Genomic DNA, 45,441 nt, shown 5'->3' on the forward strand with positions numbered 1-45,441 from the left:
TTCTGCGACTGTAGTACCCACACGTTGCCGGGTGCGGGCGTAAATTGCTGCGTAATGCGCAGGGTGTCTACAAATTCAATTTGCTGGTCTTTGGTCACGTACAGGTTCAGGCTCTGCAATCGCCAGGAACCATCCACAATGTACAGATAACCCGTGACCACGGGGTCGCTTTTGCGTTTAGGAATTACTTTGATGCGGTGAATGAGGTGGCCATTGTTCTGGCTGCTGCCCACCAGTTCATACTTGTAGAAGAACATGGCATTGTTCGCCAACGGCGACACAAACCCGCGCTCGTTCACGCCCTGCGCTTTGACCAGGTTTTGGTAAAAATTGACGTTAAACTCAGAGGCCTGGTTAAAGCTGAAGGCGCGGCTGTTACCGCTTACCTTAGAGGAAATCATGCGCTCGCGGTACTTGCCCGGCTGCATGAAACTCATCTCTGATACTGATTCTGACAGGTACAGAATCCCCGGTTTCAGGCCGGCCGGAACCTTCATAATCCCCAACACGCGCTTGGGCACGTTGATGAGCCGCTGCAAACCTTTCACGTACACCTGCGCGGTAAACGCCTCCACTTCCTTCAGGTGGTAATTCCGCTTCGCGATGACCTGCTCCATGATGCCGTACGCCGGATTTTTGCCGCTGAGGCTCACCCGCACCTCGTTCAGGTTATAGACATCCGGCAGCAGTTGCACGTTTAGCACCAGTGGCTTCGGGTCCTCCTCTACTACTTCTATGGCCCGGGTCTGGCTTTTGTAACCTACGTACTGGAACACCACCGTATGCTTGCCCGGGTCTACCTGCAACTGATAGTCTCCCTGCTCATTGGTGGTGGAGCCCACGGTAGAACCCTGCAGATACACCGTCGCGAAGGCCAGCCCCTCTCCTTTTTCATCGGTCACCTTGCCTTTTACCACGCCCGCCTCGGCCCCAAGGGCCAAAAGACAAAACCAACTGCACAAGACAGCCATCACATGGTAGCGCTTTAAGGCGAACAGGCACAAGTATAAGGAAGACATAAGCGAAGGGTTTGGCTGCATAACGACACAGGTTCTACGTATAGCATAGGCATGTATTCAAAACCTTCACTGTTCACCAGTACGGGTGCCGTTCAGGAAAAGCGAAGAGAACACGCTTAAAGGTAAAGAGAAGGTGCCGAAGGATGCTACGTCACAGGCCGTTTCAGGCCTGTTTTACAGAACAGATGCCCAAAACAGCTACGTGGTTGCCTGTGCCGCCTCCTGTTTCCGTAATTTACTGCTGTACTGCATGTTCAGGATCACGCCCAGCAACACCAGCGCAATGCCCAGATACGCGTAGAAAGGAAACGTCTCCCCGAAGAACACCATGCCCAGGGCCAACGCGTACAGAATACCAATGTAGTTGAGGTTGGCCACCCGCGCCAGTTTCTCTACCTGGTAAGACCGCGTCATGAAGTACTGCCCCAACTGCGTGAGAATACCCGTCAAACACAGCCAGAGCCAATCATTTCCGCGCAGCGGAACCCAGTCAAAAAAGCAGAATACCAGTGAGAGCGGCAAGGAAACTAGCGGAAAATAAAAGACAATGACCAACGGATGCTCGGTCTCGCTCAGTTTCCTGACGGAGTTATACGCCACCCCAGACAGAAACGCGCTGCTTATGCCAATAAACAGATAGTACAGTGAAATACGCGTATCTACCCCCTCAATCACCAACACCCCCGAAAAGGAAATCAGGAAGAACACCCACTGCCACGGCGTCACTTTCTCCTTGGCAATAAACACGCCCAGCAAAGCTGTGAAAATGGGCGCCAGGTACTGGATGGTCACCGCGCCCGCCAGCGGAATATTCTGCAGCGTAGTGTAGAACATGAGCAACGAAAAGCCTCCAGCCAGCCCGCGGGTGATGAGAATGAGCTTCCGGTTTCCCCACGGCGATACCTTCGCCTGCCTGATCATGCCATAGCTCAGGATAAGCGAAATGACAGACCGGAACAACACCACTTCCATGGGCGGCAGATGCGACAGGAACTTGACGCACACGTTCATCAATGCGAAGAAGAACGTGGACAGCAACATGTATTGAACCCCTTTGGTCATGGCGGTACGCAGGAAAATGAGGCCGCAAAGGTCGGGGCTTTAGTTGTAGCCTTTCGCATCTGTTTCTGATTTCCGGCCCAGAAACGCAGTTTTTGCAAACTGTTTTTGCCTATTATTGGTTAAAAGAGTGTACCTATAGTGCTAGTTGAACCCTAATAGTTGGCCTGTGTTCTCACCCAAGAAAAAGAAAGTATATACCAAGAAAGAGGCACTGCCCAAGATAGCCGCATACTGCGCCTACCAGGAACGCACCCAAAATGAGGTACGCGCCAAACTGCTGGATTACGGCCTAGACTTAGACGAAGCCGATGAACTCATCATTCTCCTTACCCAGGAAAAACTACTGGACGAAGAACGCTACGCCCAATCCTTCGTGCGCGGCAAATACGGCCTCAAGCGCTGGGGCCGCCGCAAAATCCAGCTAGGTCTGAAAGCCAAAGGCGTCTCTGATTACTGCATCCGGAAAGGCCTACAAGAAATTGACCCTGATGTGTATTGGGAGAACCTTTTGCACTTACTTGAAAAGAAAAACAAAACCGAAGGTGAGCGCAATCCCATGGCCCGTCGCCAGAAAATCCTGTACTTCCTGCAAAGCAAAGGTTACGAGATGGATTTGATTCAGGATGCCTGTAAAGAACTGGGCTTAGGGTAATCAAACGCAGTTGATGCAGACACTTGTAGGAGTTACGCACACTACGAGGTCTTTTGAGCAAGCAGTCTTGCTAATACCAGCGAACGTTCTTTTGAGGCTCTCGCCTCACGGATTTGCAAACTTCCGGTCATGGTGGGTCCAAGTCACAGACTTGAACCATGTACAGGGGGGAGAAAGCAATACATGAACCGGCAGGTGTAAACATCCCCCTTCGCCCCCTTCAAAGGGGGAGTCTCCGCTTTGATAGGCAGAAGCCCTTTGCTACTTTCCTCTACACATTGCCAATTCCAGTCTTTCCCGAGCGCGCCTCGCTTTTGGCCCTAGATTATCAAAACTAAGCGCAAAAGGCAACTCAGGCCGAAAGGGCAGTGCGAGAGGGGAAGACGGGGCCCCGCGGCCGTGAGCGCTTACCGGAAAAGATGAAACAACACAGCACTTGCACTCACGCAAAAGACAGCCAAGCCAAGGAAAAAGCAAACTGCATGCACAAACAATACTCCTTACCTGTAAGCTTTAGCTAATACCTATCTTTTCTTCGGAACCGGCGGCGTAATCATCTTCTGCCGAGGCATCAAGTACACTTTCCGGCCCGTCATATTCTCCAGCATCGGCTTCAGAATCTTCTCTGCATTCACTGATGTCTGTTGTAAAATCCCGCTGTTGAGTGCCGCCCGTTTTACGTTCTCCTCGGCATACTTGTAGCCTTCGTCCACCAAATCGGCATCCTGGAAATACGTATTCTCTTTCCCGAAAACCCTGGACTGGGTGTGGTCTATCTTGTAGTAGCAGATTTCCGGAGCAGGCAAACTAACGTGCAGCACAGAGTCCCCGATAAACTGCAAATCGCTGGCTTGTAACTGCCGCAAGTCAATACACCCTACGGCCTCCCCGCCCACAATCAAGGCCACCTTTGAATCTGGCAGAAACTGCGACACTTCTTTCTTATACTCCACCACATCTTTGAAATTGTACCGCACCAGCTCCAGTTTGCCCATTTCTTCAATCTTGGTTAGAATGGTGTTATGGGTCACCTCCACTACGGGTTCTTTCTCAGGATTCAGGAATTTCTTGACGGGGGCCAGCAAGAACCGCCACGCCAAACCACCCACCACTAGTAACAGAACCCAAGGAATAAGCTTACGAAGAACAAAGAGAAGTCGCATGGAACAAAAGTAGATACCTACTTTTATATGCGAAAACCGCACCGAAAGTTACCTATATCGTTTTAGGGCTGTTTTTAGCAAAACGAATCAGGAATGGCTGTACACGTGCACTCCCTCATAATTTGTACCTTTGAAAGGTCTCCCGAGGCATATTCTATGGCAAAGATAAAAGTGGCGAAGGCCCTGCTGGTGCTAGGTTGGATTACCATGCAGGTGCTTCTATTCCAGCATTATGGCGTCAAAGTAGTGTTTGACAGTCATCGATTCATCCTGTTTACAAACGAAGTATTGGCTGGGCAGCCTGTTACCTACATGCAAGTGTGGCGATACGTAGGTTATCCGGTCTTCCTCCTGCCTTTCTTCAAAGCTGGGCTATCTTTGAAGTTTGTTATATGGGCACAAATGGCAATGTCAGGCCTTGCGGCTATTGCTCTCTACAAGGCTTCCAAAGAAATCACAAAGCGGGCTTGGCTGGCTGTATTGACTACTACTCTCTTCGTTTTTAACCCCGATCTTCAAGCGTGGAACTGCTACATCCTCACCGATTCATTATTCACCAGTTTTCTCACTATCAGCCTTTGCCTAGTATTATTACCTAAAACCCGGGCTTTAACGCTTGCGTTTGCCATTTCAGTTATCTGGACTATCTTAGTCAGACCTAACGGTTTTATTGTGCTGTTGGCTTTAGTGGCCTATCTCACAGCAAAGCACAAGCCTTTTAAAACTTACAACAAGTGGCTTATCTGCTTAGCGGGTCTGCTGCTGTCAATAGGGCTTTACTTTGTGCTGGACCACTTCTTGCTCAGAGCTTTCACGCTGATGATTCCGTATGAAAGGGGTGACTTGATCTATGGATATTATGGCATAGTACTTAACAAATTTCATCAGCCCCATATTCCGCCTCCCTCACTTACTCCCTTAGCCCAGGTTGTTTGGTTTATCTGGTTCAATCCTTTGTATTTCTTGGGGATGGCCCTGCTGAAAGGCGTCTTCTTTTTTCTGCATGCCAAACCGTATTACTCGCTGGTGCATAACCTTTTTATTCTTGCCTATCTCATTCCTGTGTATTATTTCGCCTGGATAGGCTGGAGCAGGGGGCTACTTTCTGCCCCAGTGCGTGCGTTGCTGCTTACGCCTGTGGTTTTGCAGGCTGGCATCACCATGCTTACCATTGAAGACTGGGATGGCCGCTGGCTTTTTCCTGTTTTACCAAGCATCTTCCTTTTTGCATCAGTAGGAATTTTCTCTCTCTTCAAGAGAAAGCATCTTGTGGCTCTTCCATGACAACTACCCCGCCCCGGCAAGCCCCTCTCCTGCCCTCCTATTCTTTCATCTTCATTCCGCTGGTGGTTTGGGCCGTATTACAGAACATTCTTTTCCAGAGGCATGGTCTGGCTGTGCCTCCTGACGCCATCTTCAGATACATTCCACATGCCCAAAAGATGGTAACGGCGGGCTATTTAGATTTTGGGCATGATATCAGATATGTGGGATACACCCTCCTGATTGCGGCTACCCTTAAGTTAGGCCTGTCCCTCATCTACTTAGTGTATTTTCAGGTACTGCTTTCATTCTGGGCAGTAATCTTGGTCTATAAGATAACCCACGCCCTCACCTCCAGCTCTTTTTGCGCCTTTGTGGCAGCCCTTTTACTTGCCTCCAGCCAAGACATTCAACAATGGAATTACTACATCCTCACTGAATCTGTCTTTACTAGTGCTTTCGTCTTCTGCTTGGCAATATTGGTTCTGGTAAAGAAGCGTATCTATCTGTTGCTTAGTGTACCTCTATGGGTTTTCACGTGCATCATTAGACCGAATGGGTTTATCATAGTGCTAGCGGCCGCTGTGTACTTCTTTCATTTTTATTATAGCCTGGCTTCTCTATCGCAACGGCGTGTCATGCTAGTAGCCACAATGATTATGGGAACCGTACTCATTGGAATCATCAATAAATTATTAGGCTCTTTTACATTAGTTGAAACGTACGCAAGGGGCGAAGTCATTTATGGCACATTCTATTCTGACCTTTCGCCTTCGGGTTCTTCCTTTTTCTACCGAATCACCCCGCCTGACACTTTGGATATGCCGCCTGCTACTACCTCAGCACTCCAGAAGCTACTCCTCTTCTTTTGGCACAATCCAATTTACAGCATCAAATTAGCTTTGGCGAAGGGATTCACTTTCTTAGCGTTTGCCAAACCTCATTTCTCAAAAGCACATAACCTCCTCATCTTTCTAACTGTTTACCCGTGCTATTTCCTAGCCTTCAAAGCTTGGTGCCAACGAACCAACCTACCCATACTTCTGTCGCTTTTTACCGCTATAGGCTTACAAACCGGCATGGTCATGTTTACAGTAGAAGATTGGGACTGCCGTTTTATTGCACCAATCCTGCCATTTGTCTTTATCTTGGCTGCGGTGGGCATAAAAAGCATACGTGACGAAAAATGGTCCCTAAATGGCCCAACAGCCCCGAAGCAGGAGGAACTATAGCACTGGCCACGCTAACCCATACCGCTGCGCGTACCCGGCCCAACCCTGCTGCCCACCTGTATGTACCGCTATTAACCTTGTTCCTACTTCAAAATAATCTTGCTGAATCAAATCAAACACACCATACAGCATCTTGCCGGTGTATACCGGGTCTAGCAGAATACCGTGGTTTTGGTGAAACTGCCGGATAAACGCGAGCAATGCAGGTGTGTGTTTGGCGTAGCCACCGAAGTGATAATCCGTTTGTAGTTCCCAGTTCTGGTACGTCTTCCCTACATACGCTTGGACCAATTCGGTTACTTCCGTTTGCAGAAAGTCGCCGCCTTTAAGTGCCGGGAAACCGATGACTTTTCCTTGACCGGCGGCTCCCGCGACTATCCCGGCCAACGTGCCACCCGTTCCGGCAGCAACGCAAAGGACATCCCAAGGCGACGTCAGTTCCGTCACTAGTTCAGTGCAGCCTTTTACGGCCAGAAGATTGGTGCCGCCTTCGGGAAGTAGGTAGGGTTTCGGGGCTGATTTCAGGATTTCGGCCTGGAAATGTGCCTCATGCCGCAGGCGGTACTCGGTACGGTTTAGGTAACGGAGGTGCATGCCGCAAGCAGTGGCATGTTGTAACGTGGGGTTCAGGGGCTGCGTTTCTTCGCCTCTGATGTACCCGATGGTGGCAAATCCGAACTCCTTTCCGGCGGCGGCTACGGCGGCAATGTGGTTGGAGAAGGCTCCGCCGAAAGTCACCAGCGTCTCACGGCCTTGCTCCTGCGCCGCCTGCAGGTTGTACTTAAGCTTCCGCCATTTATTGCCCGGAATGCCGGGGTGCAGCAAATCTTCGCGCAGCACGCTTAACTCCACTCCCTTTTGGGCGAGCAACGGGTCTGAAAGGGGTTGCAGAGGAGTAGACATAAACAGATTGGCGTAAAAACAACGGTGCCCGTTTCGTGGTTGTTTCTGCTAAAACAACCACGAAACGGGCACCGCCAGGGAATAAATTATACGTGGGCTGATCTTCGGCGCACACCGTACACTACGGCACCTACCAGACCTGCCATCAGGAGCAGCGAGGAAACAAGCGCGACGGTATTACCCAACGCATATTCCTTCGGCTCAAATTTGAACTCGATGGCATGGTTTCCAGTGGGCACGTTCATGGCGCGCAGGATGTAGTTCACCCGGAAATGGTCTACCGGCTTGCCGTCAATGTAAGCTTGCCAGCCGTCTTTGTAGTAAATCTCAGAGAAAACCACCGGGCCGGGTTGGGCGGCGTTTACCACGTATTTTAGGTAATTCGGCTGATATTCTACCAACGTGATGACCGAACCCGTTGTAGTGTAGGTCTGTGGTTTTACGTTCGGGAATTTAGAGATGTCTACAATGGCTTCGTGCTTAGCGTCAATGCCTTTGAGCGCGGCCAGTTCCTCGTCTGGGGAGTTGACGGCCCTAATCTCGTCTACAAACCAGGCGTTGCCCAGGTACCCCGGAATCAACTGTACCGGTTGTTCGGCCTGACCCGTGATGGCGTATTTGGCGTTCAGCATGTTCAGAACCTGGACGTTGCCTTGCGCAATGTGCTGCTCAATCACGTCCTGGTAACGGCGAAGTTTAGCGCCGTGGTACCCGCCAATAGATTTGTGGAAGTACGAGGTACGGGCATCGCCGAAGGCGTTGGGCACGTTGAACACGCGGTAACTCAGTTGCTTGTCTTGCAGAATGGCTAAGTCTGCGGGCGTAGGTTGGAAGTACGTTTTGCTGTAATCTTTCTGGAAATCGTCGTTGTTGAGGTAGCGTTTGTCCACGGTCCAGAGGTCTACCAGAATGAGCAACCCAATCACGGCGGTGGCCACGAACGAGGTCATTTTCTTGTTGATGTACAGGTAGAGCGTTCCGGCCGCCAACACAATGAAGATGAGCGAACGCAAGGCATCGCCGCGCAGCATAGACGCCCTGTCTGCCCTGATGGCCTCCAGCGGATACTGGTACTGGGCCAACTGCTCATCTACGGCACCTACGTAATCAAAAGTGCCGCTCAAAAGCACCAGCAGCAAACAGACCCCACCAGTAGCGGCCAGCGCGATCAATAGTTTCTTCTGGAGGTTTTCTACCGGTTCGTTCTGGAGCACGCGGCACAAAGCCAGAATAGCCAACAGCACCATGGTTACCTGCGCAATCACCAGCGCCATGCTCACCGCCCTAAACTTGTTGTAGCCCGGGAAGTAGTCAAACATGAAGTAGTTGAAGGCCTCAAAGTTCTTACCCCAGCTCAGCATAAACGACAAAATAGTCGCACTCAACAGCCAGATCCAGAGGCGGCGCGGGGTCACCAGCAAGCCCAGGACAAACAGGAAGCAGATGATAGCGCCCATGTACACCGGCCCGCCCACAAAGGACTGGTCGCCCCAGTAGAACGGCATGGACGCGTTTTGGAGTTGCGCCTCGGGCACGCCGCTTTGAGTTAGTTGTTTGTAGGTTTCTGAATCTTTTTCCAACGGTCCTTGGGAGGCGCCGCCGTAGAAATTAGGCACCAACAACGTCATGGTTTCGCCTACGCCGTAGCTCCACTGGAAAGCGTATTCACGGTCTAAGCCGGTTCCTACCTCAGAAGCGTCTTTGCCTTGGGTCAGTTCAGAAGCGCCCCTGATAGAATATTTGCCGTACTCAGCGGTGGTGTAGATACGTCCGAAACTTACGCCAGCGGCTAAGGCTGCGCCGATAGCCAGAATGAGGGTACGTTTAAAGAAATCCGCCGCGCGACCTTCTTTGGCCCAGGTTACCAACTCTACAATGCCAAAAATAAGCACAATGAAGAGCAGATAATACGTGATCTGCAAGTGGTTCATCCGGATGTGCATGGTGAGACCGAAGGCAAACAGCGCCGCGCCTATCCAGAGGTTCTTTCTATAAGCGTACCAGAGCCCCGCCAGCACCAGCGGCAGGTAGGCAATGGCCAAGGATTTGGTGTTGTGCCCGGCCTCCAGAATGGCGAAGTTGTACGACACAAACGTATACGCGATGGCTCCTACCGCCGCCAGCATCGGCCGCAGGCCAAATACCACAAACATGATGTAGGCGCACACCAGCGTGATGAAGATGTTAGAGGCTACCAGCGGCAACCCAGCGGTAAAGAGGCTGTGCACGTACTGGAACAAATCGCCGGAGAACTGCACGCTGATGAGATAAGCGGGCATGCCGCTGAACATAGAGTTGGTCCAGAGGGCTTCCTCGCCGGTGCGTTCCCGGAAATCGGCTATTTCTTTGGCGCCGCCCTGAAACTGCACCACGTCGTGCTGCATGAGGGTTTTGCCGTCAAAGAAAATGGGCGAGAAATAGGCTACTATGAGTAGCAGGAAAAACAGAAGCACCAGCAGGTGCGGCAACACGTGGCGGTTGAAATTGATCTTAGAAGAGGCCATTGTGGTTTGATTGCAATAAAAAAGCCCGACGCGGTAGGCATCGGGCTTGAAAGATACTCAGTTTATTTCACTTCTTCATAATCTACGTACTCGCCGCCGGGGAAGTCCTTGCGCGGCCGCTTGTCATCGGGCACGTAGGCCACCTTCACCTTGCCGCCTCCGGCCGAGGTCTGACTTCTGGTTTGTTGGCTGTACTGCTGATTGTACGCTTGCTGCGTGTGCGGCTGCCCTTGAAACGAAGCGTATTCCTGGGCCTTGCGCATCTGCTTCTGAACGAATGTTTTAAGAAGAAAGCGGATGATGTACGGCATTAAATACCGCATCAGAAACATCACCGCCAGCATGATTAAGAAGAATTTCACTAGGCGTATGGGTTTGGTTTAAAGTAAAAGTCGCCGCCCTGGTAGGCATCAATTTCCTGTGGGCTACAGGCAGATAACGTGTGTTTAGGAGATAACGTGTACACGGCATAACCTAAACGGGTGAGAATGTCTACCACGGCGCGGCGGTTCTCTACGCCGTTTAGCTCTGTTTGAATCAACGGTTTGTGGCGTTTTATAGTTTCCTGCAGGTAGGCAAACACCTGGTGTTCATAGCCTTCCACGTCGCATTTGATAAAGTCCAGCCGGTCTAAATCAGCAAATAATTCGTCTGGCACCCGCATTTCCACCTGGTAGGTTTGGGCGTATTCTTCTTTGGCCGAACTCGCGATTTTGGTCATGCCGTGGTGCACCAGCCCGTCGCGCACGGGCGTGCCCATCTCAATGGTGGTGTTCTCGCCACCCAGCGCAAACGGCAGCAGCGTGAGGTTGTCTACCCCGCTGGCCCGCACGTTGTCTTGCCAGATGCGCCCGAACAGCGGCACCGGCTCCACGGCCAGCACTTTGCCGTTCGGACCGGCTAGTCTGGACAGGAACGTGGAATAATAACCCAGATTCGCGCCGATGTCTATGCACGTAGCCCCCGGACGAATGATTTTGCGCAGGAAGAACAGCTCTGGGTACTTTTCACGGCCCCGGCCCGAGCCCACCATGATGATGTACATCCGGCTGACCAGACGCAGATAGCTCTCAAACCCGAGCGCCTTGACCAATAATTTGCGGAGAAGTTTCACGTGGTAAAGTTCTGCAATCTGGTGGGAGAAAACAAAGGGGTGCGTTTAGGAGGTGTTTTGGGGAAAGGAGGTGGGAAATTTATTTATAATATTTTACCTTCCAACATCATTATCTTACCTTGATTAACTTCAATATAACAGCAATAACTGCACCCATACAGCAGTAATGAACTAAATGAACAGACCGCAAACAATACAGATATTCTTACCCGATGGATCTCCCAGAAGCGTAAAAATTGCAGAAATCACCAATAGGGTCGTTAAATCTATTTTAGTACCAAGAAACAAACTAGAATACATCGCAAGCAGAGATGAATTAAAGAACGTTGGAATATACTTCCTATTCGGAGAATCTGAAGACAGGGCAAAACCGATTGTCTACATTGGAGAAGCAGAGGATTGCTTAGATCGACTCAAACAACATAATCGAGCAAAGGAGTTTTGGAACTATGCAGTGGTTATGGTTTCAAAAATAAATGCCTTCACTAAATCTCACGCGAAGTATCTGGAACATGTAGCTGTCGCTCAAGCAAAGGAAGCGAACAGGTATGAAACAGAAAATCTTGCTATTCCAAGCAAACCATTTGTAACTGAGTCTATGGAAGCCGATCTGTTAGATAGCTTTGATACAATCAAAATTCTGCTCTCCACACTTGGGTTTCCTGTCTTTGAAAAAATAAGTAAGGAACAAATTACAACTAAAGAATTACTCATTTTGAACGGCCGCGACATTAAAGCAGAAGGCGATCTTATAGATGATGGATTCGTAGTTTTCAAAGGTTCACAAGCAAAGAAAGACACAGTTCCTTCTTGCCACGACTATTTGATAGAGCTTAGAAATAAGCTTCTTCAAGGCGAGATTATGGAGGAAATAGATGGTAATTACGTTTTTGTTCAAGACTATGTATTTAATTCACCAAGTACTGCCGGAGGAGTAGTTCTAGGGCGTTCAACTAATGGATGGACGAAGTGGAGAAATAGAGAGGGGAAAACTTTAGATGAATTAAAAAGAAGGTAACTGAATATTTATACGAACTGATTGCAGCCCTTTTCTTTATACCCAAACGGGTATACTTTACTAATCACCATACCATTTTATACCCGATGAGGTATAAACAAAAAAAACTAGTGTATATTTATACCTCATCGGGTATAAAATGAAGAAGAACAACTTACAAAACTTTGTCAAAGAAAGAAGAAAGCGCTTGGGCCTTACCCAAGAAGAGCTTTCTTTTAAAGCTGGCGTGGGACTTCGGTTTGTGAGAGATTTGGAACAAGGCAAATCCTCGCTCCAGATGGATAAGGTGAACCAAGTGTTGAAGCTGTTCGGCTACGAACTAGGGCCGGTATCTGTCAACAGAGAAGAACTACTCCATGAAGAAGGCTAACATTTACATGCACCAACACTGGGCAGGTACCCTCATTGAAGACAGTGAGGGCTACCATTTCAAGTATGAAGCAGATTATCTTGCGCTTCCGGAGGCAGAACCTATCAGTCTCACCTTACCGCTTGCCCAAAAGTCCTATCACAGCAACATGCTGTTCCCTTTCTTTGATGGCCTCATCCCGGAAGGCTGGCTTTTAGACATAGCCGAGAAGAACTGGAAACTCAACCCCAGAGACCGCATGGGTATTCTGCTGGCTACTTGCAGAGACTGTATTGGAGCTGTTGCTGTAGTAGCCATTGAGGAGAAGAAGGATGAAGAATAGCCGCTGCTTATACTGTTACCAAGAGCTTAAAGAGACAGAAACTGAGTATCACCCTAAATGCAGCAAAAGCATCTATGGTACTACAACTCCTCCCGAGCTCCCGTACACAGAAACTGATATGTTTGCTCTGGCCGAGCAGATTATTAAAAATCAAACTACCGTCACGGGTGTTCAGCCCAAGCTATCGTTAAGCATAGAAGCATTACGAGACAACTTCTCTTCTAAGAAGTTTGCCATTGTTGGTTTGTGGGGTGACTACATCTTGAAACCACAGACGCAGCATTACCGCAACCTGCCCGAAATTGAAGATGTCACTATGCACTTGGCTGCGCTTGCTAAAATTAAGACAGTGAATCATTCCCTCATCAGGTTAGCCTCTGGCCAGTTAGCGTACATCACCAAAAGAGTAGACCGCGTGAAAGGCCAGAAGCTCCACATGGAAGATATGTGTCAGTTAACTGAACGGCTCACCGAGCACAAGTACAAAGGCTCCTATGAACAGATAGCTAAGGTTATTTTAAAGCACACCGCCAACCCTGGGTTTGATAGCATCAGCTTTTATGAGCAGGTAATCTTCAGTTTTCTGACCGGAAACAATGACATGCACCTAAAGAACTTTTCATTGCTCAAAGACCAGAACCAACAGTATCATCTTTGCCCCGCCTATGATTTAGTCGCTTCTGAATTAGTGGTAGAAGGTGATGATGAAGAACTGGCCTTAACCCTTAATGGCAAGAAGAGAAAACTAAAACGGAAGGACTTTGAAATTGCCATGGGTGCCGCCGGTATTGACGCACGAGCCATGCAGAACATCTTCAAAAGATTCACGAAAGCCCTTCCTGCCTGGCACAACTTCATTGATATCAGCTTTCTGCCAGATGACCTTAAGACAAACTACCATGAATTGCTGGAGGCGAAGCAACGCCAGCTGGAGATTTCTAGCTAACTTGAAGACATAACCTACCCTCATGAAAAACCTCTTCTACCTCCTACTAGCCTTAACCATTTCCTCTGCCTCCGCGCAGCAGGCTTCCACAGGTACTACCGCCGCTAAACATCCCGCTCCCATCAACTTTACCGCCGAGCAGGACCACCAACAGATGATGAAGCAGTTGGGCATCAAGGCGCTTCGGCCGGGGCCTAGTGGCGATGCGAAAGCGCCTAATGCGGCTAACTATGATGAAGCCAAGGCCAACCCCTACCCGAACCTGCCGGAACTGCTCACCCTCAAGAACGGCAAGAAGGTGACCACGCCCGCCATGTGGTGGAACCAGCGGCGGCCCGAGATAGTGGAGGAGTTTGAGCGGGAGGTTTTCGGCCGAATTCCGAAAAACGTGCCCAAAGTAACCTGGAAGACGCTGATCTCAGAGCGGGAGATGGTGGGCTGGATTCCGGTAAACGCGAAGCAATTGGTGGGGCAGGTAGATAACTCAGCTTACCCGCTGCTGGAGGTAAACATTAACATGACGGTGGTCACGCCCGCCAACGCCAAGGGTCCGGTGCCGGTGCTCATGATGTTCAGCCGCAGTGCGTTGCCCGCTCCGGCGCAGCCGCCCAAAGAAAACATGGAGAAAATCAACGCTGCGTTCAAGGAACTGCTGGTCAAACAAGACCCGTCGCTGAAAGCGATATTTGAGCAATACCCCGCCTATAACCCCATCACTGCCGCCACGCCTACGTTTGGTCCGCCGCCCGCCGGAGACCCACCCACCACGCAGCAATTACTGGCCGCTGGTTGGGGCTACGTCCTGATAGAACCCGGTAGCATCCAGGCCGATAACGGGGCGGGGCTGACCAAAGGCATCATCGGGCTAACGAACAAAGGCCAGACCCGGAAGCCCGATGATTGGGGTGCCTTGCGCGCCTGGGCCTGGGGTGCCTCCCGCGGGTTGGATTACCTGGAGACCGACCCCATGGTAGATGCCAAACGGGTGGGGATAGAAGGCGTCTCGCGGTTCGGGAAAGCGGCGCTGGTGGCACTGGCGTTTGACCAACGCTTTGCCGTGGGCCTGATTGGCTCTTCCGGCGAAGGCGGGGCCAAACTGCACCGGCGCAATTTCGGCGAAGCCGTGGAAAGCCTCACCAGCAGCGGCGAATACCACTGGATGGCCGGCAATTTCCTGAAGTACGGCGCTTCTGACGCTACCTTCGGCTCCAAAACCGCCAATGACATTCCGGTAGACGCGCACCAGCTCATCGCGCTCTGCGCCCCCCGTCCTACGTTCATCAGCTACGGCATTCCCGAGCAGGGCGATGCCAAATGGCTGGACCAGCAGGGCAGTTACATGGCTACCGTAGCCGCTGGTCCGGTTTTCAAATTGCTGGGTGCCCGCGACCTGGGTGTGGGGTATGACTACAAAACCGCGAAGATGCCGGGCGTGAACGTAAGCTTGCTGGACGGGGAACTGGCCTGGCGGCAGCACGACGGCGGCCACACCGATGCCCCCAACTTCAAGTTCTTTATTCCCTGGGCCAATAAAATGATAAAGCCAAAGACTTCTGGAGGTCAGGCAAGTAAGTAACGGTATAAGTTAAAACTTATAAACTGTCCTCCTCGTTTCGGGGCTGTTTTTAAGTAAACGACTCCGAAACAGAAGGAATTACTTCTGCTATTTTCCCTTTGGGTTTAGAGAGTTTTGCCGAGGTTGTCTTATCTTTAGAACCTGTTTTTGTTGGTACTTTCAGGTATGGCCTTTCTTAGAAAACAATTTCTGCTGCTTCGGTGCGTCACCGCGTTCGTCTTCTGTCTACTCCTTGTGGGCTGTGAAAAATCTGGGAAGAAGAAAAGCTTCTGGGGCGGCAAGGACGATGCGAGGGAGCAGATTGCGGTTCCCGCCTCGTTTACCCCAGACAGTATTCAGAAACTAACCCACCAGCTAGACTCCGTTTTCAATCATTTTCATAAAAGAAGGGGCTTTAACGGCACGGTGCTAGTAACTAAATATGACCAGGTCATCTACAAAGGCGCTTTCGGCCTCGCCGATTTCTACAAGAAAGATTCCCTTACCGTAGAGACTGCTTTTCAGCTGGCCTCGGTGTCTAAGCAGTTCACGGCCATGGCCATCATGATGCTGAAAGACGAGGGCAAACTCTCCTACGAGGACAGCGTGCAGCAGTACATCCCCAACTTTCCGTACCACGGCATCACCATCCGGCAGTTATTGACGCACCAGAGTGGCTTGTCTAACTACACTTATTTCAGTGACAAACTCTGGCCAGACCGCAACAAAAACCTCACGAACGAGGATGTGATTAACCTGATGGTGGCGCACCGTCCGCAGCCGTACTATCCGCCTAACACGCACTTTGATTACAGCAACACCGGCTACAGCCTTTTGGCCTCTATTGTGGAAAAGGTATCGGAAACGCCGTTTGCCACGTTCCTGCGCGAGCGCATTTTTGAGCCGCTGGAGATGAAACACACCTTTACCTACAGCCCAGACGTAGCCACCCTTACCGGCAAAATAGCCACCGGCCACACCCGCTTCCGGCAGAAACGCACCACCGATTACCTGGACACCGTGCTGGGCGACAAAGGCATTTACTCTACCGTAGAAGACCTCTACAAATGGGACCAGGCCCTGTACACCGAGAAGCTGGTGAGCAAAGAAACCCTGCACGAAGCGTTTACCGGGGCTATTCTCAAAAAGAAGAAAAACCAGGTGGAAGATTACGGGTTCGGCTGGCGCATACGTCCGCTGGACAATGGTGATACCGCTGTGTACCACGGTGGCCTGTGGCACGGCTTCTCATCCTATTTGTTGCGTAATCCCAAAGAGCACAGCGCGCTCATCATCCTCAGTAACCTACCCAATGGTAGCTTCAGTTATTTGCAGGAACTTCGGCAGTTCCTGTATCCGGCGCATGCAGATAGCGTTGCGCAAGACAAAGGGGGAGCCATTGCGGCACGCACCCAGCCCTAATTATTGTATCTGGAATGCGTGAAGGACAGGCCGAGGTCTGGCTTCCTACGCGTTTAATGCTTTCTTCACCGCCGGGGCTACTACGGTCCCTAGCAACTCAATAGCGTGCATCACCTGGGCATGCGGCATGGTACCTACGCTGATGTGCAGCAGGAAACGGGTATTCCCAAACAATTCATGTTCCCACAGAATTTTATCTATGACCTGCTGTGGACTGCCTACTAGCAAAGAACCCTCGGGACCGCGCATAAAATCATATTGCTCGCGGCTCATGCCAGACCAGCCACGTTCCCGTCCAATTTTGCCCATGAGATAAGCGTAAGGGCCATAAAACTCATTGGCGGCTTTCTGGGAATCATCCGCTATGTAGCCGTGAGAATTAATAGCAAGCTGTAGATTTTCTATATGGTTGCCAGACTGCAGGTAGGTTTTCTTGTAAAGTTCCGTGAACGGTACGAATCGCTCGGGCATGCCGCCAATGATAGCTAACGCCATAGGCAAACCATGTTGTGCGGCCCGTATGACAGACTCCGGGGTTCCGCCTACGGCTACCCAGATGGGCAGTTCTGCGTGGTGTGGTCTGGGGTACACGCCCAAGTTATCAATGGCTGCACGGTGCTTGCCAGACCAGGTTACCTTTTCGCTCTTGTTGAGTTCTATCAGTAACTCCAATTTCTCAGAGAACAGCTCATTGTAGTCATTCAAATCCTGCCCAAACAGTGGGAAAGATTCTATGAAGGAACCCCGGCCTGCCATGATTTCGGCCCGGCCTTCTGACAATAAATCTACGTGCGCGAAGTCCTGAAACACCCGCACGGGGTCATCGGAACTGAGCACCGTCACGGCACTGGAAAGTCTGATGTTCTTGGTTTTCACTGCCGCCGCGGCCAGTACCACCGCTGGCGAGGAGACGATGAAATCAGAGCGATGGTGTTCGCCAATAGAGAAGACATCTAGACCAACCTGATCAGCGAGCTCAATTTCTTCCATCAGGTTGCGCATGCGTACGTGGGGAGGAAGTACTTTCCCGGTGGCCGGGTCTGGGGTGTTCTCTACAAAGGTGGTGATGCCTATTTCCATAATCCAATATTAAACATCTGTTTAGAACGACAAAAGCACAAAGGGGTTGAATCAGGATTCGCAAAAGACTCTTTGCATCTTTCTGTTTTCCAGCTATCTTCAACAAACTACTTCTAAAACAGATTATGCTGGACATTGTCATAGAAGCCCGAAAAGCCTCACTGGCCCCCGGAATGGATGTGCGCCGGATTCTGCCTTTCCGTCAGCGGCGCATGGTAGGACCTTTCATCTTCATGGACCACGCGGGCCCAGTGGATGTGCAACCGCCTTTGGTCACCAACTTGGATGTCTTACCGCATCCACACATCGGGCTATCCACGGTCAGTTACCTGTTTGGCGGCTCAGTCATGCACCGCGATAGTCTGGGCGTGGAGCAGATTATCAGGCCTGGCGAAGTAAACTGGATGACGGCGGGTAGCGGCATTGCGCACTCAGAACGGTTTGAAGACCCGGCTGCTTTGGCCGGTGGAGATTTGGAGATGATTCAAACCTGGGTGGCTCTGCCCGAGAAAGACGAGGAAGCCGCCCCGGCCTTTGACAATTACAAACCTGAGCAGCTTCCCATCTATACCGATGCTGGTGTCTGGATGCGCCTGATTGCCGGTGATGCGTATGGTTTACGAAACAGCGTAAAAACACACTCTCCCCTTTTCTACCTTCACGTGGTACTAGATCAAGGAGCCCGTTTTGGCTTACCCAAAGAACATTCAGAACGGGGCCTGTACATTGCCAAAGGCAGCATAGAAGTTTCGGGGCGCACCTACACCGCGGGTCAGATGCTGGTATTCACGAAGGGCATAGATCCAATCCTGCTGGCCAAAGAACCTACCACGCTCATGCTGTTGGGCGGCGAGCCGCTGGGCGAGCGGTTTATCTGGTGGAACTTTGTCTCTAGCCGGAAAGAACGCATTGAGCAAGCCAAAGCTGATTGGAAAGAAGGCCGTATCCTGCTTCCGCCCACCGATAACCAGGAATTTGTTCCGCTGCCCGAAGACAAATCCCGTCCCGCCGGTAGTCCTTCGCCGCAGGCACTTTCGTAACTCACGTTCGGAACCTCTCCTCATAAGCAATTGCCTGTTACTTGTAGCCACCCCAGATCCAAAGCGATCAACACCCAATGGATTCAGTTCTAAAAACCAGGTGGAGACCAGAAACCACTTCTAAACGGGGCGATTCCGAAAAGCCAGACGAGTAGGTTTACATCAATCAGTTCAAGTTATGCCAAAGTACCTCATTGAACGGGAAGTTCCCGGCGCCGGTCAACTGACCGCCGATCAACTAAAAGGCATTTCACAGACTTCTTGTGGAGTGTTATCCAACATGGGTCCTCGGATCCAGTGGCAGCAAAGCTATGTAACCGGAGACAAGATTTACTGCGTGTACATTGCGCCCAACGAAGAAATGGTGCGGGAACACGCCCGGCAAGGGGGATTTCCGGCGAACTCAGTAAAGGAAATAGCCACCATCATTGACCCTACCACGGCTGAATAGCATTGGCTGCAGTACAGACCTCCACAGCACAGACCTCCACAGCGCATCGGCTAAACGGCATCTTGTAAGAACTAAAAAAGGACAGAGCCCAAGAGTTATTTCTTGGGCTCTGTCCTTTTCTGGCTTTTCACGTAGGTTTTACCAAAATGGCCTGAAAACAAGGAGACGCAAGCCTTCACCTGCGTCTCCATAAAAGCATTCTCTGAGCAGGCTTACAGCACCAGCGTAGCAATGGAGTGCGGCAGGCTCTTGGCATCGGCGGCTTTGCCGTTGATCCAGAGTTTGTAGTCCAGCGGTTTGTCTGTGGTGTTGAGCACGATCACAGCTACTTTTCCGTCTGGGTTCAGGAAGGCGGTGGTTTGCAGGGCATCGCGGTTAGACGAGCTGATGATGCGCTTGGCACCTGGCTTCACGAACTTGGAGAAGTGGCCCAGGTAGTAGTAGCTGTTGGTGTAGTACACCTTGCCGTTTCTTGTATCGGCGTGGATGGGCGCGAAGCAGAAGTTACCTACGTGGTTAGGGCCGCCTTTCTCGTCCAGCACCATGTTCCAGTCGGTCCAGGCCACGGTTCCGGCGTTGAAGTCGTTCACCATGGAGTAACCGTAGCGCTCACCCAGTGACCAGTCGCTGATGCGGTTGAAGTCGAATTTCTCAATGCAGCCTTCGGTGAAGATGAGGTTGGTCTCAGGAAATGTCTCTTTCACTTTGCGCAAGTTGTCAAACAGCATGTCGGAGCCGGTCCAGGTTTCGTACCAGTGGTAACCGATTCCCCACACGTATTTGGCGGCGTCCGGGTCGTTCAACACGGTGCTGGCACGTTGGTAAATGAGGTCACGGTTGTGGTCCCAGGCAATCAGCTTTTTGTCTTTCATGCCACTTTTGTGCAAAGTAGGCCCTAAATACTCCTTGATGAAATCGCGCTCCTCCTCACCGGTGAAGATACAGGACTCCCACGTTTGCTTGGCCATCGGCTCATTCTGCACGCTTAAGCCCCAGATTGGAATGCCCGCCTGCTCATAAGAGTTGATAAACTTGATGTAGTAGTTGGCCCAATTCTGACGATACTCCGGCAACAGTTTCCCACCGCGCAGCATGGTTTTGGTGTCCTTCATCCAGGCCGGAGGGCTCCAGGGACTTACATACATAGTGAGTTTTCCGCCTGCGGCGGCAATGGCCTGTTTGATGAACGGAATCCGGTACTGCTCATCGTGCTTCACACTGAAGGTCTTCAACTCTTTGTCGTTGTCCTCTACGTAGGTGTAGGAACCGCTGGAGAAGTCACTGCTGTGAATGGTGGTTCTGCCTAAGGTGTACCCGATGCCGTTGGTTGGGTCATAGTAGGCTTTCAGGATTTCCTGCTGCTTGTCCTTCGGCATTTTCGCGAAGGTCTCAGCCGTGGCATCCGTGATGGCGCCGCCAATTCCTACCATGGTCTGAAAGGTCTTGCTTGGGTCCACGAACACGCACACCTGCGTCTCCATGGGTTGCCCAAACTCCTGGAACCGCGCCGTTCCGGTCTGCGACAAACGGTGCTCGGTATCCTTAGCGGTAGTGTAGACCGTCACCGCACGGTTGCCTACCTCAAAATTATCGTTGCTGCTTTTGCTCTGGCCCGTTTTCATCTGGGAGCAGGAGACCGCGATTCCGGCGGCCAGCAAGGTAATAGAAACCAGAGAATGTATTTTCTTCATTTTTTAAAATGAGAGATTGAATGATTAAGAGATTGAATGAGTGGAGGGGTTTCGGCTACTAAGGTAAAACTGTTTTCGGCAAATTTTCCTTTAAACAACTTGAAAACAGAACCAAAACTAACCCCCTCCCACTCCTTCCCGAAATTACCAGACGTAAGTATCCAGTACTAAACCAATTTACCCACGTGCCAACTTACGTCAGTGGAAAACTATCCAAAGCACAATTTCATGACTCTGAACTTTTGAAATTTAGTTTTACTCCGGTAACAAGCAGATTTTAGAGCTGTTTTCTAGAAATCAGCCCTAAAACAAGTGGTACTTATCTTCCGGTTTTGCCTTTACCCAAGCCAATCTGCAAGCCTAAAGATGGCACAATGGTGATTCCCGAGAAATCTGCCTGTTCCTGTTTCAGGAGTTCGTAGGAGCCGTAGTTCTGATAGAACATGGAAAGAGCGGGCAAAAGGTAGATGCGCTTCGCCCCTATTTTAGCGTTCACGAACAAGCCGTAAGAAGGAAAACTCTGCGTTCTGGTAAGTCCTTCCAACTTTACTGCTTTGCCACCCACTTTCTCGTAGAGTTTGCCCGGCACCAATCCGTATTCCACAAAGGTGTGGTTATAGGCCACTCCAAAAGAGATGTTCCCGAATTCTTCGTCTGCGCCAAAGGACCTACTGAACACCAACGGCACCAGTATGTCTTTTCTTTTAGCGGTGAATTGCAGAACAGGCGAAAGCTTGTCCAGAAAAAGTCCGTTCAAAATATCGGAACTTTGCCCGGCATACTGCAACCCCACGCTGCCGTACCATCTTTCATTGGCGGCTCTGGAAGGCACCCCGGCCACCGGGCCCATAAACTGATACATGGCATCCAGTACGTGTACACCTGAGGCGTACTTGTACCCCACGTCTACCCGGGGCAGCACTCCGTAACGCACATAAAAATCAAAAGTAGGTCCGAACGGGTCCAGGGTATAGGCAATAGCGGCTTTGGTGGCAGACCGCACCAACCCGTCATAGTACACAGAGTCGCGGTTGGCCAGCGCCACAATAGCATCTTCGGCTACGTCTTTCAGCTGCCCAATGGGTTCTGTAGAAAGATTCCCTCCAAAGTTGGCTCCCACTTTGAACTCGCCGTGCGGCGTAACGCGGCCAGATTGAATCACCGACCGGGGGGCGGTACAACCAGCCAACAAAGCCAAGAGCACAACCACCGCTGATTGCCAGCAACCCCTAGAATTTAGAACTTTATGCATAACTGTTTTTAGAAACCAGAAAGAAAATACGGAAATGATTGGAAGCGGAAAAAGGGATTCAATCCCCTGAAGAGCTGGTATCTTCCCACCGCCAAGCCCACTCGCCAAAAGCATGCCAACCCTGAACAAAGTTAATCTGTTTTCTTTTAGCTACAAGATAATGGTTTGGCTGATGCCTTGGCTGTAGGGCTTTTTGTGTGGATGCATGGGCTGTATTGTTTCAACTTTTCCGGTAAGCGCTCACGGCCGCGAGGCTCCGCCTTCCGCCTTCGCGCTGTGATTTCTCCTCCCCTGCTTCGCTGACGCTCACTGGTGGTCGAACTCTAGGCGCTCAGACGAAAGGCTGGAAACGGATATGCGTATTTTTCTTTCTCGCTGGCGCGAGTCTCTGACTCGTGCCTACAGATGCCGGTTAGTCTCTGAAATCCTCGCTGCACTGCAGTAAAACCACGCATTGCTGATCTTCAACTATGGCGCAGATTTACTACCGCGCCTTTCTGAAATGCTACACTATCTTTATTTAGAGGCTTCTTTCCAAGAAACAGCCCCTAAACGCCCTCTATTTCTTGCTATCTTCACCATCACTTGGTTCCTCCGCAGCTCAATCTCCCATTAAACTCTGCTTTGGGTTCCCTAATTTTGTGCTTCTTCCTGTAGAACATGATAAAATCTTTTCAATTGAGAGCATTGCGGCGGAGCGTGCATGTAGCCATGTTGCTGGCTTTGGGCATTGCCATGCTGCTTTATACGGTTTGCCGACTGCTCTTTTACTTTTTTAACCGCGGCTTCTTTGCTGAGACGTCTTTCTCTGATCTGCTGTACCTCATGTGGGGCGGGCTCAAGTTTGACTTGTCGGCTGTTATCTACACCAACTTATTGTTCCTGGTCCTCATGCTGCTACCTTTCCGGTTTAGGCATCATCCGGTGTACCAAAAGGTGGTGAAATGGGTGTTTCTGGTCTTCAACGGCTTAGGGCTGGCGCTGAACTGCATTGACTTTATTTACTACCGCTTTACATTGCGCCGCACCACCGGCAGTGTGGTCAAAGAATTTGCGAATGAGAACTGGGGTACTTTCGCCTCCAGTTTCTTGGTCGATTTCTGGTACATCACCCTGATCTGGGTAGGCTTAGTGGCCCTGATGGCCTGGCTGTACAATCGCATCAAACTAGAGAAAGCGCCTACTTACAACCCGTGGTTTTACTATCCGTGGCACACCGTAGTGCTGGTGCTCACCATTGGGCTGAGCATTGCGGCCATGCGCGGCGGTTTCCGGCATAGCACGCGGCCCATCACGCTCAGCAATGCCGGGGAGTACGTGGAGCGGCCGCAGGAAATGTACATCGTGCTCAACACGCCCTTTTCCATCATCAGAACCATCAACAAAACCAGCTACCAGAAGGTGGCGTATTTCCCCGAGGAGCAGTTGGCGCAGGTGTACAGTCCTATCCATCAGCCTCTAGATTCTACCAGATTCCAGAAGAAGAACGTGGTGGTGATTGTACTGGAGAGCTTCGGGAAAGAGGCGGTGGGCGGCTACAACAAACACCTGGAGAACGGCACCTATACGGGTTTCACGCCGTTCCTGGATTCGCTCATGGGGCAGAGCAAAGTGTACTGGAACTCGTTCGCCAATGGCCGCAAGTCTATTGACGCGCTGCCCAGCGTGCTCACCAGCATCCCTAGTATTCAGGAGCCGTTTGTTTTGACGCAGTACGTGAGCAACAACCTGCCCAGTTTGCCGCGCACTTTACGGTCTAAAGGTTATCACACCTCCTTCTTCCACGGCGCGCCCAACGGCTCTATGGGCTTTGATGCGTTCATGAACCTGATTGGCATAGAGCAGTACTACGGCTTGACCGAGTATGGCAAGCCCGAAGACTTCGACGGCATGTGGGGCATTTGGGACGAGGAGTTCCTGCAGTTCATGGCCGGCAAGCTGAACACGTTTCAGGAGCCGTTCATGAGCGCGGTCTTCACCACGTCTTCGCACCACCCTTACAAAGTGCCGGAGCGCTATAAAGGTAAATTCAAGAAAGGTCCATTTGAGATTTTTGAGTGCATTGGGTACTCAGACATGGCTTTGCGAAAGTTTTTCCAGAAAGCCAGCCAGGCCCCCTGGTTCAAGAACACGCTCTTCGTGATCACCGCTGACCATTCGGCTACCCACACCTTCTATCCCGAGTACCAGACCGCTTGGGGTAACTTCGCGGTACCTATCCTCTTCTACGCCCCCGGCGATTCTACCTTTAGAGGCGTGGAGCAAGACCGAGTGGTGCAGCAATTAGACATCATGCCTACCGTGCTGGGTTACCTAGGCTATGACCAGCCATACTTCTCCTTCGGGAAGAACATGCTAAATTCGCGGGAAGGCAACTTCGCTATCAGCTATCAGGGTGGTTACCAATGGACCGAGGGCGATTACTTTCTGCAGTTTGACGGCACCAACACGCTGGGCTTGTTCAACTACAAAGAAGACAAGTTTTTGAAGAAAAACCTGAAAGACGAACTGCCCCAAGTTCGCATTGCTTTGGAGAACAAATTGAAGGCCTTCATTCAGCAATACAACAACCGAATGCTGGAGAACAAACTACAGGTTTTCGCACCATAAGTCTGCTGATTATTATTTTCCTATTTTCTCCAAAACACTCGAGAAACACTTAAGTCAAACGATCATCTACCCTTCTCCGAGCAGCCGATGTTAAAATTGGCTGCTCGCTTTTTTTAGCAACATTCCCCATTTTTCCGTAGAGTAGAAACACAAACCCACCTACTACTGCTATGAAAAAGAAAACCACTTTGCTACCTAGCCGCTCTTTCTGGAGAACTGGACTCTTTGCTACCGTTACTAGCCTGTTTCTACTAGGTGCCTGCGAGGCCAAAAAGCCTGCCGACCAGGAAGCAAAAGACCGCGATGATGCCACTACTGATATCACCGAGGACGCAGACCCAGACAGCACCGTAGAATCTCCAGCTACTACCGGTTATATAGCTCCTCCGGTGGGACCAAATCTGGTTTAAGCCCGGAAACTAGGTAACCTCAAGAACACTACAAAAGTAGAGCATTGCACAGCTTTTGGCAGGAGCCTAAATCTGCTTTTAGAGCTGGTTAGAGCCTGTTTTACCGGAAAAGGCTACAAACGCAGGCACCTTTTTACTCATGCAAAAGCCTCCAGTTCTCAGGGCTTTCTGAAACTATATTCATACAATAGTTGTATATACAATAGAGCAACGTACATTTGCCCAACCAACGGCTATAAGCCCATGAAATTAGAGGACGAATTGAAGCAGAAGACATTTGGCAGCCCTTATCGCCGCATGGTGGTGAACGTCATGTTCACGGGCAATTGGCTGCAAAAAGAGTTTTCCTGCCAGTTGAAGAAGTATGGGATATCGTTGCAGCAGAATAACGTGTTAGGCATTTTACGCGGACAGTATCCTAACCCGGCCACGTTAGGCTTGATTCAGGAGCGCATGCTGGACCGCGATTCCAACGCTACCCGTCTGGTAGACAAACTACTGGAGAAAGGCTTGGTGACCCGTTGCCAGTGCGCTGATAATCGCCGCAAGGTAGACATTGTGATTACCGAAAAAGGCCTGGAGCTGCTGAAACAAACCGACTCCATCATGCAGAACCTGGAGGAGAAATACAGCCAGATTAGCGAAGAGGAAGCCATTAAAATTGGCGAGCTGATGGACAAACTAAGAGAGCGAGAAGGCTAATATATTTTTTACCCATATAGTTGTATATACAACTTATGTTTTAACAACAAAATAAAAAGATGATTCAGATAGAAAATCAACCGCTGTTACAACCTTACCAGAAAGGTGCTTTGCAACTGAACAACCGTTTAGTGATGGCCCCAATGACACGTAGCCGGTCTAACAACCCAGAGAACGTTCCTACTGAGCTGAACGCTGAGTACTACGCCCAACGCGCCAGTGCCGGTTTAATCATTTCAGAAGGTACGCCGGTAAGCCCGCAGGGCGTGGGGTACATCAACATCCCGGGCATTTACTCTGCCGCACAGGTAGAAGGCTGGAAACTGGTGACCAATGCCGTGCACGAGAAAGGCGGTAAAATCTACGCGCAGTTGTGGCACGTGGGCCGTATGTCGCACCCAGATTTCCACAACGGTGCCTTACCAGTAGCACCATCGGCTATCAACCCGAATGACCAGGCATTTACCGAAGAAGGTTTCAAACCAACCGTAACGCCAAGAGCTTTGGAAACCGAAGAAATCAAAGGCATTGTAGAAGACTTCAAGAAAGCCGCTGCCAACGCGGTAGAAGCTGGTTTTGACGGAGTGGAAATTCACTCTTCTAACGGCTACCTGTTCCACCAGTTCTTCAGCCGCTGCTCAAACCAGCGCACCGATGAATACGGCGGAACCATCGAGAACCGCGCCCGCTTCTTCTTTGAGGTGCTGGATGCCGTGAAAGAAGTGATTGACCTGAGCCGCGTGGGTGTTCGTCTGAACCCCTCCATGCACGAGCAGTTCGGCATCACGGTAGACGAGGAAACCGCTCCTACGTTTGAGTACATCGTGCAGCGTTTGAACGACTATAACCTGGCGTATCTGCACCTAACCGAGGCTTCTCCAAAAGTAGCCGAGTTGCCTTACGCCATCAAGGAAATTGCGAAGCACTTCCGTCCATTATACAACGGCACGCTCATCATCAACGGCGGCTTCACGCAGGAAACCGGAAACAAAGTGTTAGAAGACGGCCTTGCCGATTTGGTGGCCTATGGCAGACCTTTCATCGCGAACCCAGACCTGGTAGAACGTTTCACGGACCAAGCTGAGCTGAACGCCCCAGACTACAACACGTTCTACAGCAACACCGGCGAAGTAGGCTACACCGACTACCCTACCCTGGCCGAGGTTTCTGCTACTTAACTATCAGGAATACACAACTGCATATATAGAAAAGGGCCGCGCGTAATGTGCGGCTTTTTTCATTTCAGGGGGTGTTTTGCAGAAATAAGGCTAGAAACAGAACCACCTCTAAGCAGCTTAGCTTTCTATGGCGCGGAAGTTACTTCCGTGACTTTCTAATCCGTATGCAAAAGTCACGGAAGTAACTTCCGCGCCATAGAGAGTTTTCCCGTTTTCAGTCTCTTTCCAGCAAACCAAGCCCAAACAGGACCTCCACCAAACTGCTTAGCATCCAACACTATTTTGCGGCAAATTCCTTAGCATAGAGTACCTTTGTTCTCTGCTTGACGTGTGAAAGAGGTCCTGATGAAAGCTGCTTCCCCATCCTTTGCCCTGGTGCATTTATTTGCGACCGGCTCCTATGGTTCCAAACATGGGTTGCTGCAGGTAGGGGTGTTGTCTTTGCAGAAAGGAAATACGGTGCTGAAGGAGTGGTTTGTCAACCCAGAGGTGGAGTTTGGCCGAAGCGTTCAGAAACAGTCCAAAATCAGCAAAGAGCAGGCAAAAAGCGCTCCTCTCTGGCAAGAATTGAAAGCTGAGGTTCAGGAATACCTGAGCTCTTTCACCCACGTGTTCTTCTTCCAGGAAAGGCATGAGCAAACCTGGCTGAAGCACTACATCTTAGCGGGCATGTCCTCGCCACCAGTCTGCGCCGATTTGGCCGTGCTTTCCTCGTTCTTCCTGCCGCACCTGAACCTCATGGAGATGGGCGATGTGGTGGCGCTTTCCAGTGCCGCCCAGAAAAAGCCTGCTTCCCAACCCATGCACGTCGCTTTGGCGGCTTTGCACACCCAGCTCTTCAAACTGCTGGAAGTGCTATTACAAAAAATACCCAGCACCCCGGAAGACGAACCCGGTGAGCCTTCCCTGTTCCTTCAACTCCTGCGTCAGGTACTGGACTTAGGCACCGTGTACATGGGTAGCGCGTGGCGCACCCTACAGGCCGCCGCCGAAAACATTGAAACCCTGGAGCCGTTGGATTTGCACTGGCTCACACCGCCTGCCACTACAGAGGTGCCAGTCTTGCCGTTTCATCTCCGCACGTTGCTGACTTCCTGGCTTCCCACCGTCACCGATGCCACCGTGGTAAAGCCAAGGGTAGACATTGCCCAACCATCTGACCAACTCGTCCATGATGCCCTGCACGCCTGGTACAAGAAACATGGCCTGCCGGAGCGCTATGCGCAGATGCAGTATGCCCATTTCTGCAACAAAGCCTTAACCGACAAAGGCACCTTTGTGGCCGAAGCTGGAACAGGCACTGGTAAAACCATGGGCTACCTCATGGCCGCCGCCGAACTGCTCCGCCTCAATCCCGGCCGCAAAGTAGTGGTGGCTACCGCTACCAAAAACCTGCAGGAACAGGTCATGCAAGGCGAGATTCCGCGGCTTCGGTTTAAAGGAGGATTGCATTCCCATTTGCGACCCGCTATTGTGAAGGGCAAGAACAACTATGTCTGTGTCTCTGCCTTGTTGGATTTGTATGACGAGCTGGTGGTGCAGGAAAAAGGCACCATTAGGGAAGGGCTGAGTTGGCTGTACCTGGTGCTGCGCGTGCACCATACCCAAGGCGAAGTAGAGGAAATTCCACATAACATCAGGGCTATCTTACCAGACACGTACCGCCTGCTCATGGAAGCCAATGCGCAGGAAGTCTGCGTGCCCAAACTTTGCCTGGAACCCGCCAAGTGCACGTACGCCCGCCACATGGAGCTGGCCTACGCTGCCGATATTATTGTTACGAATCACCACAAGTTGCTGCAGTTACCGCCGAAGCTCACGGATTTGATCAAGCACTGCATCATTGACGAGGCCGACCAGTTTCCGGACTTCGCCCGGAGTGCCCTGAGCATGAACTTCAGTCTGGGAGTAGTGGAAGCCCGGTTGCTGCGTCCACTGTTAGGTAAAGACTACCGGAAAGGCTTCTTGGACATTGTAGCGGACAAGGTGGCCCACAACGTGGAATCTGAAACCGCCTTGCTGGTACTGGACGAGATTGACTCTATCCACCGCGATTGCGCCACTATTAGAACTTGTGGCGAGTTGATTCAGGCCTTGCCTATTCAAGGAGAACAGCGGTGGCAGGAAGAAGTGGCGTTGGTTGAAAATGGCCGTTGGACCAAAAGAGAGTTCAGCGCGGATATTGAGCAAGCCCTTAAAGAGTTGTTGACCGCCATCCAGTTTGTAGCTGGCAAGATTGATCGAATTCTCAAGCTCCTGAAAAAGCCTGAGGATAAGACCTTCAGCCGCCTGGAAACCTACAAAGAAAAAGCCGCCGAGTTTGCCGATTCACTCATGAAAATCACCAGCGATTTCCCGGCGCGCAAGTGGATTCATGTATTGGAAAAGAACGGCCATAACTGGTCGGTGAGCAAGATGCCGTACTACCTGCAGGATGAGATGGAGAAGCTGCAGAACGTCTATCCTAGCCTGCTGTTCACCTCGGCCACGCTGTACGTGGGCGGCAACACGCAGTACTTCCGGAACCAACTGGGCCGCCAAGAGCCGTTTGCTCAGGAAGTCCGCTACTTGTCGCCGTTCAACTATGAGCAGCAGGAGAAGGTCCACGCCGTGGTGCCTGCGTTTATTCCCTGCTATGAACACAAGATGGCGCAAGACCAGAAACAGGCCTGGTTACAGACCTCCATGGAAACGCTGCTCAAATGCATCGTGGCCCTGAACGGCAGAACCCTGGTACTCTTCACCAGCCGCCGGGACATGGAAGATGCCTACCGGTGGCTGCACCCGCGCCTGCCCGCCTATGACATAGAACTGCTCAAACAGGAAGGCACCAGTTTGTGGGAAATCAGGCGGTTCCGGCAGGAAGAGCATTCGGTGCTGCTGGGCTTGGACCGCATGTGGTCGGGCGTGGATTTCCCGGGCGTGACGCTCTCGCAGGTGATTGTTTTCCGGTTGCCAAACCCCTCATTGGGTAATCCACTGGTGGCACACCGTCGCGAGGTAGAGGGTGGTTATTTCTGGAGCAAGTTCTATTATCCGGCCAGTCAGCACAAACTGAGACAAGGCTTTGGCCGTTTGGTGCGGCGCGAAAAAGACAAAGGTGCGTTCGTGATTCTGGACTCACGGGTACATCACACTGCCCGCATGCAGCACTTGAAAGATGAGCTGCCGGTAGACATCACACCTTTCCATGCCGGGGAGGAAATGGAAAACTGGCTTTTGAAGACGCTCTTACCAAAGTTAGAATTAGCCTCTGAGTGGGAGCGTCGGGGAGTTTCGTTCTCGCAATCTTAACCGTTTTAGGCCTGCTTTCCGGAAACGAGCACCTAAACCGAATCGGAATCCCTGTAAATAGTGTCTTTGTTTTCCTTTGTCCTCCTGAAAGGATCTTGGTAGCGAACGGTAACAGCCGCTGGGCAAAAGCTTTTCTAGCCCGCCTACAAGATCCTTTCAGGAGGACACTATGTATTTACTCCGTGCCTTTTCTTGTAGCTAAGCCACACTCACCTACTAAGTCGCGGATTTATTTTCATAACGATTCTCACAGGTTCTTTTAGAGAATTTCCTGCCCAACCTTTCGTCAATTAAGATTATTCTAAGGAATTCGCCTCTTGCCTCAACTTTTCTCTACAGTTCTAAACTTTCTGCCTTAACTTTGGGCAATTTATACATACCGCTTTACTAATGCCGAAAGATAATTCCATTAAGTCAGTCTTAATCATTGGTTCCGGTCCCATCGTTATTGGGCAAGCCTGCGAATTCGACTACTCTGGCTCCCAAGCCGCCCGCTCCCTGCGCGAGGAGGGGATTGAGGTAACCCTCATCAACTCAAATCCCGCCACCATCATGACCGACTCTATCACCGCGGACAACGTGTACCTGAAGCCGCTGGAGAAGAAGTCTATCATTGAGATTCTGGAGAAGCACCAAATTGACGCCGTACTGCCTACCATGGGCGGACAAACTGCGTTGAACCTGGCGATTGACTGCGAGAAAGCTGGTATTTGGAAAAAATACGGCGTGAAGATCATTGGCGTAGACATCAAAGCCATTGAGACCACCGAAGACCGCGAGAAATTCCGCCTCTTAATGATTGAATTAGGCGTAGGTGTCTGCAAAGGATCTACGGCTACCTCGTTCCTGGAGGGAAAAGAAATTGCCCAGGAAATCGGCTTCCCGTTAGTTATTCGTCCGTCGTTCACCTTGGGTGGAACCGGTGGTGGTTTCGTAAACACCCCTGAAGAATTTGATGCCGCTCTTACCCGCGGTTTGCACGCCAGTCCTACCCACGAGGTACTGGTGGAGCAAAGCATCATGGGTTGGAAAGAGTACGAGTTGGAGCTGTTGCGCGATAACATCGGCAACGTGATCATCATCTGCTCTATTGAGAACTTTGACCCAATGGGTATCCACACCGGAGACTCTATCACGGTAGCACCGGCCATGACGCTGCCAGACACCATCTACCAACAGATGCGTGACTTGGCTATCAAAATGATGGCGGGTATCGGGCAGTTTGCCGGAGGCTGTAACGTGCAGTTCTCGGTGAACCCCGAGGATGACAGCATCATTGCCATCGAGATTAACCCGCGTGTGAGCCGCTCTTCGGCGCTGGCTTCCAAAGCCACCGGGTACCCAATTGCCAAAGTAGCCGCTAAATTGGCGATTGGCTATAACTTAGATGAACTTAAAAACTCTATTACCAAGACCACGTCGGCGTTCTTTGAGCCTGCGCTGGACTATGTGATTGTGAAAATACCGCGCTGGAACTTTGACAAGTTCAAAGGCGCGAACAAGAAACTTGGTCTGCAGATGAAGTCTGTGGGCGAGGTAATGGGCATCGGGCGTACCTTCCAGGAGGCCCTTCAGAAAGCTTGCCAAAGCTTAGAAATCAAACGCAACGGCTTGGGCGCCGATGGCAAAGAGAAAACCAACTACGACCAGTTGATGGACAGCCTGGCCAACCCAAGTTGGGACCGCCTGTTCACCATCAAAGACGCTATGAAATTCGGCGTAGCCACCAGCACCATCCAGAAAGTAACCAAAATTGACCCTTGGTTCCTGCAACAGATTGAGGAGCTGGAGCTGACTGAGCGTGAGATCCTGAAATACACCCTAGACTCTATTCCGGTTGACTTGATGCGCAGCGCCAAAGTGAAAGGCTTTGCGGACCGTCAGTTAGCGTACCTGTTGCGTTGCAAAGAAAGCGAAGTGCACGAGAAGCGCACGAGCATGGGCATCAAGCGTGTGTTCAAGATGGTAGACACTTGCGCCGCTGAGTTTGAGGCCGTAACGCCTTACTACTACTCTACCTTTGACGGGGAGAACGAAAGTGTTGTCACCGACCGCAAGAAAGTAGTGGTGTTGGGTTCCGGTCCTAACCGCATTGGGCAAGGCATTGAGTTTGACTACTCCTGCGTGCACGGTGTACTGGCTGCTAGCGAGTGTGGCTACGAGACCATCATGATTAACTGTAATCCTGAGACCGTTTCTACAGACTCTGACATTTCAGACAAGCTGTACTTTGAGCCAGTATTCTGGGAGCACATCTATGACATCATTTTGCACGAGAAACCGGAAGGCGTAATTGTGCAGTTGGGTGGACAAACGGCCCTAAAACTGGCTGAGAAACTGACCCGCTACGGCATCAAGATCATGGGAACCACCTATGAGAGCCTTGACTTAGCCGAAGACCGTGGCGCGTTCTCTACCCTCCTCAAAGAGAACGATATCCCTTACCCGCCGTTCGCGAGCGTGACTTCTGCCGAGGAAGCCTTGGATGTGTGCAAAGACCTGAAGTTCCCGCTGTTGGTGCGTCCTAGCTACGTATTGGGTGGCCAGAACATGAAGATTGTGATCAACGAGAAGGAACTGGAGGCGCAGGTGCTGGATATCCTAAAGGATAGCCCCGGCAACCACGTGCTCCTGGATCATTTCTTGGACCGTGCCATTGAAGCTGAAGCCGATGCTATCTGCGACGGCGAGAACGTGCACATCATCGGGATCATGGAGCACATTGAGCCGGCCGGTATCCACTCCGGTGACTCCTATGCGGTGTTGCCTCCCTTTGACCTGAGCGAGAATGTGATGAACCAGATTGAGACCTACACCAAGAAGATCGCCTTGGCGCTGAACACGGTAGGTTTGATCAACATCCAGTTTGCTATCAAGAACGAGATTGTCTACATCATTGAAGCGAACCCACGCGCCAGCCGCACCGTGCCGTTCATTGCCAAGGCTTACCAGGAGCCGTATGTGAACTACGCCACCAAGGTGATGCTGGGCGAGAAAAAGGTAATCGATTTCACCTTCAACCCGGTGCAGAAAGGCTACGCCATTAAAGTACCGGTGTTCTCGCACAACAAGTTCCCGGAAGTGAACAAGGAGCTAGGACCAGAAATGAAGTCAACCGGCGAAGCTATCTACTTTATTGATAACCTGGAAGACGAGTACTTCACCAAAATTTACGGAGAGCGGAATTTGTACCTGAGTATGTAATTCTAGTAGCACGTACTGCGTATCACGTAGCGCGATGATAGACAAAGAAAGGCTGCCCTGATTGGGGCAGCCTTTTTGCGTTTCGGGGCTATTTTCTTAAAAACTGGCCAGATACAGAATCTCTCTGCCACAAGTTTGAGCGTAGCGGTAACTTGTGGCTAGGCTTGGTGCCAGTTTTCAACTGGCGAGGCATCGGTTTGCATCTTCGATAGAGCAAATTTCCCGCTTCGTCAATTGAAAACTGGCTGTCATTTCCACTCCAAGTTACCGCTGCGCTCAACCTTGAAGTAGAGCTTTTAACAGTCTTAGCTGCCTGTTGGCCAATTCGATAGCTTAACGCATGCTGGCACGAAGGAAAGGCTTGTGCTTTTCGGCTGCTTTGTGAAAAACAGACACGAAACGGTTTTCAGGGATAATTTTTGATGATAATCTATTAATAGCGTTGAATTTGCCCGGCTTTTAACCTTGTCAGATACTCTTTGGAAGCGGCCATTACTTTAGGCGACAGCAAAAGGGCGCACGTCATAGTAGGGATAGCCATTAAGGCAAAAGCAGTATCTATCAGGTTGATGACAGAGGTAATGGTGACCACGGCCCCGATGATGATGGTAAGAATATAGAAGTAGTCATACATGCGGCGGTACTTGAACCCGAACAGGTAGGTGAAGCACTTGGAACCGTAGTAGCAGTACGAGAACAAAGAGGTGAAAGCGAAGATGAATACGCAGAGCACCAGCAGGTATTTGCCTATTGTTGGCATGGCAGCCCCAAACGCTTGCGCCGTCATAGATACCCCGTTCCCGGAATTGGTTTCCCATACGCCCGTCACCAGAATGGCCAAGCCCGTCATGGTGCAGACCACAATGGTATCAATGAACGGTTCCCACATGGCTACCAAACCTTCGCGCACTGGTTCATTGTTCTGTGATTGCCCGTGCATCATGGCAGCGGTACCAATGCCGGCTTCGTTAGAGAATGACGCCCGGCGGGCACCCATGATAATCACTTGCATCACGGCTCCGCCCATCACGGCATTACCGGTGAAGGCATCCTCGAAAATAAGCGCGAACATACTTGGTACGGCAGAGATGTTGGAGAAAATGATGTACAGCACCGAACCGGTGTAGAGCACTACCATGAGCGGCACCAATTTGGTAGCTACGGCGGCAATACGTTTCAGACCACCGAACAAGATAATAGATACCAACAGCGCCATGCCCATACCCATGAACAGGTTAGAAATGAACGTATCTTCGCCTACTACGCCGCTTGGTTTTAGGACTACATCGGTGATGATCTGGGTGAGTTGGTTAGCCTGGAAAAGCGGCAATGTGCCGAACAGACCGGCAAAAGCGAATAGTATGGACAAAGGCTTCCATTTCTTGCCTAGCCCCTCAGTGACCATGTACATGGGTCCGCCTTCTACGGCACCCTGTTCGTTGCGACCACGGTACATGATGGAAAGCGTACAGGTGAAGAATTTGGTGGCCATGCCTACAAAGGCACTCACCCACATCCAGAACAGCACGCCAGGTCCGCCCATGGCAATGCCTACGGCTACCCCGCTGATGTTGCCCATGCCAATGGTGGAGGCCAAGGCACTGGCCATCGCCTGAAACGGCGTGATTTGCCCGGCGGCGTTGGGGTCCTGATATTTACCTTGCAGGATGCTGATGGAGTGCCCCATCATCCGGAACGGAATTAGGCGGCAGTAGAGCATCAGGAACAAGCCACCACCCATCAATAATATCAATAAAGGCATGCCCCAGGCCAAACTACTGGCCTCGGCAAGAAAAGATTCTATTTTTTCCACTACGTTTTAATAAGGTAAACACACCTGCTTCTGTAAAGCAGGGCGCAAAAGTAAGGGCCGTTGCTGACTTATTTTCACAAAACCAGCGTAAAAGCATGAAACTCTATAGATCAAGTAGAGAAAAGCGACTTTTTCTGGACCGGACCTGATCTCAATTAAAAACTTAGGACAGGAAACGAGCCTTCAAGGCCGGCGTAGGAAGCATGCAGCTTTCCTGTTGCCCGAACCAGCGGTACCGGTTCCGGGAAACAAAATCATACAAGGGATCCAGCAAAAATTTCGGGACTATCCCAAACATGTATAGCCAGGACCACCTTCCGCTCAAGTGCCGCACAATGCGCAGGGCAGCAGTAGACCGTGTGTAGATTCTCCCGTTCTCTACTAGCAAGACACTTTTGAATTGCTCTGTGGGTAAGCCATGGCTTCTAAGCACCTCCTGTCCTAGTTCAGACTGCAGGGAGGCAAATCTGAAGTATTCTTTTGGATCATTCTTGATCACAAACTGTACAAATCCGTTACAAAGATTGCAGACACCATCAAATAAAATGGTGGGCGAAGAAGGAAGCATGAGCATTGAGGCAGTGTATAATTAGCAGTATTTATACGTAATAAAGAGAAAAATGGGCATTTTCTACGGATCTGTATAAATAATTTTTGATGAAAGATGGCACCTTTCTAAGAAGCGTGCGTAAAACGATGAACTTGTAAAAGAAAACCATTTATAAACATTCATTAACCTGTCAAAACTATGAAAAAGACATTTGTAAACATGTTCGCAGTCGCAGCAATGACAGCGGCCGCTGCGCTAACGTCGTGCTCTGGTGCTTCTGAGACCACCACAGACACTACTTCTACTGATATGAGTACTGAAAGTGGCACTACCACTGGAACCACTTCTGGCACTACCGGAAGCACTGGTACTACTTATGGCACCACAGGTACTACTACCGGAACTACCACTGGTACCACTACCGGCACCACCACAGGTACAACTGGAACTACCACTGGTACAACCGGAACTACTGGCACCACAGGTACTACAACCGGCACTACGGGAACTACGGGAACTACCGGCACAACTGGAACTACCACTGGCACCACAACTGGAACTACTACCGGCACTACCGGAACCACTGGTAGCACAACCGGCACTACTACTGGCAGCACTACCAGCCGCTAGTACAATTGTTTACACGTTCTTAGAAACGTTGCTATATTGCAGAGAAGGCAAGGCCCCGTGGTTTTGCCTTTTCTGTTTTCCTCTCTTCACCCTTCATCTCTATGCATCTACTTAGACAGTATCTGCATCGCGTATTCTACTCAGATACCCGGGCACTCTCCTTTATGCGGATATGGGTAGCCTGTGTATTGTTACTGGACATTGGCATCAGGGCGTCTGACATGGAGGCGCATTATTCCAACATGGGCGTTCTGCCCTTGCATGTGCTGCACGCCAATGCCTGGAACCAGTATTTCTTTTCTTTGCACGCGCTTAGCGGCCTCTGGCAGTTTCAACTCATTCTCTTTGCCATTGCGGCCGTTGCCGCCATTTGCCTGCTGCTGGGTTATCATACCCGCTGGGCTACCGCCATCTCCTGGATTCTGCTGGTTTCATTGCACAACCGCAATCCGCTGATTACCCAATCGGGCGACAGCCTGCTCCGGATGCTGCTTTTCTGGGGCATGTTCCTCCCCTGGCACCGGCACTACTCGGTAGATGCCCGCCGTTCCCTTCGCTCCGAAACCTCGCCTCACTACCTTAGCATGGCCACGGCGGCTTACCTGCTGCAGGTAGCCTGGATCTACGTGTTCACCGCCTTGCTGAAAAGCGGCCCCGACTGGACTACGGATGGCACCGCTCTGTACTACGCCCTCAGCATAGACCAAATCCTGATGCCCGGCGGGCGAGTCCTTTACCAGTTTCCGCTGCTCATGAAGCAACTCACCCACGCCACGTACTTTCTGGAGCTGTGGCTACCGTTTGTGCTGCTGATTCCCTGGCGTACTACATGGTTCCGGATGCTGTTCATTGTGGCTATCATAAGCCTGCACATAGGCATCAGTCTGTCTTTGTTTGTAGGGCTGTTTTACCTCATCAGTATCTCGGCGGTAATTGGGTTGCTGCCTACTCCGGTTATGGATACCGTAGACCGCTACCTGCGGGCAGGGTACACCAAGATCCGGAAACGTTGGGCCAGATTTGGGAAGGGCATGCGCTCTCCGGTGGAAGTACAGATGCACGTAAAATGGAATTCGCCCCGTTGGGCGAAGGATTTTCCGCTTTCTTACGTGAGGGAGGGCGTGGTATTGGTGGCCTTGGTGTTGGCTTTCTGGTGGAACCTGAGCACACTGGGCAAGCCTTACTTCCAGGTACCGTCTAATTTCCATTGGGCAACCCTGGTGCCCAGGCTGGACCAGAACTGGAGCATGTTTGCGCCCAATGTCTTTAAAGATGATGGTTGGTATGTGCTGGAAGGCATCACCAACAGCAACCATAAGGTAGATTTAAACCAGCAAGGCAAAGAACCTGACACGGTCAAACCGGCCTCGGTGGTGAGTCTCTTCAAAAATGACCGCTGGCGTAAATACTCAGAGAATTACCTGTTCGTGCCCAATGAATACATGCGGCCTTACTACTGTTTCTACCTGCTGCGCCGCTGGAACGAAGACCACCCCAAAGCGGAACAGATCAAGGAATTATCTGTGGTGTACATGAAGGAATTCACCCTGCCTAATTACAAAACTGCGCCAATTAAACGCGAAGTCCTTTGCCATTGCATGCCGTAACACCGTTTTCGGCTTGTTTTCGTAAAAGCTGCTATGTTTCACCTCAACCAGAAAGGAGATTCTATGCCCCAGGGAGACAAATCTGCCTACACAGACAAACAGAAACGCCAGGCCGAACACATAGAGGAAAGTTACGAGAAACGTGGCGTTAGTGAAGAAGAAGCCGAAAAACGCGCCTGGGCCACGGTGAACAAGCAAGACGGCGGCAAGAAAAGCGGCTCGGGTAAGAAACATTGATTTCTCAGAATACAGTGACTCAAAAGCCATTTAGGGGCTACTTTCTTGAAAGTAGCCCCTAAATGGCTTTTGAGTCACTGTATTATTTGTCCCAACTACTCTGGTTTGAATTCCAGAATATCGCCGGGTTGGCAATCTAATACTTGACAGATAGCTTCTAAGGTAGAAAAGCGGACAGCTTTGGCCTTACCGGTTTTGAGCACAGATAAGTTCGCATTGGTAATACCTACCCGTTCTGACAGTTCATTTAAAGACATTTTACGGCGGGCCATCATCACGTCTACATTCACAATAATCGGCATGAAGGGCGGCTAAATAGTGAGTTGATCTTGCTCAAACAGTTTATTGCCTTCTTTGAAGATTTCGGCTAAAAGAAAGGCTACCAGCATGAACATCAATGGCTCCAATTCCATAGAAAAGGAAATATGGGTGTTGTTATTAGCACTAATAAAATTAAACCACTGCACCAAAGACAAGCCAAAACACATAAACCCGATTTTTCTGAATGATCGGGTATTATTGGCACGAAAGGTTTCTAACTGCCGAACTGACCGTATCACCTTTGAAACCTCTAATGTAATGAGAAACAGCAGGAGCAAAAGGGCTAACTTCTGTGCATAGAGATAATAAAGCGAGCTTCTTTGCACTTGGTGTAAATGCACCTTGTTCCCCATATTCCTTTCCTCTGATCCCACCATCATTGATCTTTTGATTTTAGTTGTAGTGTTACCGGTCTTTGTCACCTCTTCTTTAATAACATCTTCAGGAATAGCCTTTCCTTCTCCTATCACATTAGAGTAGAAGAAGTTCTTCGTTTTCATGTCTACCATTACACTCTCATAAGAAGTAGGACTTATGTGCCAATGCACAAATAGAGAAATAAAGGCAACCACAATTAGTGCTAATAGCACGGACATCAACTTTGCCACCCCAAGGCTACTCCTAACAAAAGATTCTTTTTCATGATATTTGCTTTTAGAACAACATCAAGGTAGAGGTATTTAAATTGATAAGCAATATGTATTTACTGAATATCGATAAAAAATTAGATTCTCTTCTATTTGCATCCTTAAGGCACTAAATAGCAGAAGCCGTTTCAGGGCTGCATTTAGAAAAGCAACCCCGAAACGGCTTCCGTTAATGATTACAAACTATCCTTACACCTTCACCTTCCGCAGCCACTGGGCCACGCCGCCAGCCACTACACCGGCCAACAAATAGTAGCCAATAGTGAGGGCCTGGGTTTGCTTGGTTCTGGCGCTTGGAGCCACGCCTAAGCCCATGGGGCCGGGTAGAACAACGCCGCCCACACCGGCAACAGCTCCCAAGATAGTCCCGCGCCACCAGGCTTTCTTGCCGGTTCCGGTTAAGCTGTAGTACAAGCTATTGGAGACAATATCGCCTACCAAAGACCAGGTGTGCAGTTTGTCATCGTCCGGCGGAGTCTGGCCGGCGTAGCGCAAGCCTTTGGCAATGGCCCGCATGCCCAGAATGTCCATGCGCGGGGCATTGGGGTAAAACCTGCGCACACTTTCATGCACCAGGGTAACGGCAAGAGCCCCGGCCAATCCACTAATGCCCGTTCTCAGCCATTTGTTCAATCTTTTCTTTGAAGCCTTTTTAGTGGTTTTATTCCGTTTGGGAGTGGTTTCAAGTTCCATAATCTTCTGATTTTACGCGCTTTTCGGTTTACTAACTTGTGCTTTTCTTACATGGGTTAAACCGTTTTTATACGCGAAGGTTGCCCCGTACCAGAACCAGATAAGACCAGAAACCTGTTTTGGACGCATTCTGCCTAAAACAGGCTAAAAATGAGACTGAATCTTTTTGCCTATCTTTGTGTCTTCTAAGGATAGGTGCCAGCTTGGTATCTTATTATTCATGTCTGGCCAAACACGTACGGCCATTATTCTTCCTAATGACTTTTTCAGAACTCAATTTAATAGAACCTCTCTTGCAAGCCCTGCAGGAAGAGGGATATACCAACCCTACCCCTATTCAGGAACAAGCCATACCGCCGGTCTTAAACGGCGATGACCTGTTAGGCTGTGCCCAAACCGGGACTGGTAAAACCGCGGCGTTCAGCTTACCCTTGTTGCAGCGTTTGCATGAGGCGGGTCCGGCGCATCCGGCCAAAGCCATCAGAGCGCTTATATTAACTCCTACCCGTGAGTTGGCATTGCAGATTGGCGATAGCATTCAGGCCTACGGCCGATATACCAAAATAAAATACACGGTAGTATTTGGCGGCGTTGGCCAGGTACCGCAGGTAGAACAAATCAAAAGGGGCGTTGACATTGTGGTGGCAACCCCGGGCCGTCTGCTGGACTTAATGAACCAGGGATTGCTATCTCTGAAGCACATAGAAACCTTCATCCTGGATGAGGCCGACCGTATGCTGGACATGGGCTTTATCCATGACGTGCGCAAAGTGATTGCCCAGATTCCTACCAACCGCCAGACCCTGCTGTTCTCGGCCACCATGCCGCAGGAAATCCAGAAACTTTCTTCCAGCATTCTGCGCGACCCGGTGTATGTAGAAGTGACCCCGGTTTCCAGCACCGCTGAGAAAATTGCCCAGAAAGTATACTTTGTGGAGAAAACCTACAAGCGTGCTTTGTTGAAACACCTGCTGAAAGGCGATGAGATTCAACGCGCACTAGTTTTCTCGCGCACCAAGCACGGCGCAGACCGCATTGCCAAAGAACTTTCCAAAGCAGGTATTTCGGCGCAGTCCATTCACGGCGACAAGGCCCAAAGCACCCGCGTGAAGGCCCTCACCCAGTTCAAGAACAACGAGCTGAAGGCCCTGGTAGCGACTGATATTGCGGCCCGCGGCATTGACGTAGACGACTTAACGCACGTCATCAACATAGACCTTCCTAATGAACCTGAGACCTACGTACACCGCATTGGCCGTACCGGGCGGGCGGGTGCCGAAGGGATGGCCCTCTCTTTCTGCGATGACACTGAGCTTCCATACCTGCGTGATATTGAACGCCTCACCAAGCAGACTATTCCTGTAGAGGAAGAACAGCCTTATCACGCAGATTACGCCAAACTACCACTAGCCGGCGGAAAAGCCACTGATAAAGCAAGAAGTGCTGGTGGTGGCAACGGCGGACAAAACCGAGGCCCCAGAGGCGGAGGTGCTCCAGGCAGCAGACGCCCAGATCAACGTCGGTCATCTTCGTCTGGCCAGAACAGCGGCGGCAGACCAGACCAGCGCCAGGGTGGTAACAACAGAAATTCATCTGGCGGAGGACGCGGCAGAAGCTAAGTGCTCCCTCTTCACAGAAACAAAAAAGCCGAACACGTAGCGTGTTCGGCTTTTTTGTTTCTGGAAACTAGTTTCTAAAAAGGAGGAAGCGTTAAATGCGGCGTTCCTGTTTTCAGTTAGTTTTCAAGAATTCTTAGAAGAATTAAGAATTGTACTGGTCAGAAGAATGCTGATCAGAAGTATGCTGGTTTTTAGAAGCTTTGTTTTTCTTACCAGATTTGCCAAGCTTCGGCATTTTCGCTTGTCCAATCCAGCCTTGGTTGCTGGCTACCCAGTAAGAGGCACCCAGAAGGGCAGCGCCACCCAACACTTTTTGTGTAGTGCTCATGCCGCTGTAAGAACGGGAAACAGTAGTTCCCAGGTCTTTTACAGACTGTGGCATTTGGATGTTGCTAAGGGCTCCCATCATGCCGCCTTTTCCTTGATTGCTGGATGAGTTCTGTGCTGAATCTTGTGAATAAGAAGTAGCATCTTGTGCAGCAGAACCTGGTTGGTTGTTGAATTGATTTTCCATAATTTTTTAAAAGTTAGATTTTTAGATCGTTTCGTTACCAAAGCAAACCGCTATGGCTTGCCGCCTTGCTTGAGCGGCGAATTCATTTTAGCGCAAACGCGCCCGAATAGTTGCGTTCCCTTCTAACTTTTCTTCTATTTTTTTGAAACTTCGGCTCCAGACCTAGCTAAAGATATTTTACAGAAACATGTTATGACTACTATATAGCAAGCTTGGTTTCATTTACGTAAGACTACTCATAACCTGAGCTTTTCACCAATCTCCGTAGCTATGCTAACGTCTGTCCCTCCTAACTCAAATAAGCGGGAACACCTGCAGGTGTTCCTCCGCAAAGTATTAATAGTGGCACTTCTTGTGACAGTGCTCTTTTTGGGTTACACCTTGATCAAACTGGCGTTTCAAGTATTACTTGTATTTTTTGCCGCCATCTTGTTTGGCATTTTCCTACATGGTCTTAGCAGTTTCCTGCACAGGCACCTGAAGCTGCCATACAAGTGGTCTTTAGGGGTAGTCTGTTTATTGTTGCTAGCCTTGCTGGTAGGTTTCTCTATGTATTTGGGTCCCAGCTTATCTAAACAAGGCGAAGAGCTACGCCAAAGCCTTCCGGCTACCTTAGATAAGTTAAAAGCACAGGTTTCGTCTTTGCCTTACGGAGAGCAGTTACTGAAGCAGATTTCCTCCCCAGAGAAATTGCTTAAGGACCAAGGTTCAACCATGAAAAATGCCTTTTCTGTTTTCTACAGCACATTTGGAGCCCTGGCCAACATCTTAATATTATTGGTCATAGGCATTTACCTGGCCATCTCGCCGCAGGAAAGCGCCAATGGCTTGGTACGGCTGGTGCCCAAAACCCGTCGTTCCCGGGCCCGGGAAGTCATTCATGTGCTGCGTTACACGTTGTGGGGCTGGCTCAAAGGCACCTTACTGGCCATGGCTGTGATAGGCACCCTTACCAGCCTGGGTCTGTGGATCATAGGTGTTCCGTTACCCCTGTTGCTGGGCGTGTTTGCCGGCCTCATGGAGTTTATTCCCAACATAGGCCCTTTCATTGCCGGATTACCAGCCGTAGCACTGGCGTTGGTGCAGGATCCCGGCAAGGCCTTTACCGTTATTCTATTCTTTGTGGGGCTCCAGAGTCTGGAAGGATATGTGCTTACCCCTTTGGTTCAGAAACGGATCATTGACCTCCCTCCTATTCTAACCATTATGGGCCAGTTGGTACTGGGGCTTATTGCCGGTGCCTGGGGTTTGCTTTTGGCCGTACCCATGGTGGCAGTCATGATGGTATTGGTGAAAATGCTCTACATTGAAGATGTGCTGGGCGACTATGGCGTTGAGGTGAAAGGCGAGGAAGAAGCCATTGCCCAGGAAGAAAGCCGCCCTACCAATGAACAAAACATGCCAGCAGAATCAGACTTATAAACACCTCTATTCTCACCCCAGTTTACGCCTTGTTCAGATAAAACAGCCATAAAATGAACGATTCTGTTCAAAAGGCAACCGTATAGGGTATTTTCTACAGAAGAAAGTATATTTACCCTATATTCCAGTTGATCTCTCACCTTCGCCAAGCCTATGATTCTTAAGAAAGCCTTTACCCTCTGCCTTTCATTGCTGCCTTTCACAGCCGTTTTCGCGCAGAAAGACATCCAACAAAAAGACGTAACCCGCATCATCAAGACCCTGGCCGCCGATGACATGATGGGCCGCCAGACGTTTACGCCCGGCATTGAGAAAGCCGCCGAATTCATTTCCAATGAGTTCAAGACCATCGGGCTGAAGCCTTTGACTGGTGACACAGATTTCCGGCAGGATTTCAAAATGTACGCCCTAAAACCAGGCAAAGCCGATGTCACCCTCAACAAGCAGTCCCTCAACCCCGACGAGTTCTTTTACAGCACCGTGCACCGCAAGTTTGAATGGGAAGAAAAAGCGCCCCAGCCGGTGTTCATTGGGGAGAATGATGATTTCAGACAAGGCCTGACCGCCGCCCGCAAGGTGGGCAAAGACGTACTGGTAGTGGTGCATCCCAAGCATCAGGAAATGTTCAAGCGTTATGCCGGGTCTTTCCGTCAGCCCAGACCGGTCATGGAACTAGGAAAAGGCAACACGCTCATCTTCGTGCTTTCGCCGCTTACGGAGGTAACATCTTTCAACATCGAAATTAAAAACGAGGTGGAGGAAATGCCTTTGACCAACGTAGCGGGCATGATTCCGGGCAAACGCGCCAACGAGTTCGTGGTGTTCTCGGGCCATTATGACCACATTGGCGTCATGAAACCGGTAGCCGGTGACTCCATCGCCAACGGCGCCGATGACGATGCTTCGGGCACCACCGCCGTGATTACCCTGGCCAAGCACTTCAAAAAGCAACCCAAGCCCGAGCGCACCCTCATTTTTGTGGCCTTCACAGCCGAGGAGATCGGCGGCTTCGGTTCCCAGTACTTCTCCCAGCAACTGAACCCCGATGAGATTGTCGCCATGTTCAACATTGAGATGATTGGCAAAGGCTCTAAGTTCGGCCCTAACAGCGCCTACATCACCGGCTTTGAGAAATCAGATTTCGGGACGCTGCTGCAACAGGCGGTAAAAGGCACGCCGTACAGTTTCCACCCAGACCCGTACCCCAGCCAGAACCTGTTCTACCGCTCAGACAACGCCACCTTGGCGCGTCTAGGCGTTCCGGCCCACACCATTTCCTCCGTGCAAATAGATCAGGACAAACTCTATCACTCTGTGAATGATGAAGTAGAAAGCCTGGACATGGCCCACATGACCAACATGATCAAAGCCGTGGCTATGGGCGCCAAAGACTTCGTGCAAGGCAAGAAAACCCCTAAGCGCGTAGACAAAACGCAGGTGCAGTAATTGGTCGTTCGTTGTCAGTTATGAATTACAAACAGTTTTCACCGGCCCTGCTGCTATTGATCCTTGCTTTTTCTGGTTCTGCGATTGCGCAAGAAAAAACAAAGCAAGACCCAATTGAAATAAACCTAACCAAGTGCCTTGACAAACAGGAAAACCAAACCACTGCTGGTATGTGCAACTGCACCTATGCCGCACTTAAGGAATGGGACACCAAACTGAACACCACCTATAAAAGCCTGCTGGCAAAATTAGACCCGGCAGCCAAAACCAGTTTAATCACTGCCCAACGGCAATGGGTTCTCTTCAAAGAAAAGGAAATAGCCTTGATTGATGCCACTTACGGGAAGGCTCAAGGCACCATGTGGCAACCAATAAGAGCCAGCGAAGTTCTGGACCTGACGCAACAGAGAGCCCTGCAACTGGAATCCCTGCTGGAAATGCTAGAGGAATTTTAAACTCCCAAGACCTGCTTTTCTCCTGCAGAA

The 45,441-nt window shown here is 50.5% G+C and carries 40 protein-coding genes (1 of these 40 only partly in view); 24 read left to right on the forward strand and 16 right to left on the reverse strand.

Going from position 1 to position 45,441, the window contains the following annotated elements; genetic code table 11:
* Together ACY0JR_RS04895 and ACY0JR_RS04900 are read right to left on the reverse strand one after the other, a co-directional pair.
* Positions 1-1,019, reverse strand: the 5' end (the start) of a protein-coding gene (locus ACY0JR_RS04895; RefSeq protein WP_462632808.1) for a DUF5686 and carboxypeptidase regulatory-like domain-containing protein. 1,624 nt of this gene lie to the left of the window's left edge; 1,019 of the gene's 2,643 nt are visible here — the first part of the coding sequence; the start codon lies at positions 1,017-1,019; the stop codon falls past the left edge of the window.
* Between the two features lie 198 nt (positions 1,020-1,217).
* Positions 1,218-2,081, reverse strand: coding sequence for a DMT family transporter (locus tag ACY0JR_RS04900; protein WP_462632810.1), 864 nt, complete (start codon positions 2,079-2,081; stop codon positions 1,218-1,220).
* Between the two features lie 166 nt (positions 2,082-2,247).
* On the opposite strand from ACY0JR_RS04900, the gene ACY0JR_RS04905 reads away from it, so the two are divergent.
* Entirely contained in the window at positions 2,248-2,733 is a 486-nt protein-coding gene (locus ACY0JR_RS04905; RefSeq protein WP_462632812.1) for a regulatory protein RecX, read from the forward strand.
* A gap of 524 nt (positions 2,734-3,257) precedes the next feature.
* Here the strand turns inward: ACY0JR_RS04905 and ACY0JR_RS04910 are convergent.
* Positions 3,258-3,896: a DUF4230 domain-containing protein gene (locus tag ACY0JR_RS04910; protein WP_462632814.1), complete on the reverse strand. Its 639-nt coding sequence runs from the start codon at positions 3,894-3,896 to the stop codon at positions 3,258-3,260.
* A gap of 156 nt (positions 3,897-4,052) precedes the next feature.
* Between ACY0JR_RS04910 and ACY0JR_RS04915 the strand changes: the two genes are divergently transcribed.
* Together ACY0JR_RS04915 and ACY0JR_RS04920 are read left to right on the forward strand one after the other, a co-directional pair.
* Entirely contained in the window at positions 4,053-5,180 is a 1,128-nt protein-coding gene (locus tag ACY0JR_RS04915; protein WP_462632816.1) for a hypothetical protein, read from the forward strand.
* Complete coding sequence (locus tag ACY0JR_RS04920) at positions 5,177-6,391, forward strand: hypothetical protein (protein ID WP_462632818.1); 1,215 nt, start codon at positions 5,177-5,179, stop codon at positions 6,389-6,391. The genes ACY0JR_RS04915 and ACY0JR_RS04920 overlap by 4 nt, the downstream gene beginning before the upstream one ends.
* Here ACY0JR_RS04920 and ACY0JR_RS04925 read toward each other — a convergent pair.
* The 4 genes from ACY0JR_RS04925 to ACY0JR_RS04940 all read right to left on the reverse strand — a co-directional run bounded on the left by ACY0JR_RS04925 (position 6,386) and on the right by ACY0JR_RS04940 (position 10,912).
* Positions 6,386-7,294 carry a 1-aminocyclopropane-1-carboxylate deaminase/D-cysteine desulfhydrase gene (locus ACY0JR_RS04925; protein WP_462632820.1) on the reverse strand — a complete coding sequence of 303 codons (909 nt, stop codon included), beginning with the start codon at positions 7,292-7,294 and terminating at the stop codon, positions 6,386-6,388. The two genes, ACY0JR_RS04920 and ACY0JR_RS04925, sit on opposite strands and share 6 nt — an antisense overlap.
* Before the next feature lie 86 nt (positions 7,295-7,380).
* Positions 7,381-9,798, reverse strand: coding sequence for a YfhO family protein (locus ACY0JR_RS04930; RefSeq protein WP_462632822.1), 2,418 nt, complete (start codon positions 9,796-9,798; stop codon positions 7,381-7,383).
* A gap of 62 nt (positions 9,799-9,860) precedes the next feature.
* Positions 9,861-10,160 carry a DUF4834 family protein gene (locus ACY0JR_RS04935; protein ID WP_462632824.1) on the reverse strand — a complete coding sequence of 100 codons (300 nt, stop codon included), beginning with the start codon at positions 10,158-10,160 and terminating at the stop codon, positions 9,861-9,863.
* Positions 10,160-10,912 carry an FkbM family methyltransferase gene (locus tag ACY0JR_RS04940; RefSeq protein ID WP_462632826.1) on the reverse strand — a complete coding sequence of 251 codons (753 nt, stop codon included), beginning with the start codon at positions 10,910-10,912 and terminating at the stop codon, positions 10,160-10,162. Before ACY0JR_RS04940 ends, ACY0JR_RS04935 begins: the two co-directional genes overlap by 1 nt.
* Positions 10,913-11,087: 175 nt before the next feature.
* Here ACY0JR_RS04940 and ACY0JR_RS04945 point away from each other — a divergent pair, with 175 nt between their 5' ends.
* The 6 genes from ACY0JR_RS04945 (at position 11,088) to ACY0JR_RS04970 (ending at position 16,545) form a co-directional block, all read left to right on the forward strand.
* Positions 11,088-11,930, forward strand: a complete 843-nt coding sequence (locus ACY0JR_RS04945) for a GIY-YIG nuclease family protein (RefSeq protein WP_462632828.1) — start codon at positions 11,088-11,090, stop codon at positions 11,928-11,930.
* Between the two features lie 139 nt (positions 11,931-12,069).
* Positions 12,070-12,300 carry a helix-turn-helix transcriptional regulator gene (locus tag ACY0JR_RS04950; protein ID WP_462632829.1) on the forward strand — a complete coding sequence of 77 codons (231 nt, stop codon included), beginning with the start codon at positions 12,070-12,072 and terminating at the stop codon, positions 12,298-12,300.
* Positions 12,287-12,622, forward strand: coding sequence for a HipA N-terminal domain-containing protein (locus ACY0JR_RS04955; RefSeq protein ID WP_462632830.1), 336 nt, complete (start codon positions 12,287-12,289; stop codon positions 12,620-12,622). The genes ACY0JR_RS04950 and ACY0JR_RS04955 overlap by 14 nt, the downstream gene beginning before the upstream one ends.
* A 118-nt stretch (positions 12,623-12,740) precedes the next feature.
* Positions 12,741-13,568, forward strand: a complete 828-nt coding sequence (locus tag ACY0JR_RS04960; RefSeq protein ID WP_462632831.1) for a HipA domain-containing protein — start codon at positions 12,741-12,743, stop codon at positions 13,566-13,568.
* 22 nt (positions 13,569-13,590) lie between these two features.
* A complete protein-coding gene (locus tag ACY0JR_RS04965; protein ID WP_462632832.1) occupies positions 13,591-15,144 on the forward strand; it encodes an alpha/beta hydrolase family protein in 1,554 nt (517 codons plus the stop codon).
* A gap of 165 nt (positions 15,145-15,309) precedes the next feature.
* Positions 15,310-16,545, forward strand: coding sequence for a serine hydrolase domain-containing protein (locus tag ACY0JR_RS04970; protein WP_462632833.1), 1,236 nt, complete (start codon positions 15,310-15,312; stop codon positions 16,543-16,545).
* A 45-nt stretch (positions 16,546-16,590) separates the two neighbouring features.
* Here ACY0JR_RS04970 and ACY0JR_RS04975 read toward each other — a convergent pair whose 3' ends face one another.
* Complete coding sequence (locus ACY0JR_RS04975; RefSeq protein WP_462632834.1) at positions 16,591-17,625, reverse strand: LLM class flavin-dependent oxidoreductase; 1,035 nt, start codon at positions 17,623-17,625, stop codon at positions 16,591-16,593.
* A 125-nt stretch (positions 17,626-17,750) separates the two neighbouring features.
* Between ACY0JR_RS04975 and ACY0JR_RS04980 the strand changes: the two genes are divergently transcribed.
* Together ACY0JR_RS04980 and ACY0JR_RS04985 are read left to right on the forward strand one after the other, a co-directional pair.
* A complete protein-coding gene (locus ACY0JR_RS04980; RefSeq protein WP_462632835.1) occupies positions 17,751-18,665 on the forward strand; it encodes a pirin family protein in 915 nt (304 codons plus the stop codon).
* 178 nt (positions 18,666-18,843) lie between these two features.
* Positions 18,844-19,116, forward strand: coding sequence for a DUF4242 domain-containing protein (locus tag ACY0JR_RS04985; protein ID WP_462632836.1), 273 nt, complete (start codon positions 18,844-18,846; stop codon positions 19,114-19,116).
* A 212-nt stretch (positions 19,117-19,328) separates the two neighbouring features.
* On the opposite strand, the gene ACY0JR_RS04990 is transcribed toward ACY0JR_RS04985, so the two are convergent.
* Positions 19,329-20,807 (reverse strand): glycoside hydrolase family 30 protein, encoded by a 1,479-nt coding sequence (locus tag ACY0JR_RS04990; RefSeq protein WP_462632837.1) that lies wholly within the window; start codon positions 20,805-20,807, stop codon positions 19,329-19,331.
* Between the two features lie 319 nt (positions 20,808-21,126).
* Positions 21,127-22,059: a hypothetical protein gene (locus ACY0JR_RS04995; protein WP_462632838.1), complete on the reverse strand. Its 933-nt coding sequence runs from the start codon at positions 22,057-22,059 to the stop codon at positions 21,127-21,129.
* Positions 22,060-22,719: 660 nt separating this feature from the next.
* On the opposite strand from ACY0JR_RS04995, the gene ACY0JR_RS05000 reads away from it, so the two are divergent.
* The 6 genes from ACY0JR_RS05000 to carB all read left to right on the forward strand — a co-directional run bounded on the left by ACY0JR_RS05000 (position 22,720) and on the right by carB (position 33,457).
* The gene (locus tag ACY0JR_RS05000) at positions 22,720-24,669 is read left to right on the forward strand and encodes an LTA synthase family protein (protein ID WP_462632839.1); all 1,950 of its coding nucleotides are present in this window, start codon (positions 22,720-22,722) and stop codon (positions 24,667-24,669) included.
* 170 nt (positions 24,670-24,839) lie between these two features.
* Positions 24,840-25,079, forward strand: coding sequence for a hypothetical protein (locus ACY0JR_RS05005; RefSeq protein ID WP_462632840.1), 240 nt, complete (start codon positions 24,840-24,842; stop codon positions 25,077-25,079).
* Between the two features lie 243 nt (positions 25,080-25,322).
* A complete protein-coding gene (locus ACY0JR_RS05010) occupies positions 25,323-25,781 on the forward strand; it encodes a MarR family winged helix-turn-helix transcriptional regulator (protein WP_462632841.1) in 459 nt (152 codons plus the stop codon).
* A gap of 59 nt (positions 25,782-25,840) precedes the next feature.
* Complete coding sequence (locus ACY0JR_RS05015) at positions 25,841-26,959, forward strand: alkene reductase (RefSeq protein WP_462632842.1); 1,119 nt, start codon at positions 25,841-25,843, stop codon at positions 26,957-26,959.
* Positions 26,960-27,304: 345 nt separating this feature from the next.
* Entirely contained in the window at positions 27,305-30,253 is a 2,949-nt protein-coding gene (locus tag ACY0JR_RS05020; RefSeq protein WP_462632843.1) for an ATP-dependent DNA helicase, read from the forward strand.
* Between the two features lie 390 nt (positions 30,254-30,643).
* Positions 30,644-33,457, forward strand: coding sequence for a carbamoyl-phosphate synthase large subunit (gene carB / locus ACY0JR_RS05025; RefSeq protein WP_462632844.1), 2,814 nt, complete (start codon positions 30,644-30,646; stop codon positions 33,455-33,457).
* Between the two features lie 433 nt (positions 33,458-33,890).
* On the opposite strand, the gene ACY0JR_RS05030 is transcribed toward carB, so the two are convergent.
* Together ACY0JR_RS05030 and ACY0JR_RS05035 are read right to left on the reverse strand one after the other, a co-directional pair.
* Positions 33,891-35,261 (reverse strand): alanine/glycine:cation symporter family protein, encoded by a 1,371-nt coding sequence (locus ACY0JR_RS05030; RefSeq protein ID WP_462632860.1) that lies wholly within the window; start codon positions 35,259-35,261, stop codon positions 33,891-33,893.
* A gap of 172 nt (positions 35,262-35,433) precedes the next feature.
* A complete protein-coding gene (locus ACY0JR_RS05035; protein WP_462632845.1) occupies positions 35,434-35,838 on the reverse strand; it encodes a thiol-disulfide oxidoreductase DCC family protein in 405 nt (134 codons plus the stop codon).
* Positions 35,839-36,018: 180 nt separating this feature from the next.
* Here ACY0JR_RS05035 and ACY0JR_RS05040 point away from each other — a divergent pair, with 180 nt between their 5' ends.
* The 3 genes from ACY0JR_RS05040 (at position 36,019) to ACY0JR_RS05050 (ending at position 38,294) form a co-directional block, all read left to right on the forward strand.
* Positions 36,019-36,450, forward strand: a complete 432-nt coding sequence (locus ACY0JR_RS05040) for a hypothetical protein (RefSeq protein ID WP_462632846.1) — start codon at positions 36,019-36,021, stop codon at positions 36,448-36,450.
* 101 nt (positions 36,451-36,551) lie between these two features.
* Positions 36,552-38,057 (forward strand): HTTM domain-containing protein, encoded by a 1,506-nt coding sequence (locus ACY0JR_RS05045; RefSeq protein WP_462632847.1) that lies wholly within the window; start codon positions 36,552-36,554, stop codon positions 38,055-38,057.
* A 33-nt stretch (positions 38,058-38,090) separates the two neighbouring features.
* Positions 38,091-38,294 (forward strand): hypothetical protein, encoded by a 204-nt coding sequence (locus ACY0JR_RS05050; protein ID WP_462632848.1) that lies wholly within the window; start codon positions 38,091-38,093, stop codon positions 38,292-38,294.
* 95 nt (positions 38,295-38,389) lie between these two features.
* Here ACY0JR_RS05050 and ACY0JR_RS05055 read toward each other — a convergent pair whose 3' ends face one another.
* The 3 genes from ACY0JR_RS05055 to ACY0JR_RS05065 form a co-directional block, all read right to left on the reverse strand.
* On the reverse strand, positions 38,390-38,596 hold the full coding sequence (locus ACY0JR_RS05055; protein WP_462632849.1) for a helix-turn-helix domain-containing protein: 207 nt from the start codon (positions 38,594-38,596) through the stop codon (positions 38,390-38,392).
* 9 nt (positions 38,597-38,605) lie between these two features.
* The gene (locus tag ACY0JR_RS05060; RefSeq protein ID WP_462632850.1) at positions 38,606-39,115 is read right to left on the reverse strand and encodes a DUF2975 domain-containing protein; all 510 of its coding nucleotides are present in this window, start codon (positions 39,113-39,115) and stop codon (positions 38,606-38,608) included.
* Positions 39,116-39,451: 336 nt separating this feature from the next.
* Positions 39,452-39,955, reverse strand: a complete 504-nt coding sequence (locus ACY0JR_RS05065) for a hypothetical protein (protein WP_462632851.1) — start codon at positions 39,953-39,955, stop codon at positions 39,452-39,454.
* Positions 39,956-40,212: 257 nt separating this feature from the next.
* Here ACY0JR_RS05065 and ACY0JR_RS05070 point away from each other — a divergent pair, with 257 nt between their 5' ends.
* Positions 40,213-41,574, forward strand: coding sequence for a DEAD/DEAH box helicase (locus tag ACY0JR_RS05070; protein WP_462632852.1), 1,362 nt, complete (start codon positions 40,213-40,215; stop codon positions 41,572-41,574).
* A gap of 142 nt (positions 41,575-41,716) precedes the next feature.
* On the opposite strand, the gene ACY0JR_RS05075 is transcribed toward ACY0JR_RS05070, so the two are convergent.
* On the reverse strand, positions 41,717-42,088 hold the full coding sequence (locus tag ACY0JR_RS05075; RefSeq protein ID WP_462632853.1) for a hypothetical protein: 372 nt from the start codon (positions 42,086-42,088) through the stop codon (positions 41,717-41,719).
* A gap of 270 nt (positions 42,089-42,358) precedes the next feature.
* Here ACY0JR_RS05075 and ACY0JR_RS05080 point away from each other — a divergent pair, with 270 nt between their 5' ends.
* From ACY0JR_RS05080 to ACY0JR_RS05090, 3 genes are all read left to right on the forward strand, one after another.
* Positions 42,359-43,510 (forward strand): AI-2E family transporter, encoded by a 1,152-nt coding sequence (locus ACY0JR_RS05080; RefSeq protein ID WP_462632854.1) that lies wholly within the window; start codon positions 42,359-42,361, stop codon positions 43,508-43,510.
* A gap of 153 nt (positions 43,511-43,663) precedes the next feature.
* The gene (locus tag ACY0JR_RS05085) at positions 43,664-44,956 is read left to right on the forward strand and encodes a M20/M25/M40 family metallo-hydrolase (RefSeq protein ID WP_462632855.1); all 1,293 of its coding nucleotides are present in this window, start codon (positions 43,664-43,666) and stop codon (positions 44,954-44,956) included.
* Positions 44,957-44,976: 20 nt separating this feature from the next.
* On the forward strand, positions 44,977-45,411 hold the full coding sequence (locus tag ACY0JR_RS05090) for a lysozyme inhibitor LprI family protein (RefSeq protein ID WP_462632856.1): 435 nt from the start codon (positions 44,977-44,979) through the stop codon (positions 45,409-45,411).
* The last annotated feature ends 30 nt before the right edge of the window (positions 45,412-45,441 follow it).

This window comes from Rufibacter sp. JT3400010 (assembly GCF_054956755.1).

What these genes read in the sequence shown, in the direction of transcription:
- ACY0JR_RS04900 (WP_462632810.1), bottom strand. Translation starts at nt 2,081, where the DNA reads ATGACCAAAGGGGTTCAATACATGTTGCTGTCCACGTTCTTCTTCGCA.
- ACY0JR_RS04910 (WP_462632814.1), bottom strand. Translation starts at nt 3,896, where the DNA reads ATGCGACTTCTCTTTGTTCTTCGTAAGCTTATTCCTTGGGTTCTGTTA.
- ACY0JR_RS04915 (WP_462632816.1), top strand. Translation starts at nt 4,053, where the DNA reads ATGGCAAAGATAAAAGTGGCGAAGGCCCTGCTGGTGCTAGGTTGGATT.
- ACY0JR_RS04920 (WP_462632818.1), top strand. Translation starts at nt 5,177, where the DNA reads ATGACAACTACCCCGCCCCGGCAAGCCCCTCTCCTGCCCTCCTATTCT.
- ACY0JR_RS04925 (WP_462632820.1), bottom strand. Translation starts at nt 7,294, where the DNA reads ATGTCTACTCCTCTGCAACCCCTTTCAGACCCGTTGCTCGCCCAAAAG.
- ACY0JR_RS04930 (WP_462632822.1), bottom strand. Translation starts at nt 9,798, where the DNA reads ATGGCCTCTTCTAAGATCAATTTCAACCGCCACGTGTTGCCGCACCTG.
- ACY0JR_RS04945 (WP_462632828.1), top strand. Translation starts at nt 11,088, where the DNA reads ATGAACAGACCGCAAACAATACAGATATTCTTACCCGATGGATCTCCC.
- ACY0JR_RS04950 (WP_462632829.1), top strand. Translation starts at nt 12,070, where the DNA reads ATGAAGAAGAACAACTTACAAAACTTTGTCAAAGAAAGAAGAAAGCGC.
- ACY0JR_RS04955 (WP_462632830.1), top strand. Translation starts at nt 12,287, where the DNA reads ATGAAGAAGGCTAACATTTACATGCACCAACACTGGGCAGGTACCCTC.
- ACY0JR_RS04960 (WP_462632831.1), top strand. Translation starts at nt 12,741, where the DNA reads ATGTTTGCTCTGGCCGAGCAGATTATTAAAAATCAAACTACCGTCACG.
- ACY0JR_RS04965 (WP_462632832.1), top strand. Translation starts at nt 13,591, where the DNA reads ATGAAAAACCTCTTCTACCTCCTACTAGCCTTAACCATTTCCTCTGCC.
- ACY0JR_RS04970 (WP_462632833.1), top strand. Translation starts at nt 15,310, where the DNA reads ATGGCCTTTCTTAGAAAACAATTTCTGCTGCTTCGGTGCGTCACCGCG.
- ACY0JR_RS04975 (WP_462632834.1), bottom strand. Translation starts at nt 17,625, where the DNA reads ATGGAAATAGGCATCACCACCTTTGTAGAGAACACCCCAGACCCGGCC.
- ACY0JR_RS04980 (WP_462632835.1), top strand. Translation starts at nt 17,751, where the DNA reads ATGCTGGACATTGTCATAGAAGCCCGAAAAGCCTCACTGGCCCCCGGA.
- ACY0JR_RS04985 (WP_462632836.1), top strand. Translation starts at nt 18,844, where the DNA reads ATGCCAAAGTACCTCATTGAACGGGAAGTTCCCGGCGCCGGTCAACTG.
- ACY0JR_RS04990 (WP_462632837.1), bottom strand. Translation starts at nt 20,807, where the DNA reads ATGAAGAAAATACATTCTCTGGTTTCTATTACCTTGCTGGCCGCCGGA.
- ACY0JR_RS04995 (WP_462632838.1), bottom strand. Translation starts at nt 22,059, where the DNA reads ATGCATAAAGTTCTAAATTCTAGGGGTTGCTGGCAATCAGCGGTGGTT.
- ACY0JR_RS05000 (WP_462632839.1), top strand. Translation starts at nt 22,720, where the DNA reads ATGATAAAATCTTTTCAATTGAGAGCATTGCGGCGGAGCGTGCATGTA.
- ACY0JR_RS05005 (WP_462632840.1), top strand. Translation starts at nt 24,840, where the DNA reads ATGAAAAAGAAAACCACTTTGCTACCTAGCCGCTCTTTCTGGAGAACT.
- ACY0JR_RS05010 (WP_462632841.1), top strand. Translation starts at nt 25,323, where the DNA reads ATGAAATTAGAGGACGAATTGAAGCAGAAGACATTTGGCAGCCCTTAT.
- ACY0JR_RS05015 (WP_462632842.1), top strand. Translation starts at nt 25,841, where the DNA reads ATGATTCAGATAGAAAATCAACCGCTGTTACAACCTTACCAGAAAGGT.
- ACY0JR_RS05020 (WP_462632843.1), top strand. Translation starts at nt 27,305, where the DNA reads ATGAAAGCTGCTTCCCCATCCTTTGCCCTGGTGCATTTATTTGCGACC.
- carB (WP_462632844.1), top strand. Translation starts at nt 30,644, where the DNA reads ATGCCGAAAGATAATTCCATTAAGTCAGTCTTAATCATTGGTTCCGGT.
- ACY0JR_RS05035 (WP_462632845.1), bottom strand. Translation starts at nt 35,838, where the DNA reads ATGCTTCCTTCTTCGCCCACCATTTTATTTGATGGTGTCTGCAATCTT.
- ACY0JR_RS05040 (WP_462632846.1), top strand. Translation starts at nt 36,019, where the DNA reads ATGAAAAAGACATTTGTAAACATGTTCGCAGTCGCAGCAATGACAGCG.
- ACY0JR_RS05045 (WP_462632847.1), top strand. Translation starts at nt 36,552, where the DNA reads ATGCATCTACTTAGACAGTATCTGCATCGCGTATTCTACTCAGATACC.
- ACY0JR_RS05050 (WP_462632848.1), top strand. Translation starts at nt 38,091, where the DNA reads ATGTTTCACCTCAACCAGAAAGGAGATTCTATGCCCCAGGGAGACAAA.
- ACY0JR_RS05055 (WP_462632849.1), bottom strand. Translation starts at nt 38,596, where the DNA reads ATGCCGATTATTGTGAATGTAGACGTGATGATGGCCCGCCGTAAAATG.
- ACY0JR_RS05060 (WP_462632850.1), bottom strand. Translation starts at nt 39,115, where the DNA reads ATGAAAACGAAGAACTTCTTCTACTCTAATGTGATAGGAGAAGGAAAG.
- ACY0JR_RS05065 (WP_462632851.1), bottom strand. Translation starts at nt 39,955, where the DNA reads ATGGAACTTGAAACCACTCCCAAACGGAATAAAACCACTAAAAAGGCT.
- ACY0JR_RS05070 (WP_462632852.1), top strand. Translation starts at nt 40,213, where the DNA reads ATGACTTTTTCAGAACTCAATTTAATAGAACCTCTCTTGCAAGCCCTG.
- ACY0JR_RS05075 (WP_462632853.1), bottom strand. Translation starts at nt 42,088, where the DNA reads ATGGAAAATCAATTCAACAACCAACCAGGTTCTGCTGCACAAGATGCT.
- ACY0JR_RS05080 (WP_462632854.1), top strand. Translation starts at nt 42,359, where the DNA reads ATGCTAACGTCTGTCCCTCCTAACTCAAATAAGCGGGAACACCTGCAG.
- ACY0JR_RS05085 (WP_462632855.1), top strand. Translation starts at nt 43,664, where the DNA reads ATGATTCTTAAGAAAGCCTTTACCCTCTGCCTTTCATTGCTGCCTTTC.
- ACY0JR_RS05090 (WP_462632856.1), top strand. Translation starts at nt 44,977, where the DNA reads ATGAATTACAAACAGTTTTCACCGGCCCTGCTGCTATTGATCCTTGCT.